At 58.2% G+C, this 57,671-nt stretch carries 47 protein-coding genes, 2 tRNA genes and 2 pseudogenes (1 of these 51 only partly in view); 23 read left to right on the forward strand and 28 right to left on the reverse strand.

Translation table 11 applies throughout. The features are described 5' to 3' along the window. On the forward strand, positions 1-96 hold the 3' portion of the coding sequence (locus tag I8746_RS20265; protein ID WP_156867047.1) for a GntR family transcriptional regulator. Its footprint begins 570 nt before the window's first position; only the last 96 of its 666 coding nucleotides appear in the window; its start codon lies off the left edge, out of view; the stop codon is at positions 94-96. Here the strand turns inward: I8746_RS20265 and I8746_RS20270 are convergent. From I8746_RS20270 to I8746_RS20295, 6 genes and pseudogenes are all read right to left on the reverse strand, one after another. Then, complete coding sequence (locus I8746_RS20270) at positions 91-1,008, reverse strand: transporter (RefSeq protein ID WP_259674181.1); 918 nt, start codon at positions 1,006-1,008, stop codon at positions 91-93. The genes I8746_RS20265 and I8746_RS20270 overlap by 6 nt on opposite strands. A gap of 21 nt (positions 1,009-1,029) precedes the next feature. After that, positions 1,030-1,569, reverse strand: a complete 540-nt coding sequence (locus I8746_RS20275; protein WP_221101012.1) for a cupin domain-containing protein — start codon at positions 1,567-1,569, stop codon at positions 1,030-1,032. A gap of 45 nt (positions 1,570-1,614) precedes the next feature. After that, complete coding sequence (locus I8746_RS20280; protein WP_221101013.1) at positions 1,615-2,730, reverse strand: alcohol dehydrogenase catalytic domain-containing protein; 1,116 nt, start codon at positions 2,728-2,730, stop codon at positions 1,615-1,617. 496 nt (positions 2,731-3,226) lie between these two features. After that, a pseudogene (locus tag I8746_RS20285) lies at positions 3,227-3,382 on the reverse strand (dihydrodipicolinate synthase family protein); the annotation flags it as partial. Positions 3,383-3,630: 248 nt separating this feature from the next. Continuing rightward, positions 3,631-4,398, reverse strand: coding sequence for an HNH endonuclease (locus tag I8746_RS20290; protein WP_221101014.1), 768 nt, complete (start codon positions 4,396-4,398; stop codon positions 3,631-3,633). Further along, complete coding sequence (locus tag I8746_RS20295) at positions 4,395-6,854, reverse strand: AAA family ATPase (protein ID WP_217977029.1); 2,460 nt, start codon at positions 6,852-6,854, stop codon at positions 4,395-4,397. Before I8746_RS20295 ends, I8746_RS20290 begins: the two co-directional genes overlap by 4 nt. A 620-nt stretch (positions 6,855-7,474) precedes the next feature. Between I8746_RS20295 and I8746_RS20300 the strand changes: the two genes are divergently transcribed. From I8746_RS20300 to I8746_RS20315, 4 genes are read left to right on the forward strand one after another with little or no spacing between them, the layout of a single operon-like run. Then, positions 7,475-9,013 carry an SAVED domain-containing protein gene (locus I8746_RS20300; protein WP_209967610.1) on the forward strand — a complete coding sequence of 513 codons (1,539 nt, stop codon included), beginning with the start codon at positions 7,475-7,477 and terminating at the stop codon, positions 9,011-9,013. Positions 9,014-9,026: 13 nt separating this feature from the next. Next, a complete protein-coding gene (locus tag I8746_RS20305) occupies positions 9,027-10,301 on the forward strand; it encodes a nucleotidyltransferase (RefSeq protein WP_217974838.1) in 1,275 nt (424 codons plus the stop codon). Between the two features lie 17 nt (positions 10,302-10,318). Next, complete coding sequence (locus I8746_RS20310; protein ID WP_217974840.1) at positions 10,319-12,001, forward strand: ThiF family adenylyltransferase; 1,683 nt, start codon at positions 10,319-10,321, stop codon at positions 11,999-12,001. Continuing rightward, entirely contained in the window at positions 11,998-12,591 is a 594-nt protein-coding gene (locus I8746_RS20315) for a Mov34/MPN/PAD-1 family protein (protein ID WP_217974842.1), read from the forward strand. Before I8746_RS20310 ends, I8746_RS20315 begins: the two co-directional genes overlap by 4 nt. 9 nt (positions 12,592-12,600) lie before the next feature. On the opposite strand, the pseudogene I8746_RS20320 reads toward I8746_RS20315, so the two are convergent. Then, a pseudogene (locus tag I8746_RS20320) lies at positions 12,601-12,785 on the reverse strand (IS5/IS1182 family transposase); the annotation flags it as partial. Between the two features lie 213 nt (positions 12,786-12,998). On the opposite strand from I8746_RS20320, the gene I8746_RS20325 reads away from it, so the two are divergent. Then, on the forward strand, positions 12,999-13,223 hold the full coding sequence (locus I8746_RS20325; RefSeq protein WP_409078019.1) for a hypothetical protein: 225 nt from the start codon (positions 12,999-13,001) through the stop codon (positions 13,221-13,223). 263 nt (positions 13,224-13,486) lie between these two features. Next, positions 13,487-14,125 carry a hypothetical protein gene (locus I8746_RS20330; protein ID WP_182408372.1) on the forward strand — a complete coding sequence of 213 codons (639 nt, stop codon included), beginning with the start codon at positions 13,487-13,489 and terminating at the stop codon, positions 14,123-14,125. A 277-nt stretch (positions 14,126-14,402) separates the two neighbouring features. Here I8746_RS20330 and I8746_RS20335 read toward each other — a convergent pair whose 3' ends face one another. Then, complete coding sequence (locus I8746_RS20335; protein ID WP_217977401.1) at positions 14,403-15,521, reverse strand: SAVED domain-containing protein; 1,119 nt, start codon at positions 15,519-15,521, stop codon at positions 14,403-14,405. A gap of 278 nt (positions 15,522-15,799) precedes the next feature. Here I8746_RS20335 and I8746_RS20340 point away from each other — a divergent pair, with 278 nt between their 5' ends. From I8746_RS20340 to I8746_RS20350, 3 genes are all read left to right on the forward strand, one after another. Then, a complete protein-coding gene (locus I8746_RS20340; protein WP_221101015.1) occupies positions 15,800-16,159 on the forward strand; it encodes a histone-like nucleoid-structuring protein, MvaT/MvaU family in 360 nt (119 codons plus the stop codon). A 153-nt stretch (positions 16,160-16,312) separates the two neighbouring features. Continuing rightward, positions 16,313-16,516, forward strand: a complete 204-nt coding sequence (locus I8746_RS20345) for an AbrB/MazE/SpoVT family DNA-binding domain-containing protein (RefSeq protein WP_182408369.1) — start codon at positions 16,313-16,315, stop codon at positions 16,514-16,516. 105 nt (positions 16,517-16,621) lie between these two features. After that, positions 16,622-17,173, forward strand: a complete 552-nt coding sequence (locus tag I8746_RS20350) for a 3'-5' exonuclease (RefSeq protein ID WP_100782174.1) — start codon at positions 16,622-16,624, stop codon at positions 17,171-17,173. Here the strand turns inward: I8746_RS20350 and I8746_RS20355 are convergent, their stop codons facing one another. From I8746_RS20355 to I8746_RS20365, 3 genes are read right to left on the reverse strand one after another with little or no spacing between them, the layout of a single operon-like run. Then, the gene (locus I8746_RS20355; protein WP_217977399.1) at positions 17,174-17,656 is read right to left on the reverse strand and encodes a Mov34/MPN/PAD-1 family protein; all 483 of its coding nucleotides are present in this window, start codon (positions 17,654-17,656) and stop codon (positions 17,174-17,176) included. It abuts the gene before it with no gap. Further along, complete coding sequence (locus tag I8746_RS20360; RefSeq protein WP_221101016.1) at positions 17,653-19,440, reverse strand: ThiF family adenylyltransferase; 1,788 nt, start codon at positions 19,438-19,440, stop codon at positions 17,653-17,655. Before I8746_RS20360 ends, I8746_RS20355 begins: the two co-directional genes overlap by 4 nt. Then, positions 19,424-20,677 (reverse strand): nucleotidyltransferase, encoded by a 1,254-nt coding sequence (locus tag I8746_RS20365; protein WP_221101017.1) that lies wholly within the window; start codon positions 20,675-20,677, stop codon positions 19,424-19,426. Before I8746_RS20365 ends, I8746_RS20360 begins: the two co-directional genes overlap by 17 nt. Before the next feature lie 1,316 nt (positions 20,678-21,993). On the opposite strand from I8746_RS20365, the gene I8746_RS20370 reads away from it, so the two are divergent. Continuing rightward, positions 21,994-22,272, forward strand: a complete 279-nt coding sequence (locus I8746_RS20370) for a helix-turn-helix domain-containing protein (protein WP_082421369.1) — start codon at positions 21,994-21,996, stop codon at positions 22,270-22,272. A gap of 144 nt (positions 22,273-22,416) precedes the next feature. Here I8746_RS20370 and I8746_RS20375 read toward each other — a convergent pair whose 3' ends face one another. The 3 genes from I8746_RS20375 to I8746_RS20380 all read right to left on the reverse strand — a co-directional run bounded on the left by I8746_RS20375 (position 22,417) and on the right by I8746_RS20380 (position 27,745). Next, positions 22,417-23,664 (reverse strand): ribonucleotide-diphosphate reductase subunit beta, encoded by a 1,248-nt coding sequence (locus I8746_RS20375; RefSeq protein WP_012051454.1) that lies wholly within the window; start codon positions 23,662-23,664, stop codon positions 22,417-22,419. 832 nt (positions 23,665-24,496) lie between these two features. Continuing rightward, on the reverse strand, positions 24,497-24,628 hold the full coding sequence (locus tag I8746_RS27265; protein ID WP_017148143.1) for a hypothetical protein: 132 nt from the start codon (positions 24,626-24,628) through the stop codon (positions 24,497-24,499). A gap of 237 nt (positions 24,629-24,865) precedes the next feature. Next, positions 24,866-27,745 carry a ribonucleoside-diphosphate reductase subunit alpha gene (locus tag I8746_RS20380; protein WP_012051455.1) on the reverse strand — a complete coding sequence of 960 codons (2,880 nt, stop codon included), beginning with the start codon at positions 27,743-27,745 and terminating at the stop codon, positions 24,866-24,868. Positions 27,746-28,491: 746 nt separating this feature from the next. On the opposite strand from I8746_RS20380, the gene I8746_RS20385 reads away from it, so the two are divergent. Further along, entirely contained in the window at positions 28,492-29,190 is a 699-nt protein-coding gene (locus tag I8746_RS20385) for a response regulator transcription factor (RefSeq protein ID WP_004576832.1), read from the forward strand. After that, positions 29,187-30,794: an ATP-binding protein gene (locus I8746_RS20390; protein WP_161775189.1), complete on the forward strand. Its 1,608-nt coding sequence runs from the start codon at positions 29,187-29,189 to the stop codon at positions 30,792-30,794. Before I8746_RS20385 ends, I8746_RS20390 begins: the two co-directional genes overlap by 4 nt. Positions 30,795-30,797: 3 nt before the next feature. Here the strand turns inward: I8746_RS20390 and I8746_RS20395 are convergent, their stop codons facing one another. Next, on the reverse strand, positions 30,798-31,499 hold the full coding sequence (locus tag I8746_RS20395) for a 4'-phosphopantetheinyl transferase (protein ID WP_221101018.1): 702 nt from the start codon (positions 31,497-31,499) through the stop codon (positions 30,798-30,800). Between the two features lie 243 nt (positions 31,500-31,742). Continuing rightward, positions 31,743-32,534 (reverse strand): dienelactone hydrolase family protein, encoded by a 792-nt coding sequence (locus tag I8746_RS20400; RefSeq protein WP_012051458.1) that lies wholly within the window; start codon positions 32,532-32,534, stop codon positions 31,743-31,745. A gap of 129 nt (positions 32,535-32,663) precedes the next feature. On the opposite strand from I8746_RS20400, the gene I8746_RS20405 reads away from it, so the two are divergent. From I8746_RS20405 to I8746_RS20420, 4 genes are all read left to right on the forward strand, one after another. Further along, on the forward strand, positions 32,664-33,269 hold the full coding sequence (locus I8746_RS20405; protein WP_003254814.1) for an outer membrane beta-barrel protein: 606 nt from the start codon (positions 32,664-32,666) through the stop codon (positions 33,267-33,269). A gap of 194 nt (positions 33,270-33,463) precedes the next feature. Continuing rightward, positions 33,464-34,141, forward strand: a complete 678-nt coding sequence (locus I8746_RS20410; protein ID WP_004576835.1) for a response regulator — start codon at positions 33,464-33,466, stop codon at positions 34,139-34,141. Continuing rightward, on the forward strand, positions 34,138-35,484 hold the full coding sequence (locus I8746_RS20415; RefSeq protein WP_088513450.1) for an ATP-binding protein: 1,347 nt from the start codon (positions 34,138-34,140) through the stop codon (positions 35,482-35,484). Before I8746_RS20410 ends, I8746_RS20415 begins: the two co-directional genes overlap by 4 nt. 349 nt (positions 35,485-35,833) lie before the next feature. Further along, entirely contained in the window at positions 35,834-37,156 is a 1,323-nt protein-coding gene (locus I8746_RS20420; RefSeq protein WP_003254811.1) for a dicarboxylate/amino acid:cation symporter, read from the forward strand. 81 nt (positions 37,157-37,237) lie between these two features. Here the strand turns inward: I8746_RS20420 and tsaA are convergent, their stop codons facing one another. From tsaA to I8746_RS20440, 4 genes are all read right to left on the reverse strand, one after another. Next, entirely contained in the window at positions 37,238-37,930 is a 693-nt protein-coding gene (gene tsaA, locus I8746_RS20425; protein WP_004576837.1) for a tRNA (N6-threonylcarbamoyladenosine(37)-N6)-methyltransferase TrmO, read from the reverse strand. Between the two features lie 6 nt (positions 37,931-37,936). Continuing rightward, positions 37,937-38,398 carry a DUF1456 family protein gene (locus tag I8746_RS20430; RefSeq protein ID WP_003254807.1) on the reverse strand — a complete coding sequence of 154 codons (462 nt, stop codon included), beginning with the start codon at positions 38,396-38,398 and terminating at the stop codon, positions 37,937-37,939. Between the two features lie 49 nt (positions 38,399-38,447). Next, a complete protein-coding gene (locus I8746_RS20435; protein WP_021783315.1) occupies positions 38,448-39,158 on the reverse strand; it encodes an rRNA pseudouridine synthase in 711 nt (236 codons plus the stop codon). Between the two features lie 119 nt (positions 39,159-39,277). Next, a complete protein-coding gene (locus I8746_RS20440; protein ID WP_003254803.1) occupies positions 39,278-39,733 on the reverse strand; it encodes a GNAT family N-acetyltransferase in 456 nt (151 codons plus the stop codon). 294 nt (positions 39,734-40,027) lie between these two features. Between I8746_RS20440 and I8746_RS27370 the strand changes: the two genes are divergently transcribed. The 4 genes from I8746_RS27370 to I8746_RS20460 all read left to right on the forward strand — a co-directional run bounded on the left by I8746_RS27370 (position 40,028) and on the right by I8746_RS20460 (position 43,934). Then, positions 40,028-40,477 (forward strand): hypothetical protein, encoded by a 450-nt coding sequence (locus I8746_RS27370; protein WP_409078020.1) that lies wholly within the window; start codon positions 40,028-40,030, stop codon positions 40,475-40,477. A gap of 191 nt (positions 40,478-40,668) precedes the next feature. Further along, complete coding sequence (locus I8746_RS20450; protein WP_221101019.1) at positions 40,669-41,514, forward strand: DUF6502 family protein; 846 nt, start codon at positions 40,669-40,671, stop codon at positions 41,512-41,514. Further along, complete coding sequence (locus I8746_RS20455) at positions 41,511-43,130, forward strand: DUF5666 domain-containing protein (protein ID WP_221101020.1); 1,620 nt, start codon at positions 41,511-41,513, stop codon at positions 43,128-43,130. The genes I8746_RS20450 and I8746_RS20455 overlap by 4 nt, the downstream gene beginning before the upstream one ends. 54 nt (positions 43,131-43,184) lie before the next feature. Beyond that, on the forward strand, positions 43,185-43,934 hold the full coding sequence (locus I8746_RS20460; RefSeq protein WP_012051465.1) for a hypothetical protein: 750 nt from the start codon (positions 43,185-43,187) through the stop codon (positions 43,932-43,934). A 71-nt stretch (positions 43,935-44,005) separates the two neighbouring features. On the opposite strand, the gene rimO is transcribed toward I8746_RS20460, so the two are convergent. Continuing rightward, on the reverse strand, positions 44,006-45,337 hold the full coding sequence (gene rimO, locus I8746_RS20465; protein ID WP_004576169.1) for a 30S ribosomal protein S12 methylthiotransferase RimO: 1,332 nt from the start codon (positions 45,335-45,337) through the stop codon (positions 44,006-44,008). Between the two features lie 235 nt (positions 45,338-45,572). On the opposite strand from rimO, the gene I8746_RS20470 reads away from it, so the two are divergent. Beyond that, a complete protein-coding gene (locus I8746_RS20470; RefSeq protein WP_012051466.1) occupies positions 45,573-47,483 on the forward strand; it encodes a potassium transporter Kup in 1,911 nt (636 codons plus the stop codon). A gap of 49 nt (positions 47,484-47,532) precedes the next feature. Here the strand turns inward: I8746_RS20470 and I8746_RS20475 are convergent, their stop codons facing one another. From I8746_RS20475 to I8746_RS20490, 4 genes are all read right to left on the reverse strand, one after another. Beyond that, positions 47,533-48,825: a virulence factor family protein gene (locus I8746_RS20475; protein WP_014861198.1), complete on the reverse strand. Its 1,293-nt coding sequence runs from the start codon at positions 48,823-48,825 to the stop codon at positions 47,533-47,535. Next, the gene (gene mprF / locus I8746_RS20480) at positions 48,825-51,467 is read right to left on the reverse strand and encodes a bifunctional lysylphosphatidylglycerol flippase/synthetase MprF (protein WP_017148149.1); all 2,643 of its coding nucleotides are present in this window, start codon (positions 51,465-51,467) and stop codon (positions 48,825-48,827) included. The genes I8746_RS20475 and mprF overlap by 1 nt, the downstream gene beginning before the upstream one ends. Positions 51,468-51,728: 261 nt before the next feature. Further along, positions 51,729-51,805, reverse strand: a tRNA-Met gene (locus I8746_RS20485). Between the two features lie 134 nt (positions 51,806-51,939). Then, positions 51,940-52,016, reverse strand: a tRNA-Met gene (locus I8746_RS20490). A gap of 221 nt (positions 52,017-52,237) precedes the next feature. On the opposite strand from I8746_RS20490, the gene dinB reads away from it, so the two are divergent. Beyond that, entirely contained in the window at positions 52,238-53,296 is a 1,059-nt protein-coding gene (dinB, locus tag I8746_RS20495; RefSeq protein WP_162182120.1) for a DNA polymerase IV, read from the forward strand. Between the two features lie 26 nt (positions 53,297-53,322). Here the strand turns inward: dinB and I8746_RS20500 are convergent, their stop codons facing one another. The 3 genes from I8746_RS20500 to I8746_RS20510 all read right to left on the reverse strand — a co-directional run bounded on the left by I8746_RS20500 (position 53,323) and on the right by I8746_RS20510 (position 57,438). Beyond that, a complete protein-coding gene (locus I8746_RS20500) occupies positions 53,323-54,276 on the reverse strand; it encodes a hypothetical protein (protein WP_012051470.1) in 954 nt (317 codons plus the stop codon). A 20-nt stretch (positions 54,277-54,296) separates the two neighbouring features. Continuing rightward, the gene (locus tag I8746_RS20505) at positions 54,297-56,012 is read right to left on the reverse strand and encodes a proline--tRNA ligase (RefSeq protein ID WP_004575745.1); all 1,716 of its coding nucleotides are present in this window, start codon (positions 56,010-56,012) and stop codon (positions 54,297-54,299) included. A gap of 160 nt (positions 56,013-56,172) precedes the next feature. Beyond that, complete coding sequence (locus I8746_RS20510; RefSeq protein WP_012051471.1) at positions 56,173-57,438, reverse strand: OprD family porin; 1,266 nt, start codon at positions 57,436-57,438, stop codon at positions 56,173-56,175. Positions 57,439-57,671: the final 233 nt, after the last annotated feature.

Below are 57,671 nucleotides of genomic sequence, written 5' to 3' on the forward strand. Positions count from 1 at the left end.
AAAAAGGCCGCAGCCAATGCGGCTGCGAGCCATATTCACAGTGTGGCGAAGGATGTCGTTTCTAAAATGCCTGAGGATGCGAAGCTCGCCTCATAGTGGGAAGGCGAACTCAAGCCACACCGAGTCGCCTTTAGGGCCGTTTTTGACCGCGGTCTCACGCATCCACTTGAGGACGACTCCTGACTTTTGATCGAACGCATAGAAGATCTGGGGGCCAACGGCGAATTTACTCAGCCGATTTCCATCATCGAGGTCACCATGGTCGTAGCGATCGTCGGTGACCTGTTTGGTGTAATAACCCACTAAGCCCAACTGGACCTTGGGATTCGACTGCAGCCTGTAGCCGAGCAGGTAGTCAACGTTGAATACGTTGCCCGAGCGATAGTCGGTGTCATCGTTCTTCGCATTGATGGTGAAGGTGGGAGCAATCGAGACCTCCCAGTTAGGGTGGGGGAACCAGGTTAAGTCGAATTCCTGGGTATAGCTCGCATTGCCTGTCGGACTATTCGCTAACTTATTGCCGTCATAGTTACCCAATGGGACGAAGGCGCTGAACCCCGTTAGCAAATGCAAATTTTCCGAAGGCGAGTAGCCGACATACAGAGGGGTCAGGTACAGTTGCCTGAATCCGGAGTCTGTGTCGCTGTTTCCAAACGCCTCAACCTTGATCTTGTTTGCTGATCCGATGATTCCGCTGCTGAGTGTAACGCCGCTATCAAATTTCACATCCCATGTGTGCACCACCCGAATAGCCTGCACAAAGTTCTCCAAGCTAAATCCGGGTACGGAAGATTTTCCGCTGTTGTCTTTAAAGCTATCCGCTTTGTAGTAGGCGGTGTAACTGTACAAAGAAGTTTCACCTGGGGGAGGCAATATTGCTGGAAGAACAGTTTGTACGCCTAGCGGCCAAACGGTATCCCCATTTTCAGCACCGTAACATAGCGAAGAAACGAGCAAAGAGCAGCCGAGCGCGCTGGCAACGCCAGCGCGAGTTACATAATTTTTCATTGTTATTATCCTATGTAATTTTTACCGCTGAGAGTGGGCACCAATCAGAACGAATGTAACCAGTGCAGGTTCGGTCCCTGGATTTCGCCAAGCATGAATGTTGCCCTGCTGCACTACGATGTCTCCGCTCGCGAGCTCCCTGATCTGTCCGTCGTCCAGTTCGAGGACGAGAGGACCTTTGACGACAATGCCGTAGTCGACTGTCGGAGAAGCGTGCATACCTGGTCGCTCAGGGTCGAAGCATTCATAAAGCCCGAGCAGGTGGCGTTGCTGCTCTGCATGAGCTTCATCGGGATTGAAATCCGAGGACTGGAAGATTGTGTCAGGCGGGAAGCTCACCGCCAGGCATTTAGTTTCACCGGGCTGAGGCAGCAGTGAAGAGGTGGCTTGAACTGGGTCGTCAAATGCTTCAGGAAGGGTGGGAGACGCCTCCGTTTGCCAGATTAAAGAGGTAGCGAATCCTGGAATCGCTTTGTATTCATAGGTCTGAGGCGCCAAATCGTCGGAAAGGAACACAGCTTTACCATTCTGCGTACCCGCAACCACTCGTCTCACTTTCATGTTCGGTCTCCGATTGAGCGCCGCTCGATCGAGCGGCGCTGCTGTTCAGGCCAGGCTGGGATTAATTACAACGTTGGTGAAACCGCCTTTGCGGTCTGCTATTGCATCCATTGCCTCGTTGACCTGTTCGATGGCGAAGACCTCTTGGTCGAATACCGAAAGATCCAAGGTGCCGGCAGCAGCCATTTCGGCCATGTCCTGACCTTCTGCCACAGTGAACCAGAGGGAGCCGATCACGCTGATCTGGAAGCACATGAGTTTGAACATCGGTACCGGCAGATCCTCAGACATACCGCCGATGTCCACCATGCGGCCGCCGCGGCGAAGCGCACCAATCGCCTCAACGGTAAGTTCATGAGGAGCGCCCGGGCCAACCGCATCAATGAAGACGTCAGCACCGAGCTCATCGGTGTGCTTCCGAACCCAATCACCCAGTGGCTCGTCGCCGACGGAAATAGTGAAAATGCGATCTGGGGCGAGCGCGCGTACGCGCTCTAGCAATTGACGGTTTCGGGCCATCGCGAAGATTTTTGTAGCACCCATGGCCAGGGCAAGCAGGACGGCCCCAAGTCCTAGTGTTCCGGTGGCGCCACTGATCAGCACAGACTGACCAGAACACACGCCTGCTTTTCGAAGGGCCGAATAGGCGGTGCCGAGATAGCCAAACCGACATCCTTGCTCGAAGGATATCGCTTCAGGGAGCTTGACCAAGCCCGACGCTGGCGCGGTCATGTATTGGCACAATCCGCCGTAGGGGTAGTCTTCGAAGATTTCTTGAGAGCCTGGGCCAAACCCGAAGTAGCCCTGGAAGGTGAATGCGGTGCAGTTTATGTGCTGACCGCGCAAGCAGGCATGACAGGAGCCGCAGCTACGGCCGGGGTTCACGTACACGCGGTCTCCGACTTTGATGCCGTGCACGCCCTCACCCACTTCCTTGACGATGCCTGCGGCGTCCAAGCCATAGACTGCCGGCAGCTTTGGGAGGGGAAGGTAAGGGAACCAGGTGGAGTAGCTCTCGATGACATTGCGAAGGTTGGGCACCAAGTTGCAAGCCTTCACTTCAACAACAACGTCGTGTGCACGTGGTTTCGGGATCTCGATCGAGTCGAGCTGGAACGTCGGACCGACCTTATGCAGACGGGCAGCTTTCATCATGCTCATTTCTATTTTCCTTATTTTCATTGGGCCAATGGCCCTGGGCACTCACAGAGGGAGCCCTAGCTCCAAAGAGCTAAAGCATTCATCTGCTTGGTAAATCGAGTAGGAGAAGGCTCGGCCAGACGGCAGCCTTTAGAGGATGAGGTCACCCGGTAGCGGGATGACAGGAGTGAGAAGTCTTTGCACGCAATGCTGACCATGATGGGCACCGCTGGTTTGTAGTTATGAATTTATAATGCCTCACTAAAATGCTAGCATGCAAGATATGTTTCGATAGACGGAGCTGAGCGCCTACCGCAATCCATTTTTACCCTGATCCCGATCAGGCGCTGTCATCAGCCTCGCTGATTTGAGGTGTCAGAGTGATTCCGCCGTCTTACATCCGGAGATGTGGCCAAGGACTCTCATGACTAGCCGTCATCCGAATGGGTCTGCTCCTCGCATGCTAGCCGTTCCGGATGCCATCTCATGAAAGTCAGTGGTCCTTTGATTCCGCTCGTGCACTACATGCCGCACCTTGTGCTACAGCTTGAGTGTCTACACCAGCCATCAGGATGACTTCTTCATCTTGGGAGGTGATGTGCTCAGCGGCATAGCGCATGTCTGCAGCACCGCCGAACTCTTCGAAGCCGATCAGGTTCGGAAGGCTGCAGCGCGAGGGCTCGAGCGATCGCCATACGCTCCACCCCAAAGATGGTTTTTATGTGCTTTCGCATATCCCAAGGCGAAATCAGCTCCCGTGCTGACTCCTAACCAAGTGGTTTGTGAAGAGATCGTAGGTGACGTGATGCGAATACGGTGGCCAATCGGTGTAAATCGTCCCGAATCAATCAGACGCTGATCCTTTGGATAGGGCTGACCGCTGGCGATTAGGTCAGCTATGGAACCTTGCACGCATGTCGATCAACCAGTGGCAGCTTTTACCATCGCCTCGATCAGGGCGATCTGAGCTGCCTGCAACTTGTCAATCGCAGCCTCATCATGGCTGATGATGAACTTCTGAATGGTGCTCAAGTCCTCATGCAGCGCTGACTTAGGTGATAAAAGGGTTATCTCGACAGCTGCGGCGTGCAGAAACTGCGAGCAGAGGTTTCGACCATGGGCGGTTCGACCAGCATACAACGGTATGGTCACGCCATTTTGCATGATCACTGCGTACTTAAAGTGCGCATCGTACTCATGCAACCGGGGATGATACTGAGAGACGAAATCTGTGTGGCCGGGATAATCAACGAGCTCACGTCCAAAGTTTTCAGATTGTGTCCTGCCCTTGAGCCGATTACAGCGTTCGCAGCTGACGGCAAGATTCCAAAAGTGCAGGGTGAATCTTGGGTGCTCAGCCCGGGGTAGCACATGTTCTATAGGGCGCGAGTTGCCGCCTTTAAGTAAGGCCTGTCGGCAATAACAACACTGCTCCCCCTGCAGTTCAGCCAGGTGGTCTCGTAGAGCGGACATCAGATCCGATCCGGTTATTGCACCTGCTGGTGTTTGCCACTCAGTCGCGTAGAATTCGGCCCATACATCACGGTTTTCCCTACGCGCAGCATCAAAGAAGCTCTCGTCCTGCATGATCTGCGCTGCATGGGGACGACGCCTCACTCGCCGATGGCATTTGGCCAAATATTGCGCTTCTTCTACTTGTTGGTCACGCCCGACGGGTAACAAAGTCACTGTCCGCTCTCCCCCGTCTCTTGCGCCAGGGCCTGCAACTGGTCCAATGCCTCGCGAGTTTTTTCGATCAGGTCCAGCTCGCTATCAAGGGATGAGCTGCGCAACTGTCCAGTCGCAGCGTCTACGGTGCGCTGCATGACAGCCAGTTCCTCTTCCAAGCGGGTGACGGTCTGTAGATTTTTATCCTCCGCGTTCACAGCTTTGATGGCCTCCGAAACAATCGCGGCACATCGTTCGTAGACTTGTCGGTTGTTCTCAGTGTGGGTGCCAAAGCCAGTGAATAGCACGCGCTCAACTGAACCGCGATCGTGAATTCGCAGAGGAATCAGTTGCTGATCTTGCGCCACAAAGCAGTGATTGCTGGCGCTCAACGCACTCGTAACCAGAAGAGGGGAGTGAGTCGCAATCACCATGTCGCAATCGAAGTGCTCACACATTTTACTCAGCATGATGGGCAACAAGCGCTGCCAACTCACATGCAGACTTATCTCTGGTTCATCGATCAAAATGCGTGCGTTAGGGGTTGCCGAAACGATGATTTTCACGAGTAACGTCAGCATCTGTTGTTCTCCCGAACTTAGCTCGGAGAATGGCGTGACCTCGCTTCGTGCGCTCATGCGTCCCAGCGCAGGCTGCATAGTCGCTAGAGTATTTGGCTGAACTAAATCGATATTTTCACTGGCGAGATCACTCAGCAACACGGTCGAGCTGATCATTAGGTGGTTGTCTCGAACGCTCGATTCAGCTGCGTAGGGCATCAAGTAGCGGCGTGCCCTGAAGTCCAAGAGCTCCAATCCCATGCTAAAGGCGGCGAGTCGATGAGGGTCGCAATGAATGTCATAGATCTTTTTACCCATGTCCAAGGCTAGCTTCTTCAATGACGCGGTTGAGCCGGTGCCGCGGCTACCCTCGTAGCGAAAAAAAACATCCTCTTTATTCTTTTGGGAGCGATGGGGAAAGCGATCATTGAAACCAAATGCTACACCGATGGTAGCGCACCCTTGCTCAACCGACAGCTCTGCAATCTCACGCAGCAACAAGCTCTTTCCCGCACCATTATTTCCAATCACATAGATCGGCTCGCGGGTCTGTCGCTTAGCCGCTAGCAGCTCTGTGACCACAGTATGATCAAGACCAGAGGCCCAGAGGCGGGGGGATTGAGTGCTCAAATAGTCATGCGCTTGTAGCCGTGCATGGTTCTCCAATACCTCAGTCCTCGATATAAGTGCACAGAGGCCCGGTACGTCACGATAACCCTCGCTAAACTCCCGTGTATAGATATTGTGCAGACGCTTGTCACTGGTGTTAGTGACCTCCTGCGAGGACCAGTCGGCAGGTCGGTGATCATTCTCCCAGGTCAGGACCAAGCGAGCCGCGAATTCCGCCAGTGCGATCCAACCCCCACGATGATTGGGGGAGAGCAGCGATCGCATGTCTACCATTAGCACGGATTCCCGCGAAGCGTTCGAATGGGCACGCAGCACCCAGGCGCTATGAGACACGGTCACATTACGGCTTCCCGAGGGGAAATCGATCACCGCAACCAGCATCTTCGATTCAACGAGCCACTCTCGAATACGTCTAAGCTCGGTTTTGGAAGCGGTCCGATCTAAACCGGGAACTACCACCACACCTTCGAGAAAATGATTGCGGCCCAGCAATGCTTCCAGCATCTGGATTGAGGTATCGGCGGCGGAGGCTATCTGCGGCTGTCGATCGCCAGCAGAGGCACGGTTTGCCAGCTTCCGAGGGGCATTGATTAGAACGAAGTCTCCCCGCGACAGCTGTATGGTATTGAAACTCTTCTCTGCGAGTTGCTTCGTGTTGGCATGCAGGAACTCCATGCGAAGCTCAAATTCAAACTCCCAACCCTTGAAGGATCGAATAAAGGCGGTGGGCCATTCTGGACGGATAGTTGACGTGCCGGAGGGGGAGAGTGATAAGAATTCGCCCGTCAAGGCAAACGCCTCGACCCGCCTGCTAGTTTGACCAGCTAATATACTCGAGAATCTGGCGACCATACTCAGGTAGCGTGAGCTGGCTCCGAGGTTAGCGGCCGCGCTGGCGAAAAATAGATAATCGAATAGTCTCAGTGCTTCAACAGGCGAGCGAGGTAATTCACTGTCAATGGCCTGGAATGCTTCCAAAAAGAAGAGTCTGTCGATGACCGGTGCAAAAAAATCTGTCCGACGCGGCAAGTCCATGGTGCTAATTATCTCTTCTCGGATATTGCGCCATTGTGCATCGAATTCATAATCATCTTTTGAGTGAATGAGATCTTTGAAAGGGAATCGCTTGGACGAAATCGATATCAGCTCACGGTCGAGAGCTACAATAAACAGCATCTGCAGCAGGGCTTTGTCCACTTGCAGCTCATCGTTCCGCTCGCGCGAGGCGACGCGCTTCTTCAGTAAACTCCAAAATTTGCCAGCGGAAAAATCCTTTTCATCAAACATCTTGAGCTACCGTTGTTTATTATAATAAATGGAGAATAGTCCGCGCTGTTGGCGGTCGTGCTGTGCTGGTTTTGCTGCGGAGGAAGCTGTTAGCGCGGGCTGGGTTTCAGCTCTTGGTAACCGTATCAATTGCCCTCCTTGCTCAAAAAGCACTAGTTGAATTTGGTTGGCTGGATCACCCGAACCATTCCACAGCCCTGAGTCTGTGGACCACAGGCGCAGCGCAAATCCAGGGCGGGCAGCAAGCGTGCGGCGATCCGAAAGCCCCCTTCGTTATGATCCTGCAATGATAAACCGGCACGGCGTGGGAAGCGAAGTCAGGCTGCGTTGGTATGCGAAACCCCAACTCGGCGATCCGCGGCGAGCAGGGGCATGCAGAACCTAACGATGCTCTTGGATACTTACACCAAGGACTTAGCTGATTCCGTCGCAGCGATGGCTCGGACGGCAGTCCTACTCCGTAAGTGGTGTTAGCCTGAAAAAAAATGGCACATTGCCATTGAATTCTTGTTTTTTACCCTCATCTGCAAGAGGCGCGATTTAACTCGGTCACGGATTAGGGCGATTAAATGTCTTCTGGCTCATCAACCTCGTCACGCAGCAGCACGACTACAACCAATTTGAGCGATCAGGAATTGGCTGTCTGGCTGGATAGATGTCTGACACAAAAGCACCGGGTGGCGTACGTCACTGCGGACTACCTCTGTAAGCTAGTTGATCTCGATGAGGCGAGTCTCGTTTTACATCCCGCTGACCCAGGACCGATAGCAAAATCGAGTCTTAAAAAACTGGTCCCCAAAGGCTTGCTCTACGTTCTGGACATGGGGCTTGAAGCCTTGCTTTCCGCCCACACCGCAGATAGCACGTGGGCATATGTGCTCGTACAGAGTAAGCCCCAGGTGGATGTTTTCATCGCGACCCGGGATGGATTGCTCGGTAGGACCAGTGGTCGGGGACCAGAGATCTCGGAGAAAACGGCACAAAAGGTTTGGGCTGATGCGGGTGCAAGATGCATGTTTGAAGGCTGCGGGCATGATCTGTCAGAAATTGCCTTGTGGACCAAAGCTGCCCGAGTCGGATATTTGGCACACATCGTTGCATCGGATCCAGAAGGGCCGCGGGGTAGTCAGACTGATTCGCACCGTCTCGCCAATGTCCCCGATAACATCATGTTGATGTGTGATGAGCACCATCGTCTGATTGATTCGTTTGCACCTCAGTTTTATACCGCCGAAATCCTGAACGAAATGCGCCAGTCTCACCGGGATATCGTACGGAATTATCTAAATTCACTGGCGTTTCCGCGTACTAAAGCGGTGACTTTGCATGCTAATTTGGCAAACGTGCCGACTTACTTTCATGACTCGGAGCTGATTGAGGCCATTGTGGCGACCAGACGAGCCATGGAGCCAGGTGTCGTCCATTACGTGCGCCGCAAATCACAGCGAGATGACCGTCATCTGCCAGAGTTTTGGTACCAATATTTGCGGGAGCATGAGCATCATATTCGAGAGCTCGTCACCGGATTCAATTCCAGCAGCGGCTTGAGCACCGAAAGTCTGGCCATCTTCCCTCTGCACCATATTCCTACCTTGGTTCTGGCCGGTCGAGTGATGGGTGAAGCGCAGGCCATTCAAGTCTTCCAGTACGACAAGGTTCGCAAGACCTGGGCGTGGGACCCAAAGGCCACTGCTCCTTCACCAGGTACTTTCAGCGTTAGCCCTTTGCCAGCGGTTCGCGCAGACGAAGTTTTTATAACACTCGAGCTGTCGGCCAGTCTTGATGAGGATTCACTGTCTCCTGAATTCAGGCGCGCGGTCGATTCCGGCGAGATCCCTTGGATTCGTGTGACCACGTCAAAGACAGGAGCCGACTGTATCGGGTGTCCGGAGGATCTTGAGCAGTTTTCGCAAGCTGCGCGCAAAGCAATTGTTCACGCTCAAGACGTGATGCGAGTTGCAAAGGTCCACCTCATCGCGATCAGCCCTGCCAGCACGGTGTTCCGTTTCGGCCAGATGTTACAAGCAGGTCACCACCCCGAGTACGTGGTTTATGACCGCGCAGGTCGCGACTTCAAATTTGTTCCTGCCCTATCGATCACAGGTCATCACGTATCCGCCACTCACGGGCAGCAGTCCATCACTATTCCTCTTCGATAACGAGCCTAATGCCATGAGCCAAACCAAAAGTGCTGAGCTGGTGATCCACGCCGAACGGTCACGCCCTGTTCGATTGAAGGAATCCTTTGAGTCGTATGCGGGTCTACTCGATGGCCTGGCATCCGACTCTCGAAGCATGCAGCTCGAATACTCGCATTGGGAAAAAGCGCTCAATGCGGTGAATGAGCACATCGCGGTGCGTGATGAGGAAATCGAGGCTGCCAAGGGGGCTTATCAGGAAGTGGCTGAGCTACTCGCTTCCAATCTTTCGTGGCCACCCGAAGCCATATCAATTCTGCCTCAGGGCTCGGTCAGTACCAAAACTTTGATACGGTCGCCTAATGGAAGAGAGAAATTTGACATCGACGCAGTATGCCAGGTGGACATCTCTCGTATCGAAGCCTCCGAACCAATGGCATTTTTTGAATCCATTGGGAATGCTTTGGTTGATCTGAACGCTGAAGCAAAAAGGCGTTGCTGGAATATCCCTTTCCCACAGCGGTCGTTCTACCTGGAGTTCACGCCATCGGTACCATTGAATACTGTTCCTCGGAATACGTATGAGTCCATGGCTCCGCGCTATCGCGCTGTGCGATACGAGGGAACGGCATTGGCAGTGGTGGATACCCCTACTACAAGCTGGAAGACCTCCAATCCGGCCGGTATGAGCAAGTGGGTGGACGATACCGCCAAGCGTGCGCTGATTCTTGTCCCAGCGATGGAGGCATTGGCGAAGAACCGGGTAATGGATAGCATTGCACCAGTGCCAGATCAAACCGTGGAAATTACCGATACCCTCCGAGTAGCCATTCGCCTGTTCAAGCGTCATCGGGACATGTGCGTTAGGCGTGGCCTCATTGAAGGGGGGACCAAGCCGATCTCGGTGATCATTGTTACCTTACTGACCACTTGCTATGAAGGCTTGGCGGATCTGGGGCGTGTGTTCCAGCATCCGGTGGAGGTGCTGAATGAGCTCGCGCTCTACATGCCGCACCTGGTGCTTAAGCTTGACGGCAAGTATCGAGTAGATAACCCCACCGTCGAGGGAGAGAATTTTGCCGAGAAGTGGAATGATGATGGGGAAGAGCGTTTCCGATCCTTTATGACCTGGTGCGATGCGCTGTCAGCGGATCTCAAAACCATTCTGGCATTAACTGAACCACAAGCTATTTCCAAGCGTGTGCGGGAGGTGTTCGGTATTCCGGCGCCGACTGGCGGGGGCGGCGTGTTGCCTACAATAGAGACCCCAAAACCTAAAGCCACTCCGGTTACGACTGGACTCGCTTGAGTAGTGGGGAGAATCAGTTGACTTTGAACTTGGCCCTCATACGCGAGCAATTTCCGGATTTGCTGCCTTCAGCCTTTCGCCGGGAAGGGGGCATCACTGCTTACCAGTTGCAGTTACCTACTTTTCAGGAGGGAAGGGGATTTAAGTGGGCCGAGTTACGTCTGCCTGCCGAATTCCCAGGGTGCGCCAAGGCATTCATTCAGCTCTCCTCCGATGCGGTGCTGAGGCTTCCGCACGTTGACGATAACGGGGCTCTTTGCATGGACGGTGACCCCGGACCAGGCTCGGGCCACTCCGCGGAGGAGAGGGTTCTTTTCCTTCTGAATGCTTACTTGGAGCAGTTTCTCAAGCCTTGGTTGAATGGTAGCTTGGACGAAGCCTTTGAGACGGAAGCAATCAACTACTGGGTTATCGAGGTTGCTCGGGCCCGGTCGCAATACGACCCAGTGACCGCAGTCTGGACCGTAGACCCACCTCCCAAGAAGGCAATGATCAGGAGCGGAATGCTCCTGACGCCGAACAGGATCATCGTGGCCGCCGATGAAGCTCTACGCATCACCAATCGCGTAGTTCAGTCGTTGGGGGCTGAGCAACGTACTGCGGTGTTGATTGCTGACGTCCCGATTTCATATGTGCTTACGCCCAGCACCTGGCCTAAATCTATGGGTGATCTGGAGCGCATACTGAAAGGTCGTCTTCTTCCCGCGGACTATTCACAGTTCCAGATACACCGTAGTCGCCGCGGCCGAGAGATACACCGTGTAGTCTTATTAAGGAATGCTCAATTTGCTTTCGCGTACCTGCTTCCAGGCGGCCCACCGACGGTTCGGGATATTGGGAAGGGTAAAGGTAAACGAAAAAAATCGTTTCCTTCTCCATCCAAAGTACTGCCACTTATTACGTCTCGCCTAGACCCAAACTGGACAGCCGGTCGAGATCAGCATCCAGAGGTTGACCGGCGCCAGGCAAAACATGTTCTGGTGTTAGGAGCGGGGGCTCTAGGGAGTCCGATAGTCGACCACCTCGCCAAGGCTGGAGTCGGCAGGATTTCTCTGGTTGATGCTGACACCATGTCTCCAGCGAATGTCGGGCGACATCTACTTGGCGCAGAGTCTATCGGTGAGAGCAAAGCACGTGCAGTGGCCAAGCGAGTTAATTTGGCCTTCCCTTCGACCGAGGTAGTTCCATACTTCAAGAATACGGCCGCATGGCTGAAAGAAAATTCATTGGCTGATGTGCACGCAGTGCTCGATCTCACCGGTGAGCCAGATGTGAGAGCGCAGATTGAGAACGCTCGACAAAAGCATCCATGCCCGCTGTTGGTAGGTTGGATGGAGCCCTATGTGGCTGCTGCTCATGCTTGTTCTTTACCATCGGGGCAATTGTGGCTACAAGGCCCGATAGATCCGTTGTATAGCTTACAGGCGGTGGTGTGGCCCGATGAAGTGATCCAACAAGAGCCTGGGTGCAGCAGCCGGTTCCAGAGTTACACCGCAGCTGCAGCCGAACACGCCGTCGCCTTGGTTGCTGAGTCCGCGTTGGAGATGATCGATGCAGTCGAACCATTTCCTCCTCGAGTGCGGAGCTGGGTGCGCGGGCAGCTTTATTTGGATAAGCATTGGCCGGGATTGAAGCATAATGAGTGGGCGAGTATTGCATCTGGATTCGAAGGCCTGACCCTGATAAGGCCATTTCCATGAGCAGGGTCTTTTTCTATCCCGACAACAGTAAATACGTGCTGTTTACTGATCACGTCCTGGCACACATGTACAGCTATGCTCAACGTCGGTTCTGGCAGAAGGAAGCTGGAGGGGAGATTTTTAGCCCAGAGCCGGACTCTCACGGGCTGATCATCAGTAACGCCATGGGGCCGAATCCTGCTGACCGGCGAAGCAGGCACGCTTGGAATCCAGATGTAAAAGCCTCTGATAGGAACAGGCAAAGTGAATTCGAACAATACAGGCATGCTGTAGGGTTGTGGCATACACATCCAGAGAGTACGCCATCACCCTCTTGGCGTGACCAGAAAACTACCTGGGACTATCTTGATTCCTTTGAGGGTGACAGGAATCGTTATTTCATGGTGATTATCGGCAACTGCGGCAGCATTCCAGCCATGACTGTCTGGGTGGCTAGCGGCGAATCATCCCGCGACTGGATGCAGTTAAGCGAAGATAAAAGCTGCTCGCAATTGGACAGTCCTAAGAAGGGCGATTGCAATGTGTTGCAGCCCAAGCAGGTAGCTTTTCGTGAGGTAATGCGGAACAGAGGTATTCTACCCTTACGCTGAACGGGTGCCTTAGGCTCTGTCTGAAAAAAGCCGTCGCATACACCGCTTGACGCAAGCCAGCGAGAGCATCGCGGCATAACTTTTTGCGAGCTTGTGAAAGCGCGTGAGGATTCGGCGTTTCTCTTTTAGTAGCCGAACATACGTTCGATAATGTTGCGCTGTCGGTATTTGGGCCGGTCGAACAGCCTGGGTAAGCGTAATGGCGCTGAGTTTCTACGCCAGGTCGTGCGTACGATGCACACCGTCTTGGCTGGCAACAGTGGGGCATTCACGAGCAGCCCCGGTATCGCAACGGCACGACCAAGCGGTTTGGTGGGCACATTTTTGATTGTGTCTGTCACGAACACGCCATCAAACATCGGCTGACCAAGGTCTACCACCCGTGGATCAATGGCCAGGTCGAGCGCATGAACCGAACGATCAAAGACGCCACCATCAAGGCGCATCACTATCCCGACTTCGCTGCGCTGAAGACGCAGATACTGGCCTTCGTGATGGCTTACAACTTCGCCAGACACCTCGAGTCCTTGAGATGGCGCACTCCCTTCAACTTGGTATTTGAGGCCTGGACGAAAAATCCAGAGCGATTCTCTATTAATCCGCACCAACTCATTCCAGGACCTCACACCTAGTCGCTCAGCCGGTGATCATCTAGGCGAGCTGGCTATGAAGGTTAAACGGATCGATAGTGGGCGGATTTATCACTTATGCTTTGCTATGCAAAGTTGATGAGTCGGGCAGCAGATCACACACGAAAGGCTGGTTGGCTGTGAGGGACGTCACGCAGGTGTGGAATCCCTTTTTGTAAGATAGCGCCTAAATTTACTGGACGACGAAGTGTTGCGACTTGAGATGAGGTACTATGCAAACCCTTTTTCAGTGCTAGGACGCTTTCATGGCTATTCGCAATATTGATGGGCTTGGTCTTTATTTTAAAAGGGAGGGCTTTCATCCTGAGAAAGCTGGAAGTTCATACTACCCAATGCTGGCCCTGCTGAGTTCTGAAGGCGATATATTGGCCGCTATTGTCTTCAAGAGATTTGATACAGTTTGGCATATAGAAAACGTTGTTGCTACCGCCGGCTTTGGACCTACAATTTATCAAATCCTCATGCAGCTTTCAGGTAGCGTAGGGGTCGCACCCTGCCGCAAAAAAAGTAAGTCGGCAAAGGAACTTATCGTTGAGAAATCCAAGAATATATGGCGGAATTTTCATGGGTCGTCTTTAGTGGTACCTGTAAAAATTGGATCGGACTATAGTGAAGATTACCTGAACTGCAAATTCATCTTGAAGAAAGATGCGTTCAATCTGGAGAGCGCTCAGCGCAATTTGGGATTGATAATTGCTAGGGCCTATTTCGGTAGTTTGAATTTTTTGGCTCGCGCCAAATTGCTCAAGTCTCCAGATAATTATGATGATGAGTTGGAGGCTTTTGCGCGTAATTACATCACCCAGCTTGAGGGGGCAATAATGAGCTTTTTGGAGGGGAGTGTGTCCGTTCATGCAAAAAAAGAGGGTGTCTACTCATCTTAAGCTATCTCGTAAAGCAACGTGCTCCTCAGAAATAAATACGTGATGAGCCATTAATCGTTCAACATGCCGTGGCCGTGATGCTCGTGCTGCTCAGCGCACGCTCAACCGCCTTGACATTAAGCCAGCCGACAAAAAAGATTTGGTTTGAGGATGCTCACTGGTGCTGTAGCCACCTCCCTGTGGCCACGGGTGATGTCGTGATGTAGAGGGCTGGCTGCGTATGCGTGGATCCGTGTGCCAGCCGGGAAACAATATTTCGGTGTATCATCCGGGCAGTTTAAGAAAGTGGCACTGCCGCTTGTTTCGCCTCGTGTCTAGAAATTGAGGGCTCATCCTGCGCGTGAGAGGGAAGAGCAACGCCCCAGGGGAAGGCCGGACTGGATGACCGTTCGTATTGATAGACAATGGCCGAAGGTAGCAGTCTTCGATCATAGATACGCCCCAGATTGAATACCACACTGTTTGGTGCGGCGATGATCAGGTGAATTGTCTTAACCCCTCTGGCTGACAGCCCTTTGAGAGCTTGCAGAAATTGTTCTGCCACCGCGCTTTGCTTTTCAATAGACCAGTGGGCATTGGAGGACAGATCGTCCATTTTCATGTGTACAACGGGCAATTCTGGGAAGGTGGTTGCGATGCCAGCCTCGTCTACCGGATAAGAAATCGAAAGGGCTAAGACCACTTCTTTTACGCTGCCGGTGATGGCAGACACAGTTTGCAGTCTTTGATTGTCGTCAACGCCGCTCTGAATCAAGCGCCATTGGCCGCCTCCTAGGCGGTCCCAGTCAAAGACCTTAATTCTGCCTCCTTCGTCATCGAGCAGGCATCCAGTCAAAAAAGTGAAAGGCACGGCCATGAGTCCGCCGTAGACGATCTCAATATCATTTTTATTCTGCCCATCAAGGCGTCGGATCAGATCACCTCTGCCGTCTACCACCTTTTTCAGGGCGATCTCTGGATTGGTGATTCGGCCCTCGGTTACCCCTTCGCGAATGTCGACGAGGATGGTATCGACGTTACCCCCAATGGTGTTCTTAACCGTGGTGTCCAAAGGGCTATCAATTTTGAAGAGTCCTTTTTGTTCAAGGGTCAGGACGCGTTGGCGGGCCAACTGCTGACGGTCCTGCAGGTTGAGGTAAATCCCAACCACAATCATGAGTACGCCAACGCCGAAGGCAGTCAGGCTGATCCAGGTGGCAGGCCCTCCTGAGGTGTCTACGCTGGCCTGTAGCTGTGTCGAATCGCTTTTATACACAATTTGCCCGACGATCCCGCCGGCAAGCGAGAGGCCTATCACTACAGCACCACTGCGGATCAGCGTTACACCGAGATTTTTGGGGCGAACAAACCAGTCGACTAGCTTTCTTCCCCAATTTAGCAATTCTTCCTTAAGCATAAGTACATCCTTACGTCTGGCTGGCTGCCGCAGTCTACCGACTGAGTGCAGATGGTTAATTGATCGAGGTTGATTGCAGTGAAGTTAATAGGAAATTAGCATTCCTTCGGAAAAGCTATAAGTGCTGGTACGAATGATATCAAACTGTCTTCATCGGTACGATTTCTTGTGAAATTTTGATTGGTTTTTTCGCCGGTCCTGAATGGGATGGCATCTGGTTGACATGCTAAGCAAGCTAATGATTGAATGATAGGACTTACCCGATAAAGGCTCTTATCATGTCTAAACTCGCTGAATTTCGTGCCCTTGAGCAAAAGCTTGCGGCGCAGCTGGCCGAGCTGGAAAGCTTGAAAAATGACAACGCGCTTAAGCAAGAAATCGAATTTGAAGGAAAGCTGCGTTCTTTGTTGGGAGAATATGGTTACAGCTTGCGCGACGTAATTCAGATTTTGGACCCCAGCGCTCGCGCAGAAGTAGCAGTTCTGCCGGCCAAAAATGCTCGAAAACCTCGTCAAATAAAGGTTTTCAAAAACCCCCACACGGGAGAGGTGGTTGAAACCAAGGGTGGGAATCATCGTACACTGAAAGAATGGAAAGCTCAGTACGGTGCCGGTACCGTAGAGTCCTGGCTTTCTTGAGTTGCTCACTGATCCTGTTTCCCAGCAAGGTGGCCCAGATTGGCGGCCACCGACCCTTCAAGGCAGGCAAATGAGTGCTGCCTTGACCGAGTCAGGTGCTGAGCTGGAAGGGGCTTGTGGGATTTTCTATGCATGGCGGATTTTGGAGCGTCGATGAGTACTCGATTCAGAATAACCATTGAAGACTGGGATGGAGACGGAGCCGTCCGCATACCCGATCAAGCCTTGCAAGAGCTTGGCGTTGACGTTGGGGATTCGCTCTATCTGATTGAAGAGTTCGTCGGTACCAGTCGCTGTTTGGTGCTCTCAAAGACGCCAAAAATTCCGGATCGCGTGGACGAGCTATTTGGCGTTTAAATACTTATTGTCATATTCCAATATGCTCGGCTGCTAGCCTGTGTTCTAGTAGCATAGTGAATTCGACACTGCAGATCGCCAGTTGTCTATCCAGGAGGTAAGGGAATGAGCACTGAAGAACTTTATATTTCTATAGATATCGAGGCTTCGGGCCCGATCCCTGGCGAGTACAGCATGCTCTCCCTTGGGGCGTGTGTTGTAGGGCGCCCAGATCAGGCTATCTACCTGGAGCTAAAGCCAGACAGCCCCAAGCACGATCCTGAAGCGGTGGCTGTAACGGGATTCGATCTGCAGGAATTGACAGTTACAGGAATTGTTCCCGTACAAGCGATGCAGAGGCTTGCGGAATGGCTGGCCAATGTCAGTCTGCCCGGTCAAAGAGCTATATTTGTCGGTCTTAACGCTCCTTTTGATTGGTCGTTTGTCAATTATTACTTTCATAAGTATGTGGGGGAGAACCCCTTCGGGTTTGCGGCACTTGATATCAAGGCGTATTACATGGGGGCTTTCAATCTCGATTGGAAGCAGACCAAATCATCGCACATGAGTGCAAATCTGCTACCGCAGTCATCTCCCACGCATAATGCGCTGGATGACGCGCGCTATCAGGCAGAGCTTTTCCAGTTGATGCTGCAGCGTAGGGCAGCGCTGCCCTGATCAGTTGGCCAAGGCGGCTTCCACGCACTTCCCGTCACGGAACAACCACGCCTTGATGCCGTCGGGTTCTGGGGATAGGCCTACAATCACTGCGATCGGGTGAGGTAGTTCCTGCGCGTAGCGTGCTGCGAATCGAGAAAAACTTGCTATATCTGTGGGAGAAATCGCCGGAACGGTTTGTGGATGTGTATGCCAATACCCCACAAGCCGAAGCCCTTGTGCATTGGCCGATTCAATTTCCCTGCGGCAGCGGTCAGCGTCGAGTTCCAGCCAGGACCATCCAGCGCGGTCTCTTGCATGTGGCGGTGTGGCGAGGCTCATGATCAAACCAGCGGGGTTGGCCAAGTCGACAAACAGTTGACCACCTCTTTCAGTTCTCCACGTTCGTTGCCTGAACTGATCAAGCACTTCGGCAACAGCTTGGGAAACCGACAAGCGAACATCGATGCCAGGCCATTTCCATGCCCACGCTATAGCACTCACTGTTTACCACTCTCCGCATCTGGCCAATCACGTTCAAACACGATGTGTTGGACTCCATCTGCTAAGGGTGGCCCGCTGTAAGTGCCGTCATGAGTAGGAATGTCCTGAGGTCGATAGATACTTGTGGTCCACACAGGTTTGGTGATCTGCCCGGTAAGACCCCGCAATGCTACTTGGGTAACCATCGACGCCACGTTGGCCATGCCTGAGGCGCCTCCAGGGATGAAGGTTTGGCCACACGCCGGCAGTGGAACCACCCCGCCACCGTTCGGCCACTCGGTGTACTTGAAGTTGAAATTACCAGTGTCATCGAACAAGGGGCGTCCATCATGCTGCCCCTGTGGCGCTAAGAGCGCATGCCCAACAAACGAGTGAGGCTCACTCCACGCTTGCAGGAGATTCCAGCCTGCGGCTTGCGCTTTGCGGAACCACAGGGCTACCTCCGATGACCAGTCTGCAGTGGTGACAAGCACCATGTCTGCATTGTCGAAAATTTCCGGCATCTTGAGCAGCATGAGCTCAGCGAAGTCCATGAAGGCCGTGACCTTAACGGTAGGCAGATCATGCGTAATCTTTTCGGCAAGAGCAGTCGCTTTTGACTGAGCGAGATCGTCGGCCCCTAGTACATGACGTCCCAGATTCGCAGACTCTAGGATGTCAGGGTCGATGAGGACGAGCTCTCCCACGCCCGAGCGGGCCAGTTGTAAGGCAACAGTGCTCCCCAGCGAGCCAACGCCGACCATTACTACTTTGGACTTTTCCAGGCTCTTGGCGGTACCGCTGAGGTCGCGGGAAAGAATGTCATCCCGATCTAACACATTGAGGATGGCGCCCCTCACCAGAACAGGCGAGTGGGATGGCTGATTCTTGCCTGACCATCGCCGAGCTGAGCGAAAGCCATACCAGCGGCCATGGTCTGGTTGTTTACTGTAAGAACGGACATCTAGGCAATACAGAGGCGCTCCTGTGGGGCCGGGTAACTCAAGTACAAGCCACCGATTGGCCAGTGAGTCCTTTCCGGAGAACCAGGCCAGGAATTGCTTGCTATCGTCTGGGCTGAGGTGCGGTGTCAGCCATTCCAGCAAGCGATCAGGAGTTGGACATTGGATATCGGGGTAGGTCAGCAACTTCAGATAGAAGCCTGCGACAGCTGGTGCTTTGATTTTCGCGCTTAACCCAAGCGTACGGTTGATATGCGTTCTGAGTAATTGCACATCCGGTGCAAGCCAGGCGGTACGGGTGCGTCGGCCAGGGCGAGGGTCGCTGGTTGCAAACAGTTCTGATGCCGCCTTAGGCCTCTCCAGCAGCAAGACATCTTGAGGAGAAATATCAAGCTGCATGTTCCAATACGAGGTAAATTCTTTTTCGAATTCAGTGTCACGCAATGCAGGATCTGCATCTGCTCGAACAAACTCAAGAATTGCCCCAAGCCGTACGAGGCAGTCCTGTACCACTGTTTCCGGATCTCCCGTAATTGGCCTTTCGCGGAAACCGTGCAGACAGAGCCCGGATCTAGTGGCATGCGGCCATGCGAGCCAGGGGGACGGCTCGACTTGGATCCTCAGCGAGACCAATGGAAACTGGTTTGGAAACGCTATGCGCAACTGCCTTTCAATGCCGGTGTAGTCGGGTGGGAGAGGCAACAGAAAGCTGGCGGCTTCGCCTTGTTTCCGATCTGTGGTTCTAAGGATCGTAGTCGCAACTTCCTCGCCTATAAATGTGCGAAGCGCGGCGATGCCACGCTCCACGGCCGGGGATAGGTTGGGCTTAACCGAGGCGTTCAACTGGTTTCACATTCGTTTGTGGAGTGGCGTGGCTCGAGCTGCCAAAGATTGCAGTGGCGGCTAAGATGTTTTTGGTAGTCCCAACTTTTCGACCAGCCATCGTCCAGTGCCCCGGAATTTCGTTGTTGACCTCTGTAATCACACTCTGGCCGATCCCGAAGCTTTGCCTCATGACGTTGGCGAATGAGTCAGCGCTGTCGTGGGGCTGCAGGCCAAGCATAAAGGCAACCAATGCACTCGCATGCCAATTGTCAAAGGCTTGGCAGTATTTGTGTCCTTCGTCAGGCCTATTCCATTTCTCCGCGAAGTTTTCACCGGGATCTCGAGGGTTCACCACATAGTACTTCCCAGCAAAGACTTTGATCTCCTCAGGTATTTTTTCCACAATCTTGAGGATCGCATCGATCGGGGTCAGTGGAGTGTGATGTGACTCTTTTACCACCTTGAGGTAGGCATGAGTTGCCAAGGTGGTGATCACGGCAGAAATAGGGCGGTAATCCTCATTTCGCGTTTCAATTGCCCATTCATCGCGGTGCCGTTTAAGCAGTTTGATGGTGGCTCGCAAAGGATCGAGCTTGTCGTACTCCTGATACGAGGGAAGGGGCTCTTGTGTGGCAGAGTCCATGGCTCGACTCTCATTGGCCACAAAGCTCTTGAGGAGCTCCAGCGAGATTTTTTGCTCCGAAGCGCTATGTAGCCAGTCGGCATACGGGATTGGGCTACTGGCCTTCCAGCCTGTGACACGGTCAGGTACTTCAAGTTTTCCTTGACCGTTACTCTCATTATTCCCCTGCACCGCACGCGCAGGTGTGATGTCAATGTGGAATCCAGGGTTTTCGTCTGCGTACTCGATACGGATTCCTCGGCGCAGCTGGACAATATCCGATTGCACTCGGCTGCCTTCACGGAAGCGCTGTTCTATAGCTGCTAGAACCGTGTCGGCATCTGCATCACCGGCATTGGGTAGCCAGACGATGGCATCAGCATCGATCGTGCCGAGATCTTTGGGGGCATCTTTGACTGGATTGATCGTAGTCTTAAGGCGCATTGAACCCTGAGGGAAGATATGCGCACCCTCAAGCAAAGGGTCTTTGGAGGCCGAGAGGATACTCTGCAGCTGTGAGTAGCGATCCTCAATCACCTTGTATTGGCTGGCAGTCAAAGAGATGCTGCTAGCAGCGCGCAGAAGTAGGCGTTCCCAGCTACTGCGCCTGGTTGATTCATCTTTTGTAATCATGGTCGAGTCTCGTCAGAAGTGTGGCCCAAGGTCATAAGGCGCTGGAATGGTCTAATAGCTCCATTCTTTCGCGTGTATAACGCATATGCTTCCTGCTGCTCCGGCGCTGCCAGAACCAATCTCTTTAGATGTACCGGCAATGAAGATGGTAGGGTTGCAGGTTGTAAATTTTTAGCTGATAAATAATGCGCGCGGCCGTAGGATGAAATCCCTAAGGGTGCTCACAGAAGTGCGCGGTGAAAGTTGTCCAAGACTAGAGCTTGCACCGTTTTTTTTGCTGCCGAATTGACGGCGATTTTTTGACATCGATTTGCTGAATGTTTGATCCTCACCGCACAGGCCGAAGAGCGGGTGTGGATATTTTATCTAGACCAGATTTGATCATGGATCCAATTGGAAGTCAAAGAAGATAAACTTTGATGAATCGTTTCATCTAATTTTGCTTTTGAAGCAAAATATAGTGTTTTCAATTCGTAACTTGTAACTGAATTTTAGGGGTGTGGTGCGACTTAATATGTCGCACCCGGATTGCCTGCTTGATCTGCTTAATGCTGTATAAGTGATTCTCATGTTGAAAAAACTCAACGGCCTAGTGGGGAGAGCGTGGCCCGTGCGCGAGCAAAATTAGCGCGAGGTCTGAAAATGATTTCAAGCGTTGTACGTTTTAGCATTGGACAACGCTTTTGCTAGCGAGTGGCTGCAGCTTGTTAATTTTTTCTTGCGTTGGCGAGCGTCTTGCGCGCGCTTTGTATACTGTTTTTAATGCTGGTTGACCTTGGTTTCTACGCTTTCCGTACACACGATCCTCATAATAGGTTTCGTCAATCGTGTGGTAGATGATCGAGTTTGGTACTTCGTTGTCATCGAAGCCTACCTCAAGTTTGGCGAGTGCCTCGGTGCGCCATTTCCTAGACCGGTTAGCATGAGGAGGGGTTGATATAATAATTTGTACAATTCGTATTTGCTCATCCCGTTGACAGCATTCCAGAAAATCCAGGAGCGCCCGCGGGGTCGCCAGCAATATTACGCCGAAGGTGAGCTTGGGGTCCCCTTGTTGCTTAGTATGAACCTGGAAGAATGTTTCGCTAGTATCAACTCTAGGCCAACTCTTGTGGCTGGGGTCAACCTTGCCTATAAGAGTGATGACCTCTTCCTGGGGATCTGAAACAAACACGGCTTGAAACCTCAATCGAAACGGAGACGGAGTGGGTCGTACTGATTATTTAGGAGTACAACGAATTTTCTCATATATGCTGTATGCAGCATAGCGTTTGAGTCCACATCAGGGCTTTATCGTTCCTTTTGTGGGTAACAAGATGGAACGCAAGTTGGCTTTTGGCTCCGCGCTTAAGGAGGTGCGGGTACGAAAGGAGATCGCACAAGAGCAGCTGGGGGCGAGCCAATCCTTCGTTTCCACAATTGAGCGTGGCATTCGCAGTCCAACGATCGAAAAAATGGAAGAATTTGCGGAGCGACTAGGAGTGAATCCTGCGACCCTGATTGTCTTGATGCAGGTCGGTCAGGAGGGCGATGTGGACGAGCTTCTGGCAAAAATCCGGGATGAAATCAGAGCGCTGAAGCGGGTAGGGGTTTAGCCGTTCTTCGGCTTATACGAAAAAGCCACCTTGGCCTTTGCGGTTCAGGTGGCTTTTTTCATTTCATGCGCTTATTTGGTGCGAGAATTCGGAAAACTTGAAATTTGTTCGGTTCTCGCTGAAAAATAAGGTCAGCCCGGACGATCAGTCCCAGCTCAACGCCCCACCCGTCTGATACTCAATCACACGCGTCTCAAAGAAGTTTTTCTCCTTCTTCAAGTCCATGATCTCGCTCATCCATGGGAACGGGTTGGTAGTCCCTGGGTACTCTTCCTTCAGGCCAATCTGGGTCAGACGACGGTTGGCGATGAACTTGAGGTAGTCCTCCATCATCGCTGCGTTCATGCCCAGCACGCCGCGTGGCATGGTGTCACGGGCGTATTCGATCTCCAGCTGGGTCCCTTGCAGGATCATCTGGGTCGCTTCTTCCTTCATCGCCGCATCCCACAGGTGCGGGTTCTCGATCTTGATCTGGTTGATCACGTCGATACCGAAGTTCAGGTGCATCGACTCGTCACGCAGGATGTACTGGAACTGCTCGGCAACGCCGGTCATCTTGTTGCGGCGGCCCATGGACAGGATCTGGGTGAAGCCGCAGTAGAAGAAGATGCCTTCCAGAACGCAGTAGTAGGCGATCAGGTTGCGCAGCAGCTCTTTGTCGGTTTCGACGGTGCCGGTGTTGAATTCCGGGTCGGAGATGGCGCGGGTGTACTTCAGGCCCCAGGCGGCTTTTTTAGCGACCGACGGGATCTCGTGGTACATGTTGAAGATCTCGCCTTCATCCATGCCCAGCGACTCGATGCAGTACTGGTAGGCGTGGGTGTGGATCGCCTCTTCGAAGGCCTGGCGCAGGATGTACTGGCGGCACTCCGGGTTGGTGATCAGGCGGTACACGGCCAGGGCCAGGTTGTTGGCAACCAGCGAGTCGGCAGTGGAGAAGAAACCGAGGTTGCGCATGACGATGCGGCGCTCGTCTTCGGTCAGGCCGTCTTGGCTCTTCCACAGGGCGATGTCGGCGGTCATGTTGACCTCTTGCGGCATCCAGTGGTTGGCGCAGCCGTCCAGGTACTTCTGCCAGGCCCAGTCGTACTTGAACGGTACCAGCTGGTTGAGGTCGGCGCGGCAGTTGATCATGCGCTTTTCATCGACTGCAACGCGGGCCGAGGAGCCTTCCAGCTCGGCCAGGCCTTCGGCAACGTCGAGGGCGTCGAGGGCAGCCTTGGCACGTTTGACGGCTTCGGAGTCGGTAGCAACAACAGCACGCGCTTCCAAGGCGGCCGCACCGCCGGCGCTGTCGAGTTTATCGATACCCGGCTGGCTGGCTTGAGTACTGCTTTGGCCTTTAGTGGTGACTTCGTTTTCGTCCTTGTCGAATTCGTCCCAGCTCAGCATGGTGTGTTGACTCCGCTTGTGGGTCGCGTAGGGGCGACCGTTGTATTTTAAGATGATTTGATACTGCTTGAGACCTTCGGTTATTCCTCTTCTCGCGAGGTTTCCCGAGCTGTCTCGAATTCTGGGCTGTTGGCCATTGAGCTTAGCGCTCGGATGTCACTGGCTTTCGTTGGCTGTCGCCAATCGAAAGCGTGAGGGGTCGAGCCCGGCTATCCTAAGCGGTCATTGTCAGCCGCTTTTTGAGGGGGCGGTATTGTACCGGAAAACAGCTTTTTGGGGGCTTTCATGTCGTGTCTCCGATCTCTTTTTTATAGAGAGGCCCGGTTACCTTCGATGATTATGTCAACACCTCAAACCGGCTAAAAATCGCCTATATGGTGTTGGGTCTTGTTTCGACACACACCATATAGTCTCGAATGCGTGGAGGCAAGGTCCCTGATGCCCAGCCATTGCTTCAAATCAACCTTGTCAGCTGCAGCTTCCCTGAAATCATGGGTAGAACCGATTCGGGTCGAACGACGGATGGTCGTGAGAAGGGCCCGAGAGCAGAAAATTCGTAAGGACGTAGGTGATCCCGCTGTCTTGTCAGCTATGGCTACCGTGACTTACAGGAGGCAGCACCGATAAGGCAAAATCATGTGAGTCTACATGGGGAGTTGGATTGATCTTAGGGAGGGGGAATAGCGGAGAGGAAATGCTTGCGAGGATTGAGGCCGACCATTAACCAAGTCTATTGGTATGGTGGAAGGAGAGGGTTTTCGGGTGGTATGGGTGAGGAAAAACCGGGAGTGCTAATGCTCTCCCGGCTTTCCTTGGCCTACTTCTCTTGGATCTACTTCGGTTTTTTCACGGTCTCAACCACATGGGTCTTGGGGTTCTGACGAGCCTTTTCGACCGTGGTGAAGCGACCGTTGCCCGCATCACGACCGATTTTCTGGCCGCCAGAAGAAGTCTTCTTGGACATAGTGATTCTCCAAATCTGATGAGCATCACTTGACACTAGTCCTGACAGGCACGAAGATTCGCGCTCACTTTAGATCTGTAGGATCTAGCCTCCCTTTGAACGATGCTGTTGTTCGTGGGAGATTCAAACCCGATGCAGTTGGCGCTGCGTCGGGTTTTTTATTGCCTGATGAAAACCTTTTACATGTGAACCAAGGCAGGAGAAAGCAAGCTAATGCTTCCCCCTGCATTTGCTGCCTTACTGGCAGGCTTCGCAGTCAGGCTCGTCGATCGCGCAGGCCTTCGGCACTGGCGCTGGGCCGGCTGCCTGGACCGGGGCGCTGTCGCCACCGCTGGAAACGGCGTTGAGCTTGCCGGTGTTGATGGTCGACTTCTCGGTGCTGGTTGCGGCCAGGGCACGGAGGTAGTAGGTGGTTTTCAAGCCACGGTACCAAGCCATGCGGTAGGTCACGTCCAGCTTCTTGCCCGAGGCGCCGGCAATGTACAGGTTCAGCGACTGCGCCTGGTCGATCCACTTCTGGCGACGGGAAGCCGCGTCGACAATCCACTTGGTCTCGACTTCGAACGCAGTGGCGTACAGGTCTTTCAGCTCTTGCGGGATACGCTCGATCTGCTGTACCGAACCGTCGTAGTACTTCAGGTCGTTGATCATGACCGAGTCCCACAGGTCGCGGGCCTTGAGGTCGCGAACCAGATACGGGTTGATCACGGTGAATTCGCCCGACAGGTTCGATTTCACGTACAGGTTCTGGTAGGTAGGCTCGATCGACTGCGACACGCCAGTGATGTTGGCGATGGTCGCGGTTGGCGCGATGGCCATGATGTTCGAGTTACGAATACCTTTCTGCACGCGGGCACGTACCGGCGCCCAGTCCAGGGTTTCTTCCAGGTTGACGTCGATGTACTTCTGGCCACGGGCCTCGATCAGGATCTGTTGCGAATCCAGCGGCAGGATGCCCTTGGACCACAGCGAACCCTGGAAGGTCTCGTAGGCGCCGCGTTCATCGGCCAGGTCGCAAGAAGCCTGGATGGCGTAGTAGCTGACCGCTTCCATCGACTTGTCGGCAAACTCGACGGCAGCATCGGAGCCGTAAGGAATGTGCTGCAGGTACAGCGCATCCTGGAAGCCCATGATGCCCAGGCCGACCGGACGGTGCTTGAAGTTCGAGTTACGCGCTTGCGGCACCGAGTAGTAGTTGATGTCGATCACGTTGTCGAGCATGCGCACGGCGGTGTTCACGGTACGCTGCAGCTTGGCAGTGTCCAGCTTGCCGTCGACGATGTGGTTCGGCAGGTTGATCGAGCCCAGGTTGCAGACTGCGATCTCGTCCTTGTTGGTGTTCAGGGTGATTTCGGTGCACAGGTTCGAGCTGTGGACCACGCCCACGTGCTGCTGCGGCGAACGCAGGTTGCACGGGTCCTTGAAGGTCAGCCATGGGTGGCCGGTCTCGAACAGCATCGACAGCATCTTGCGCCACAGGTCTTTGGCCTGGATGGTCTTGAACACCTTGATCTTGTTGTACTCGGTCAGGGCTTCGTAGTACTCGTAGCGCTCTTCGAAGGCCTTGCCGGTCAGGTCGTGCAGGTCTGGCACTTCCGAAGGCGAGAACAGGGTCCACTTGCCGTCATCGAAGACACGCTTCATGAACAGGTCAGGGATCCAGTTGGCGGTGTTCATGTCGTGGGTACGACGGCGGTCATCACCGGTGTTCTTGCGCAGCTCGATGAATTCTTCGATGTCCAGGTGCCAGGTTTCCAGGTAGGCACATACAGCGCCTTTGCGCTTGCCACCCTGGTTCACGGCAACGGCGGTGTCGTTGACCACTTTCAGGAACGGGACGACGCCCTGGGATTTACCGTTGGTGCCCTTGATGTACGAGCCCAGTGCACGGACCGGGGTCCAGTCGTTGCCCAGGCCACCAGCGAATTTCGACAGCATGGCGTTGTCGTGGATCGCGTGGTAGATGCCCGACAGGTCGTCCGGCACGGTGGTCAGGTAGCAGCTGGACAGCTGCGGGCGCAGGGTACCGGCGTTGAACAGGGTCGGGGTCGAGGCCATGTAGTCGAACGACGACAACAGGTTGTAGAACTCGATCGCACGGGCTTCCTTGTCTTTCTCTTCCAGCGCCAGGCCCATGGCCACACGCATGAAGAACACCTGCGGCAGCTCGAAGCGCACGCCATCCTTGTGGATGAAGTAGCGGTCGTAAAGGGTCTGCAGGCCCAGGTAGGTGAACTGCTGGTCACGCTCGTGGTTGATTGCCTTGCCCAGTTTTTCCAGGTCGAAGTCGGCCAGGGCCGGGTTCAGCAGCTCGAACTCGATACCTTTGGCGACGTAGGCCGGCAGGGCCTTGGCATACAGGTCGGCCATCTCGTGGTGGGTGGCGCTGTCGGCGACGTTCAGGAAGCCCAGGCCTTCGGCGCGCAGGGTGTCCATGAGCAGGCGGGCGGTAACGAACGAGTAGTTCGGCTCGCGCTCTACCAGGGTACGGGCGGTCATCACCAGGGCGGTGTTGACGTCCTTGATGGCAACGCCGTCGTACAGGTTTTTCAGGGTTTCGCGCTGGATCAGGTCGCCATCGACTTCGGCCAGGCCTTCGCAGGCTTCGCTGATGATGGTGTTCAGGCGGGCCATGTCGAGCGGCGCCAGGCTGCCGTCGGCCAGGGTGATGCGGATGCTTGGGTGCGGCTCGACCACGGCGTCGGTGTTGGCGCGGGTGGCGCGTTCCTTGGCGCGCTGGTCGCGGTAGATCACGTAGTCACGGGCAACTTTCTGCTCGCCGGCACGCATCAGGGCCAGTTCGACCTGGTCCTGGATTTCTTCGATGTGGATGGTGCCACCCGATGGCATGCGACGCTTGAACGTGGCGGTAACCTGCTCGGTCAGGCGCGCGACGGTGTCGTGGATGCGCGACGAAGCGGCGGCGGTGCCGCCTTCAACTGCGAGGAACGCCTTGGTGATGGCAACGGTGATCTTGTCGTCGGTGTAAGGGACGACAGTGCCGTTACGCTTGATCACGCGCAGTTGGCCGGGGGCGGTGGCAGCCAGATCCTGGTTGGAATCGGCGGCCTGCGGCACCTGGGCCTGCGGGTTCTCGCGAGTTGTGTCGGTTTGCATGGGTGGGTGTCTCCACAGTTTCTATATTGTTCAGGCGCCTTATGGGCGCCCACCGTTCCGTCCACTTGCTCGATAACCTCGCGGGGATGCGCAATGCATGCGCATCCGCCCGCGCGGGCGTACCGACTTCGGGACAGACTCAGGAATAAGGGGCAATGGCTTGCCGCTCCCTGGCCGAAGTCAAAGGTTCTGGGCCGAGCCCAAAAACTGTTGCTGATGGGTGCCAGGCCTGGCCTGCAACACCCATGCCCGAACAACGCCCTGAAAGAGCTTGCCTCGGTCGCCTCCGCAGGAGCGGTTTGGCTGCTGAAATCACCTGAAGTTCCACCCGAAAAATCGCTTGATCTTGCGGGTTGACTTTTGTGTGTGATTTTGCACGAACCCCTATATCTAGTGGTTCGCTGCGATCGGGATACAAGATAATGCGGTATTGGGGGCTTTGCAAGGCGAGCGCCTGTGGATAAGTTGTGTGTACTTTGTGAGTGAATGGTGGGTATTCGCTGTAGGCCTTGTGCCAAGTGGTTTGCAGTATTTTTCTGCACCTTGACGCCCTTGGGCAGTTTTTTTGGGCGCGAAGCCTGTCACAAAAAACGGTTCAGTCGAGGGGCGGTAGGGCGTGTCTGAAGATCTGGGGTGCCTGGGAGATCGAGCACCGCCCGCGGGGCGCTCGGTCTCGCAGGGCCCCCCATCTACATTCATACTCTCAGCTGCCCTGACACGATCCCAAGAACAACAAGGCCAAAGCCATGGACCACCCCATACCCCGCATCCTCATCGTCGAAGACGATCAGCGCCTCGCCGAACTCACCGCCGAATACCTGCAGGCCAATGGTTTCGAGGTCGCGGTGGAGGCCGATGGCGCCCGTGCCGCGAGGCGCATCATCGACAGCCAGCCCGACCTGGTGATCCTCGACCTGATGCTCCCCGGCGAGGACGGCCTGAGCATCTGCCGCCGGGTGCGCAGCCAGTACCAGGGGCCGATCCTCATGCTCACCGCGCGCAGCGATGAACTCGACCAGGTTCAGGGCCTGGACCTGGGCGCCGACGACTACGTCTGCAAACCCGTGCGCCCACGCTTGCTGCTGGCGCGTATCCAGGCCCTGCTGCGCCGCAGCGAAACCGTGGACAGCAAGCGCCAGGACCTGGCCTTCGGTGCGCTGCGTATCGACAACCGCCTGCGTGAGGCGCACCTGGGCGAGCAGTTGATCGAACTGACCGGCGCCGAATTCGATCTGCTCTGGCTGTTGGCCAGCAACGCTGGCCGGGTGCTGACCCGTGAACAGATCTTCACTGCACTGCGTGGCGTGGGCTACGACGGCCAGGACCGCTCCATCGATATCCGCATCTCGAAAATCCGCCCCAAGATCGGCGACGACCCGCTTCAGCCGCGGTTGATCAAGACCCTGCGCAGCAAAGGCTACCTGTTCGTTGGCGAGGCACCATGAACAATTCGATCTTCCTGCGCATCTACGGCGGCATGCTGGCCGTGCTGGTGCTGGTGGCCCTGCTTGGCGTGCTCAGCCTGCACCTGGTCAACGAAGTGCGCGCTGCCCAGCATCGCGAGGGCCTGGCCCAGGGCACCTTCAGCCTGATGGCCGACAACCTGGCAATGCAGAATGAAACCCAACGCAAGCGTTCGCTGCTGATCTGGGAACGCCTGCTTGGCGTGCCGTTGGCGCTGCAACCGATGAGCGCACGCAGCCTTGACGGTGGCCAGCGGGCGCGCCTGTACCGTGGCCTGGTGGTGGTCGAGAAAATTGGCCCGCATGCGGCGCAAGTGCTACGCAAGGTGGGCCAGGAAGACCTGATGCTGGTCGCGCAGATCAAACAGATCAGCGAGCAGTTGGCGCGGGCCACCCTCTATCTATTGGCCGACGAACTGGTGCGCTACCCGGTAACCGAACAGCAGCAGCGCCTGGCACAGATCAAGCACGAAAAGGGCTTCGGCTTTGGCGTTGCTTTGCAACGTATCGAGCGGGTCAGCCTGGACGATGACCAGCGGCGCCGCGTGGAGGAGGGCGACACGGTGATGGCGCTGGGCAAGGATGGTGACTCGATCCGGGTGTTCGCCGGGCTGACGGGCTCGCCATGGGTACTGGAAATTGGCCCGCTGTACCAGCTCAACCCTTACCCGCCGCAGTTGCTGATCCTGATTGCCTTCCTGGGTCTGTGCCTGATTGGCCTGGTGGTCTACCTGCTGGTGCGTCAGCTGGAACGTCGTGTGTCCGGCCTGGAGATTGCTGCCACGCGCATCGCCCAGGGCAGCCTGGATACCCGCGTGCCGGCCGGCGACGCCGACTCGGTAGGGCGCCTGGCGGCTGCCTTCAATGGCATGGCCGAGCACCTGCAGCGCTCGCTGACCATGCAGCGTGAGCTGGTGCGAGCGGTGTCCCACGAGCTTCGCACGCCGGTGGCGCGCCTGCGCTTTGGCCTGGAGATGATCGAAAGCGCCACGACTGAACAGGTGCGGGCAAAGCACCTGGCGGGCATGGACGGGGATATCCAGGACCTCGACAAGCTGGTCGACGAGATGCTGACCTACGCCCGCCTGGAGCAGGGCGCACCGGCCTTGAAGTTCCAGCGGGTCGATCTGGATGCCTTGCTCGATCGGGTGATCGAAGAGCTGGCACCTTTGCGTGCCGAGGTGCGGGTGGTGCGCGGCGACTGTCAGGGCGCGGATGCCGAAGGCGCCTGGGTCGAGGCCGAGCCGCGCTACTTGCACCGGGCCCTGCAGAACCTTGTCGGCAATGCCATGCGCCATGCCGAGAGCGAAGTGCGCCTAAGCTATCAGCTGGGCCAGCAACGTTGCCGCATCGATGTGGAGGATGACGGCCCAGGGATCCCCGAGGGCTTCTGGGACCGCATTTTCACGCCCTTCACCCGCCTCGATGACAGCCGCACCCGTGCCTCGGGCGGGCATGGCCTGGGCCTGTCGATCGTACGGCGGATCATCTACTGGCACGCGGGCCGGGCCACGGTGGGCCGCAGCGAGGCGTTGGGCGGTGCCTGCTTCAGCCTGAACTGGCCAAGGCAGCAGGCACCGCTGTGAAGGTCAGACGCTGACCAGGCTCAGCAGGTGGCCGTCCTGCAGGCAGAACTGACCTTGCAGCTCTGCGCCTTGCTGCCACCGCGGTGACAGGTCGGTGAGCAGGCGCAAGCGCGCCAGCCCTTCTGCGGACCAGTCGAGCACTTCTGCGTGTTCGAAGTAGAAGCGTTGGCGAGTCAGTGGGTACAGGGTCTTGAACAAGCTTTCCTTCAGCGAGAACGTCAGGGTGACCGTAAGCCCAAGCTGGCGGCGGTCCAGGCGCTCCAACTCTGCCGGGGTAAGGATTTCGCCCATCAGCCGCTCGGCGCGCGCGTCATCCAGCAAGGCTTCCTGATCCAGGCCCAGACCTTGGCAGCTGTTTTCGCCGGCGACCACCGCGGCGGCCCAGCCCTTGCCGTGTGTGATCGAGCCATGAATACCGGCGGGCCAGATGGGCGAGCGGTCTTCGTGGGTGCCGGGCACGTAGTCGCGGCCGTCCAGGTGCTGGAGCGCGGCGCGGGCACATACGCGGCCGGCCAGGTACTCGGCCTGGCGCTTGGGCACCGAGCGCAGCAGGCTGGCGCTGGGCAGTACGCCAGCGCGCTGGAAGTCGTCGGCGGCCAAGTGGGCAGGGTCGAAGGCGCAACTGACCAGCACCGCGCCGGGCAATGGGCGGGGCAGGGGCCAGTGGTGCTGGAGCGGGGCGCAACAGGCAGGAAGTGTGTTCATGGCGGTTATTGTGCCAGCTGTGCAGGCGCTGAGGGAGGTGGCGTGGCAGGATGACTTACCGCAGCCATGAAAACATGGCGCAGATCACAGCGTGATCCGTGTGCGGGTTTACCCGCGAAGCATACACCGCGGTGGATGGCACGGGCTTCGCCCGTGTTCGCGGGCAAGCCCGCTCCCACAGGGAAGGCGCCAGCTTTTAGAAATTGAGCAAGACAGTTGCTCCCACAACGATTGCACAATCTTTTATTTGAACACCTTCTTGAAGAACGCCTGCATATCCGCCCAGGAACGCTCGTCCGCGGCCTTGTTATAGCCAATGTCCGGCCCCCCATGTTCACCGTGGCTCAGCCGATCGGCATCGGGGTTGGTGAACCCGTGCTTGGCCCCTTCAATACTGACGAACTGGTAGTTGACCTTGGCCGCATCCATCTCGGCCTTGAACGCCTCCACCTGCTGTGGGGTGATCATGCTGTCCGCTGCACCATGCTCGACCAGGATATCGGCCCGCACCACGCCAGGTTTTGCCGGGGTCTGGGTGGCCAGTGCGCCATGGAAGCTCACCACGCCATCGAGCTTTTCTCCCCGGCGTGCGGCATCGAGCACCACCTTGCCGCCAAAACAGTAGCCGACAGCGCCCAGTTGATGCTTGTTCACATTCGGCTGCTTTTTCAACAACTCCAGGCCCGCGTCGAAGCGTGCTGCTGCTGCGGCCGGGTCCTTCATCGCTGCGGCCATGAATGCCTGGGCATCCTGCGGATGCTCGGTGTGCTTGCCATCGCCGTACATGTCGATGGCCAGTGCCTTGTAGCCCAGGGCGGCAAGATCTCTCGCACGACGCTTGGCATAGTCGTTCAGGCCCCACCATTCATGCACCACAACGATGCCTGGGCGTTTGCCGTCCAGCGCGTCATCGTAGGCGTAGTAGCCGACGAGGCGGTTGCCATCGTCGTCCTGATAAGGAATTTCACGGGTCACTACCGCCGCTTGGGCGAGGGCGGCGCTGCACATCAGGGTCAGGGCCAGCAGGGCTCGCATGTTCACAACTCCTTGTTTTGCTATCGATTCGTTCAGCCGGGGTTCAGCCAGGGTTCAGTCGCGGTTCAGGGTGCCCTGATTACTCTAGCTTCCAGACCGAAACAGCGCACCCAACTGGAGTACCCAGCCATGAAAACCTTCAATACCCTGCTTGCCGCCATGGCCGTCTGTGCCGCTGGCATTACCACCGCCCAGGCCGCGGACGACAACTTCGCCAGCCTCACCTACGGCCAGACCAGCGACAAAGTTCGCAAGTCCGGCCTGCTGCAACGCAACACCGATCAGCTCAATGCCGACGGTATCATCGGCAAGGACGATACCTGGGGTGTGCGTCTGGGCAAGATCAACGACCAGGGCCGCTACTACATGACCTATGACAATGTCTCTGGCGACCACAGTGGCCTGAAGTTGCGCCAGGAAAACCTGCTTGGCAGCTACGACTTGTTCCTGCCGGTGGGCGATACCACCAAGCTGTTCGGTGGTGGCAGCCTGGGTGTGACCAAGCTGACCCAGGACTCGCCTGGCGCCAGCCGGGACACTGACTACGGTTATGCCTACGGCTTGCAGGCCGGTGTGATCCAGGACATCACCGACAAGGCCTCGGTCGAACTGGGCTACCGTTACCTGCGCACCAATGCCGCGACCGAGGTGGGCGCGCATGGCGGGCCGAAGGATGGCACCCTGCGCCTGACCAGCAGCGCGCAGACCTACCTGGCAGCAAGTTACAAGTTCTGACGAACGAGCCGCGTTATCCTGTACCGGCCTTCGCGGGCACGCCCGCTCCCACAGGTACTGCACAAACCGCTGAAACTGTGCAGTACCTTTGGCTTGTGCAGGTGCTGCACACGTTTCAGAGACTGTGCGATTGCTGTGGGAGCAGGCATGCCCGCGAATAGGCCGGTACAGGCAATACACATAAGGAGCTGCACATGAAACTGCTGGTGGTCGAGGACGAAGCCCTGCTTCGCCATCACCTCTACACCCGCCTGGGCGAAAGCGGCCATGTGGTCGAGGCGGTCGCTGATGCCGAAGAGGCGCTGTACCAGGCCGAGCAGTACCATTTCGACCTTGCCATCATCGATCTGGGCCTGCCCGGTATCAGCGGCCTGGAGCTGATCACGCGGCTGCGCAGCCAGGACAAGACCTTCCCCATTCTCATCCTCACAGCCCGTGGCAACTGGCAAGACAAGGTCGAGGGCCTGGCCGCCGGTGCCGACGACTATCTGGTCAAGCCGTTCCAGTTCGAGGAGCTTGAAGCACGGCTCAATGCCCTGTTACGCCGCTCCAGTGGTTTCATCCAGTCGACCATCACCGCTGGCCCCTTGGTACTTGACCTCAACCGCAAGCAGGCCACCCTCGACGAACACGCCTTGGCCCTGACTGCCTACGAATACCGCATCCTCGAATACCTCATGCGCCATCACCAGCAGGTGGTGGCCAAGGATCGCCTGATGGAACAGTTGTACCCAGGTGACGAAGAGCGCGACCCCAATGTCATCGAAGTGCTGGTTGGCCGCCTGCGCCGCAAGCTTGAAGGCGAGCGCGGCTTCAAACCCATCGACACGGTGCGCGGCCTGGGCTACCTGTTCACCGAGCGCTGCCGATGATCCGCTCGCTGCGGGTGCGCCTGATGCTGGCCGCCGCAGTGTTGGCGCTGCTGTTCATGCTGGCGCTGCTGCCGGCCTTGCAGAAGGCCTTCAGCCTGGCTCTGCAGGAGTCGATCGAGCAGCGTCTGGCCTCGGATGTGACCACGCTGATTTCCGCTGCGCGTATCGAGCATGGCCAGCTGCAGATGCCGACACTGCTGCCGGACGAGCGTTACAACCTGCCCTACACAGGCCTGCTCGGCTATATCTTTGACCGCGACGGCAAACTGGTCTGGCAGTCGCGTGCCACCGCCGACCGGCACATCAACTACCAGCCGCGCTATGACGGGCGCGGCAACGAGTTCGACCGCATTCACCAGTCCGATGGCGAAGAGTTCTTCGTGTACGACGTCGAGATCAAGCTGTTGGGTGGGCAGAGTGCCGCCTACAGCATTGTCGCTCTGCAGCCTGTGAGCGAGTACAAGGCCACCCTCAATGGCCTGCGCGAAAAGCTCTACCTGGGGTTCGGCGCTGCATTGCTGGCGCTCATGGTGTTGTTGTGGGCAGGCCTGACCTGGGGGCTGCGCTCGTTGCGACGCCTCAGCCACGAACTGGATGAAGTGGAATCAGGTGCACGTGACGGTCTGAGCGGTGAGCACCCACGCGAGTTGCTGCGCCTGACCCGCTCGCTCAACCGTCTGTTGCGCAGTGAGCGTGAGCAGCGCACGCGCTACCGTGATTCGCTGGACGACCTGGCGCACAGCCTGAAGACGCCGCTGGCGGTGTTGCAGGGGGTGGGTGAAAGCTTGCAGCAGCGCAGCGGCGAGCGCGAGCAGGCGCGGGTGCTGCAAAGCCAGATCGAGCGCATGAGCCAGCAGATCGACTACCAGCTGCAACGCGCCAGCCTGCGCAAGAGTGGCCTGGTCCGCCACAGCGTATTGCTGCGGCCGTTGCTCGACAGCCTGTGCAGCACCTTGGCCAAGGTTTACCGGGAAAAACGTGTGAACGTGGTGCTGGAGTTGCCGGACGCGGCGCAGGTGCCGATGGAGCAGGGCGCGTTGCTGGAAATGCTCGGCAACCTGCTGGAGAACGCCTACCGGCTGAGCCTGGGCCAAGTGCGGGTGAGCCTGGTGAAGGCGCCGGGGTATCTGACCTTGTGCATCGAGGACGACGGGCCGGGCGTGCCCGCCGACCAGCGTGAACGCATTCTGGAGCGTGGGGAGCGGCTGGACAGCCAGCACCCGGGGCAGGGCATAGGCTTGGCCGTGGTCAAGGATATCGTCGACAGCTATGACGCCGAGCTGAGCCTTGGCGATTCGCCGCTGGGGGGCGCTGCGTTCAGGATCACCTTCAACCTGGATTGATCCCTAGCCTGTGCCGGCCCATTCGCAGGTCAATCCGCGAATGGGGGCACAGGCAATCCACAAAGGGCGGATTTCCGCCATTCCTCCTTGTACAAATTCCGCCATCGGGCGGAAATCCGCCAATCCGTCTCGGGAATATCGCCCTGTCGTTGGGCATTTATTCCTAGCAAATACGGGCTTTGCACCCTTCATGGGCATTTTGGCACCACCCTTGCTATTGATCCTCGCAGAGGCCTGCCCAGGCAGCTCGAACACAACGACAAATCCCTCCAAGTGCAGGAGGGTTAGCGATTCAGGTGCCCCCATCACCCTGGGAAGGGTGAACCGGCACACTTGAGGAAAATTAGCCATGACGACACGTCAGCCGCTGTACAAATCCCTGTATGTCCAGGTGTTGGTCGCCATCACCATCGGCATCCTGCTCGGCCACTACTACCCGGAAACGGGCGTTGCCCTCAAACCCCTGGGTGACGGCTTCGTCAAACTGATCAAGATGGTCATCGCCCCGATCATCTTCTGTACCGTGGTCAGCGGCATTGCCGGCATGCAGAGCATGAAGTCGGTCGGCAAAACCGGCGGCTACGCGTTGCTGTACTTCGAAATCGTCTCCACCATCGCCCTGATCATCGGCCTCGTCGTCGTCAACGTGGTCAAGCCAGGCGCTGGCATGCACATCGACGTCAGCACCCTGAACGCCAGCAGCGTGGCTGCCTACGCCGCCGCCGGCGCGCAGCAGACTACCGTCGGCTTCCTGCTTAACGTCATCCCCAATACGGTCGTCGGCGCCTTCGCCAACGGCGATATCCTGCAAGTGCTGATGTTCTCGGTGCTGTTCGGCTTCGCCCTGCACCGCCTGGGCAGCTACGGCAAGCCGGTACTGGACATGATCGACCGCTTCGCCCACGTCATGTTCAACATCATCAACATGATCATGAAGCTGGCCCCGATCGGCGCTTTCGGCGCCATGGCCTTCACCATCGGCCAGTACGGTGTTGGCTCGCTGGTGCAGCTGGGCTACCTGATGGCCTGCTTCTACATCACCTGCCTGCTGTTCGTGCTGGTGGTGCTGGGCGGTATCTGCCGTGCCCACGGCTTCAGCGTGATCAAGCTGATCCGCTACATCCGTGAAGAACTGCTGATCGTGCTGGGTACTTCGTCCTCGGAGTCGGCCCTGCCACGCATGCTGGCCAAGATGGAGCGCCTGGGTGCCAAGAAATCGGTAGTGGGCCTGGTTATCCCGACTGGTTACTCGTTCAACCTGGACGGTACCTCGATCTACCTGACCATGGCTGCGGTGTTCATCGCTCAGGCCACTGACACCACCATGGACATCACTCACCAGATCACCCTGCTGCTGGTGCTGCTGGTGGCTTCCAAGGGTGCTGCCGGCGTTACCGGCTCGGGCTTCATCGTGCTGGCGGCGACCCTGTCGGCTGTTGGCCACCTGCCGGTTGCCGGCCTGGCGCTGATCCTTGGCATCGACCGCTTCATGTCCGAAGCCCGCGCCCTGACCAACCTGGTGGGCAACGCCGTTGCCACCGTGGTAGTGGCCAAGTGGGTCAAGGAAATGGACAACGACAAGCTGGCTTCGGAACTGGCCTCCGGTGGTGCGCCGCTGGTCGATACCCGCCCGACGGACGACCTGGGCGTGGCTGAAGGCCCGGCTCGTTGATAGCGGGTTGAAATGAGAAAGGCGACCCAAGGTCGCCTTTTTCGTGTCTGCGCGCTCCCACACAGGGCGATGCGGTGGCCCTCAGCCCAGTACCACCTCCATCACCCGGATGACGTCCGGCTGTGGGTAATGCCACCTTACTTGCACATCCCAGAACTTCACCCCGTACACCCGCTCGGACGGTGGTATCTGGTAGGCCGGCCGTGGGTCCTGCGCCAGGCATTGCTCGATCAGTTGCACCAGCGGCTCATTCAAACGCAGCGCATGCTCGCGGGCCTGGATCAGGGCGTTGTCCGCCCACTGCACGGCAATTGCCACAGGCGCTGCATTGGCCATCTGGTTGCTGGCGCCAGCGACGCTGTCGGCATAGGGCACATACGGCTTGATGTCCAGCACCGGCGTGCCGTCGAGCAGGTCGATCCCGGACAGCAGCAGGCGCCCGGGCTCCACGCCCTCCAGGCGTACCACCGACTGGCCGATGCCGTTGGGCCGGTGGGTGGCGCGGGTGGCGAACACCCCCATGCTCTTGTTGCCGCCAAGACGCGGAGGCCGCACTTTCAGGCGCGGCTTTTCTTCCAGGGCCTGGTGGAACAGGAACAGCAGCCAGACATGGCTGACCTGCTCCAGGCCTTCGACCGCGTCACCTTGATCGAACGGCGGCAACAGTTCGAGTACGCCACGGGCGGCAGGCGCCAGCTGCGGCTGGCGCGGAATGGCGAACTTTTCCTTGAAACAGGAGTGGACGATGCCGACCGGGACAACCGTATGCTGCATGGCCACTCAGCCGCGCACGCGCAGGGTCAGGCCCTTGAGGAAGTTGCGCATCAACTGGTCGCCACACGGGCGGTAGTTGTCGTGGCCAGCCTTACGGAACAGCGCGCTGAGCTCAGGTTTGCTGACCGGGAAGTTGACCGACTTGAGAATCGCGTGCAGGTCGTCTTCCTTGAGCTCAAAGGCCACACGCAGCTTCTTGAGGATCAGGTTGTTGGTTACCGGCAGCTCGATCGGCTGCTGCGGGCGGCTATCGTCTTTGCCTCGGCGGTAGATCACCAGGCCGTCAAGGAAGTGCGCCATCACCCGTTCCGGGCAGCGCACGAAGCCTTCCTCTTCTTCTTTTTTCAGGTAGGTGGCCAGCACCAGAGGATGCACTTCGAGGCCAGAGAGCCCGATGATCTCGGCCATCTTGGCGTCGTTCACCTTGAGCATGTAGCGCAGGCTGCGCAGGACGTCGTTGTGGTTCATTGCAGCAGAATCCTGTTCAGGTGCCGCGCGTTCCGGCGCGGCGTATTGCTTAGAAACGTTCGGAGGTAGCCAGGTAACGCCATTGGCCCAAGGGCAGCTTGCCCATCGACACACCACCCAGGCGAATGCGTCGCATGCTTAAAAGCTCCAGGCGCAGGTAGGCGCATAGCTCGGAAATCTGCCCTGGTTGTGGGTTTTTCAACACCATGCGCAGGTGTGTCTCGTTCTGCCAGCTGGCCTTGGCCTTGGGCAACTCGCGGTCATTGCGCATGGCCCCACGCGCCAGGCGTTCCAGCGCCTGGGGGGTGGTTTCGCCGCGCACTTCAATGATGAACTCTTGCTCCAGGCGACGCAGGTCGGCCTCGATCTTGCGGGATACCCGCCAGTCCTGGGTAAACACCTGCAGGCCGCTGGCGCCCCGCTCCAGCGGTGCCACGCAGGCCTGCCGGGCAAAATGCCCGTGCAGGGCGCGCACGCCTTCGCGGTGGGCCTCGCTAAGGCTGCCCATGTTCATGCTGGCGCGGGCGTCTTCACTGTCCATGCCGGCTGGCTGGTTCAGCAGCAGGGTCACCGGCTCCAGGGTTTCGGCACGGGCGCCCGGCAGCAGTTCGACGCGCTGCTGCTCAACCTTGAACTGCGGCTGCTCGACCACCACGCCATCGACCGTTACCCAGCCTCCTTCAATGTACTGCTCGGCCTCGCGGCGGGAGCAGCCGAGCTGCTCGATGAGGCGTTTGGACAGGCGGACGGGTTCGGACATGGGGCAATTCGCAAGGCAGGGAAAGGCCTCCATTGTACCTGCCTGCAAGCGGTAGATGATGGGAATCTGTGTCAGATGCGCCATTTTGGACACATAGCGCGGCACATTCAGGCGCCGCCTCAAGGCACTGTGCGCATTAGCCTCATGTGCAGCAGAGGATAGGGCTGGCCCAGGCCGTCGGTTTCCGAACGGCCGATGACCTCGAAACCCTCATGCAGGTAGAAGCCCAGCGCTTTCGGGTTCTGTTCGTTGACGTCAAGGTACTCGGCATTCAGCTCATTGATGGCATAGCGCAGCAGGCGCTTGCCTACCCCTTGGCCGCGGTAGCCAGGTGCGACGAACAGCATGTCCACCCGCCCGTTGGCGACACCGGCGAAACCACAGATGCGCTGGCGGTCCTTGCAGCAGATCAGCATCACTGCGTCGAGGTAGCGGCGCAGCACATGTTCGCGCAGTAGCAGGATATAACCCTCTGGCAGAAAGTCGTGGGTGGCGCGTACTGAATCCTCCCACACCTGTACCAGCTCGCTGTAGTCGCACAAGCGCGGGGTTTGCAGCGTCAGTAGCGCAGCCATGCCGGTGTTCCTCTGGGGCGATAGGGAAAACATAGCAGGCCAACCACCGGTCGGCTTGTTCGCTTAGCGCTTGAGACCTGAGGGGTGACGGTCTATTAATTAAGCGTGGGAAAAAATCCCACGTAAATATAAGTTCAATCTGAAGCAAGATTACTGACTGATTTGGCGTTCTCGTGGCGAAGACCTGGAGACGGACTATGCAAATCCACCTGCTGTTCAAGAAGGCTTTACTCGCGGCTGCTGTAGCTGGCGTGTTGTCGATGTCCATTGCCTTGATCCCTGACTCGATTTCTCATGGCTCCAGTGCCTACGCTAAAGATGGCGGTGGCGGTGGCGGTGGCGGTGGCGGTGGAAGTGGCGGTGGCGGTGGCCACGGTGGTGGTGGAAGTGGTGGCGGCGGTGGCCATGGTGGCGGAAGCGGAAGTGGTGGCCACGGCAGCGGCGGTGACGGTGGTGGCCATGCCGGCAACAGCGGCAGTGGCCACGACGGTAATTCAAACGCTGGGCGCAGCAGCAACCATGCTGAAGCGGGTGACGATCATGGCAATCACGCGGGGGGGGAACCCGGGGATGATCATGGTAATCATGTCGGCGGTGAGCCTGGCGATGATCACGGCAATCATGTTGGTGGTGAACCTGGTGACGATCACGGCAACCATGTGGGTGGCGAACCGGGTGATGACCACGGTGTTCATGCCGGCGGCGAGGCCGGGGATGACAACAGCAGAAGCTGATTGGCGCTGACCCGAAGTGGCCCATACAAAACCCAGCGGACGGGTTTTGTATGAGCAGGTTCTGGCCTGTCTTGCCTTTATCACGTCATTTCCAATGAGCGCTGACAGCTTTTTCCTCGTCCATGCCGGGATATGATTGCGGTTTGCGTGGGATTAATTCCCGCGTCTTATACTGGGTGCCTCTGTCAAGGAATGCCCTCGATGCAATCGCCTGTCTTACCCCCGTCGATGCTGAGTGCGCTGCGGCGTGTGATGCGCCCGCTGGTGCGCCTGATGCTGCGCAAAGGGGTTACCTACACGATGTTCACCGACCTGCTCAAGGAGGTGTTCGTCGATGTGGCCCATCGCGAGTTTCGCCTGAACGACACCGCGCCAACCGATAGCCGCATCAGCCTGCTTACCGGCGTACATCGTAAAGATGTCCGGCGGCTGCGTAATGAGGGTGACACTGCAATTGCGGCCCTGCCGGATAACATCACGCTAGGTGCACAGTTGGTCAATGTATGGACCAACACCCCACCATTCTGCTCGGCACCCGGCCAGGCGAGGGCGCTTGCGCGGCTAGCCAGTGTGGGTGGCGATTGCTCATTCGACGCCCTGGTCGCCAAGGTCAGCACCGATATCCGCGGCCGGGTGGTGTTGGACGAATGGTTGCGCCTGGGCGTCGTGCGGCTCGATGAGCAGGATTGCGTGCACTTGGAAGCCCATGCATTCGTGCCACAGAAGGGTTTTGATGAAAAGGCTGCGTACTTCGGCCACAACCTGCATGACCATGCCTGTGCGGCGGTGCACAACCTCAGCGGCGAAGGCCCGCCATTTTTTGAGCGTAGCGTGCACTACGATGCCTTGAGCCCGGCCAGCGTCGAGCATTTGCGAGATGTGGTAGCCAAGGATGGCATGCATACACTACTTGCCTTCAGCCGGCTTGCAGCAGCGTTGGAGAGTGCTGATGAGCCCGGTATCGAACAACGTCAGCGCATCACTGTCGGGCTTTATTTCTACACTGAAGCTACCGATTCCGATCCGTCGAAGATACCCGGCCCATGACACTTCCTGTGCGCTACCTCAGTGCTGTCATGTTTGCCCTGGTTTTCGGGTGGAACCTGATGGCCCCGGCCGAGGTGGCCGCAGCGCCGGTGTGTGTCAGTCGTGACGAGATGGGTATGGCCGGTGCCGCAGGCCTGCAGTTCCCCGGTGGCATAGGCGGCACCGGTGTGCGCAATGAAAATGGCGGCGTCGGTGGCACCGGTGCCCCAGTCCAGCAACGTCCGGGTGGTACAGGCGGCACAGGCGCGGTGGCGGAGGGTGTGGACGGCACCTACTTTGATCAGCGCCACGGTGATGTAGGTGGTACCGGTACGCCGATCCTGCGCCCGGGTGGTACTGGGGGTACAGGCATCGTCGGTACCATCACCGGCTTCGCCTCGATCTGCGTCAATGGCATGGAAGTGCACTATGGCAAGGACGTACCGGTGAGTGAAAACGGTGCGCCTGCCAGCAGTGGTCACCTGGCGATCGGGCAGGTGGTGGCGGTGGAGGCATTCGCCACCCAGCGCGGCCTGCAAGCGGGGCGCATTTCGATCCTCAACGTCTTCGAAGGGCCGTTGACGGCGCTGCCCAATGCCTCGGCCCCGCTGCGGGTCATGGGGCAACCCGTGCGGCTGGCCGCTGGCGCGCGGGTAGCTGAAGGGTTGCGCCCGGGTGAGCCCGTGAGGGTCAGCGGCCTGCGCGATGCCCGGGGAGAAGTCGTGGCGACCCGTATCGAACGGGCACCGGGGTTGAGGGAGGCCAGCGCCATCGGCGCGGTTGATCGCACTGGCAGCCTTCAAGGGTTGAAGTTGGGTACCCGTGTGGCGCCTGCACGTGAGGTGCTGGTGCGCGGCCAGTGGACCGGGCGCCAGCTTGAAGTGGCGCAAACCCGTCCAGACCCGAGCCTGCCTTTTGCTGGTCGTGTCCAGCAGGCGGTGGTTGAAGGGCTGGTACAGCGCACACAAGCTCGGCAGTTGGTGGTTGCAGGTCTCAATGTGACATTGGGGCAGGGCACCGTAATTGTCGGCCGGCAGCCAGCGGCCTTGGCGCTTGATCAACGTGTGCGGGTGAGCGGGGTGCTCAATGGAACTCACGAGCTGCGGGCAACCCGCGTGGAATTCCAGGACGACCGTGTCGACAATCCTGACAGAAGCCAGTCGGGGCACGGAGGTGAGCATGACGGAAGCAGCTCCGGCGGCTCCAGCAGCGGTCATGGCGCAAGCGATGGGGCCAGCGAACGCGATGAAAACAGCAATGATCACAGTGGGCACAGTGCCGTTGACGGCTCCAGTGACCATGGCAGCGGTGACAAGTCGGGAAAGTCGGTACACCTCGACGCATTGGAGCAATCGACGCGCAGCAACAGTGGAAGCTCCGATCGGGTTGAGAAGGTCGAAGTCGAAAACACCGGAAAGGTCGAAAAAGTAGACAAGGTCGAGAAGCCCGAGAAGGTCGAAAAAGTCGAGAAAGTCGAAAAAGTCGAAAAAGTCGAAAAGCCTGAACGGGTCGAAAAGGTCGAAAAGGTCGAGAGAGTCGAAAAGGTGGAGTTACCAGAGAAAGTTGAAAAGGTGGAGAGGCCGGAAAAGGCAGAGACGGTGGAAAAAGTCGAGCATCCAGAGCGATCCGGGCGTTAGCCAACTAGGCTGGGTAAGTCTGGTCATGCTTCCCGAAAGAGTACTGAGTTGCAAATGAGACCCACGCTCCCTCTGTTCGCCTGTTTGCTCTCGTGCACCTGCGTGTCGGCGCTGGCCGATACCTTCAGTGCCGCCATTGGCATGGATTATTCAAGTGGCGACTATGGTACCGGCACCACTTCGGAAATCTGGTATGTGCCGGTGGTCGGCAAGTATGAGAGCGGCCCCATGACCTACAAGGTTACCGTGCCTTGGTTGCGTATCACCAACCCCGAAGTCGGCCCCAATGGTGACCCCTTGCCCGGTGGTTGCCGAGACGTGGAAAGCGGGTTGGGTGACACGGTTGCCAGCGCCGCCTATGCACTGCTCGATGGTCGTGACGGCGGCCTGATGCTGGACCTGATCGGCAAGGTCAAATTCCCTACCGCTGATGAAGACCAGTGCCTGGGCACCGGCCAGTACGACTACACCACCCAGGTCGACATAGCCAAGGGCTTTGGCCCGGTCACCGGTTTCGCGACGCTGGGTTGGAAGAAGTTCGGTGACCCGCCCGATAGCGACTTCGATGACCCGGTATTTGCCAGTCTCGGCTTTGCCCTGCCGGTGGCGGTCGGTACTTCGGCCGGCGCCTCCTACGATTGGCGGCAGAAAGTGGTCTCGACCGGGGCGCAGATCAAGGAGCTTACCCTGTTCCTCACCCACAAGCTCAACCAGCAGTGGAAAGTCCAACTCTATGCAGTCAAAGGCTTCTCGGATGCCAGCCCGGATGCCGAGGGCGGCCTGATGCTGTTTCACACGTTCTGACAAAAAAGCCCCTGCGCCGGTCATTCCCTATGGAGAACGCCGGGGCAGGGGCTTTGCAGGCTTCAGCCGTTTTAGATGGGTTCAGCCCACATGTCGTACTCGTCGGCATCCACCACACGGCAACGCACTTTGTCGCCTGGCTTGAAACCATGGTCGCCATCGATGAACACGCTGCCATCGATTTCCGGTGCATCGAAGAAGCTGCGGCCAACCGAACCTTGTTCCTCGACTTCGTCGATCAGCACGTCGATTTCCTTGCCGATGCGCAATTGCAGGCGGGCAGCACTGATGGCCTGCTGGTGGGCCATGAAGCGGTCCCAGCGCTCTTGCTTGACGTCGTCCGGTACTTCGGCCAGGCCCAGGTCGTTGGCCGGGGCGCCTTCCACCGGCGAGTACTGGAAGCAGCCCACGCGGTCGAGCTGGGCTTCGGTCAGCCAGTCCAGCAGGTACTGGAAGTCTTCCTCGGTCTCGCCCGGGAAGCCGACGATGAAGGTGGAGCGGATCACCAGCTCAGGGCACTGCTCGCGCCAGTTCTTGATGCGCGCCAGGGTGCGGTCTTCGAAGGCCGGGCGCTTCATCGACTTGAGCACTTTCGGGCTGGCGTGCTGGAACGGGATGTCCAGGTACGGCAGGATCTTGCCGGCAGCCATCAGCGGGATCACGTCGTCAACGTTCGGGTAAGGGTACACATAGTGCAGGCGTACCCAGGCGCCCAGGCTGCTCAGTGCTTCGCACAGCTCGAGCATGCGGGTCTTCACCGGGCGGCCGTTCCAGAAGTCGGTCTTGTACTTGACGTCGACGCCGTAGGCGCTGGTGTCCTGGGAAATCACCAGGATTTCCTTCACCCCGGCCTTGACCAGGCGCTCGGCCTCGCTCAGCACTTCACCCACCGGGCGGCTGACCAGCTTGCCGCGCATCGACGGGATGATGCAGAAGCTGCAGCTGTGGTTGCAGCCTTCGGAGATCTTCAGGTAGGCATAGTGGCGCGGGGTCAGCTTGACGCCCTGTGGCGGCACCAGGTCGATCAGCGGGTTGTGGTCCTGACGCGGCGGCACCACTTCGTGAACGGCGTTGACTACCTGCTCGTACTGCTGCGGGCCAGTGACCGACAGCACGCTTGGGTGCACGTCACGGATGCTGCCTTCTTCGACGCCCATGCAGCCGGTGACGATCACCTTGCCGTTTTCCTTGATGGCTTCGCCGATCACTTCCAGCGATTCGGCCTTGGCGCTGTCGATGAAGCCGCAGGTGTTGACCACCACCACGTCGGCGTCCTCGTAGGTGGGTACGACTTCATAGCCTTCCATGCGCAGCTGGGTCAGGATGCGCTCGGAGTCGACCAGGGCTTTTGGGCAACCCAGGCTTACGAAACCTACCTTGGGGGTGGCGGGCGTGGTGGACATGACTAACCTCGGTATTGAATACAGGTCGCCCGGCCGGAATCGGGGGCGAACTTGACGGGCGCTTTTGGCGCCTCTGATCAAAAAGTGCGCAATTCTAGCGAGCGCAAGGGCGCTTGACCAGCAGAAATACGACGAACGCTGCGCTATGCTTCGCGCCGTTGCGCCGGGGTACCTTCCAGGGCCTGGTGGCAGATTGATTACCAAGGGCCGTGAAGGCCGTTTGCGGGAGTGGTCGATGGTTCAGGCAAGCAGTCACGCTGAGGGCGGGCACGAGGGGAAGCAGGGTGCGTCACGGTCGGTGGGCCTGCTCGTGGCGGCGGTCGGGGTAGTTTATGGCGATATCGGCACCAGCCCGTTGTATACCCTCAAGGAAGTCTTTACCGGCGGCTACGGGGTGTCGGTCAACCATGATGGCGTGCTGGGGATCCTGTCGCTGATCCTTTGGTCGTTGTTGTGGGTGGTCTCGTTCAAGTATGTGATGTTCATCTTGCGTGCCGATAACCAGGGGGAGGGCGGCACCATGGCGTTGACCGCTCTGGCGCGGCGGGCCACGGCGGCGTACCCGCGGCTGCGCACGCTGATGGTGATCTGTGGCTTGATCGGCGCTTCGCTGTTTTATGGCGACAGCATGATCACCCCGGCGGTGTCGGTGCTGTCGGCGGTGGAGGGCATGGGCCTGGCCTTCGATGGCATCGACCACTGGGTGGTGCCAATTTCGCTGGTGGTGCTGGTGGCGCTGTTCCTGGTGCAGCAACATGGCACTGAGAAGATCGGCAAGCTGTTTGGTCCGATCATGGTGACCTGGTTCGTGGCGCTGGGCGCGCTGGGTGTGCATGGCATCTCGCAGAGTCCGGAAGTACTCAAGGCGTTCAACCCGGGCTGGGCAGTCAACTTCTTCGTGGTGCACCCCGGTATTGGCGTGGCCATTCTGGGTGCGGTAGTGCTGGCGCTGACCGGTGCCGAGGCGCTGTACGCCGACATGGGGCACTTTGGCCGCAAGCCGATTGCCCGGGCCTGGTTCATCCTGGTGCTCCCGGCGCTGGTGCTCAATTATTTTGGCCAGGGTGCACTGCTGCTGCAAAACCCGGAGGCCGCGCGCAACCCGTTCTACCTGCTGGCGCCGGGCTGGGCGCTGCTGCCCTTGGTCGGGCTGGCCACCATGGCCACGGTTATCGCTTCGCAGGCGGTGATTTCCGGGGCCTTCTCCCTGACCCGTCAGGCCATCCAGCTGGGCTACATCCCACGTATGCAGATTCAGCACACCTCAAGCGACGAGCAGGGGCAGATCTACATTGGTGCAGTGAACTGGACGCTGATGGTGGGTGTGGTGCTGCTGGTCATCGGCTTCGGGTCCTCGGGCGCTCTGGCGGCAGCCTACGGGGTTGCGGTCACCGGTACCATGCTGATGACCACCATCCTGGTGTCCGCGGTGATGCTGCTGCTGTGGAAGTGGCCGCCGCTGCTTGCAGTGCCGATTCTGGTCGGCTTCCTGTTTGTCGACGGGCTGTTCTTCGCCGCCAACGTGCCGAAAATCGTCCAGGGTGGTGCCTTCCCCGTGTTGGCCGGTGGTGTGCTCTACCTGCTGATGAGCACCTGGAAGCGCGGCAAGCAGATTCTGGTCGAGCGCATCGATGAAGGTGCCCTGCCATTGCCATTGTTCATCAGCAGCATCCGCATTCAGCCACCGCACCGGGTCGAGGGGACTGCAGTGTTTCTGACGGCACGCTCCGATGCCGTGCCGCATGCGCTGTTGCACAACATGTTGCACAACCAGGTGTTGCACAGCCAGGTGGTGCTGCTGACTGTGGTCAGCGAAGACCGGCCGCGGGTACCGGAACATGAGCGTTTCGAGGTGGAAGCCTATGGCGACGGATTCTTCCGTGTGTTGCTGCACTTTGGGTTCATGGATGAGCCGGACGTGCCTGCCGCGTTGAAGCTGTGTCATCTGGATGACCTGGACTTCACGCCCATGCGCACTACCTACTTCCTCAGCCGCGAGACGGTGATCGCGTCACGGCTGGAGGGGATGTCGCGCTGGCGGGGCAACCTGTTCGCGTTCCTGCTGAAAAATGCCAACGGCAACTTGCGCTTCTTCAACCTGCCGTTGAACCGGGTGATCGAACTGGGGACGCAGGTCGAGATCTGAATGGGTTTGCACAGCAAGGGTCAGGGCCGCAGAGCGGCCCTGACCCTTGTCAGTTCTGTTCAGCTACGCTGGTCTTGCCCTGGCGCGTCTCGATCTCGCCAATCAAGCGCTTGGCGAGTGCCGGGTAGTTCTCGTCGAAGTGGTGACCACCAGGCAGTTTCAGGCGTTCACCCACTGCCGTCTTTTCCGTGCAACCGCTCTCGTCGGTTTCCTCGACGCCATATACGCACACGACCTTGGACGCTGGCAGCTTGGCCATTTCCGGCCCGGTTGGCGCTTCCTGGCCTTCCTTGCCCAGCCAACCCTCGACCTCGATCTCGAAGCTGCCACTGCGCGCAAAGGCTAGCAGCACCACCGCGTCGATACGCTGCTGGTCCTCGACGGGCAGGCGGTTGTAGATTGCCGGCAGCACGTCGGCGCCGAACGAATAGCCGGTCAATACGAAGCGCTTGGTACCCCACTTCTGCCGGTAGTGATGCATCAGCTCGGAAAGGTCGGCGGCGCTTTGTTCCGGGGTCTTGTGCTGCCAGTAGTAGCGCAGCGTGTCGATGCCCACCACCGGGTAACCCAGCTTGGCCATTTCCCCGGCCACGTCGCGGTCCAGGTCGCGCCAGCCGCCATCACCAGAGAGGAACAAGGTAACCGTGTCTGTGGTTTGCCCGGCCGGCACTTCGACCACCGGGATGGCCAGTGCGTTACCGTCGCGGCCGACCAGGGCTTGGGTCAGTTGCGCCTTGAGCACTTGTGGCAAGTGGATGTCGTAGTCGCTGATGCTGGTTTCGGCGTTGGCCTGGTCGCGCACGAAGGCGGCGCTGGCGTCATCCGGGTTGTCGTTCCAGGCGACGTTCCAGTGGCCATGGGCAGCCGATTTGGGCAGCGGAGCCTGGCAGTCAGGCTGTTCGAGGGTGAAGCCCACGGAAATGGCCCGCGCCTTGTCATCGTTCTGGCTGGCCAGCCAGCGCCAGGCCTGGGTGGCACCGGGGCCGATGCCGGCGACCAAGGTCGGTTTTTCCTGCAGTTGGGTCAGCGCCTGGTCCATGGCCTGTTGCTGCTTGCTGCAGTCGCCAGGCGGCAGAATCACCTGTACCAGCTGGGCTTCACCGGCCTGGCTCAGGTCGAGCAGTTGCTTGCCCGTCAGTGCCTGGTCTTGTGGCACGCCGATGGCCACCCGGGCCTTGGGGTGCACGCCAGGGGTAACACGGGTGATGCTGGTGTCATTGATGCTCATTTGCTCCAGGCGCGCCTCGGGGGCCGGGCGCGTCCACAGCCAGAAGGCCAGCGCACCACCCAGGGCGGCCAGCAGCAGGGGAACCAGCAGGTACAGCCAAAAGCGTCGGGTCATCAGCGTTTCACCAATCCAGTCAGGCCGCCTGCAATCAGAGCGGCGGTGTCGGCCAGTGCCACCAGCGGGTCGAGCCCGGCTGGCACGGCCATGTAGCGGGGTTCCCAGTCCGGCTGGAACTTGTCCTTGAAGCGTCGAAGCCCCTGGAAGTTGTAAAGCTGTTCACCACGGCGGAACACCAGCGAACCCAAGCGTTGGGTCAAGGGGGCGCCACGCCTGGGTTGCAGGCCGGACAGCGGTACCATGCCCAGGCTGAAACGCCCGTAGTCATGGCTTTTGTAGTGCAGGATCAAGCCGATCATCATGAACTCCATGGTCAGCTTTGGCGCTTCGGGGTGCGCACGCATCAGGTCGAGGCTGGCCAGCTCGTTCCCATGGGTCTCCAGCAAGTTGGCGAAGGCTACCGGGCGGCCCTGGAAGCGAATCAGGGCTATGCGGAAGTGCTGCAGGTAGTCTGGGCTGAAGCGCCCCAGCGAAAAGCCTTTCTCGCGCACGTTCTTGCCGCCGAGCCAGGCGTCGGAGATTTCCTTCAGCTCAGCCAGCGGGGCGTGGCCGGGCTCATGGATCTCCAGGCTCAGGCCATCGCGTCCGCCGCGGTTCCAGGTGTAGCGCAGGTCTTTCATCTCCTTGCCTTTGGCTTCAAGGTCAAAGCGGCGCAAGTCGACCCGGGCTTCTTCACCGAGCTTCAATGCGGTCAGGCCGATGTCCATGTAGAACGGCAGGTTCTCCGCACGTACTTGGTAGAACACGGGGCGTGCGTGGTGCAGGTCGCACAGGTCGCGGAACTGCCAGATCATCTCGGCGCGTTCCTGGGCCGGGCCTATCGGGTCGTACAGCGCCACCAGGCTGCGGCCGCGCCGGGCGTACATGAGGAACGCGTTACCACGCGGGTGGAACAGCAACGCCTTGTCGCCAGTCAGCGCCAAGCCGCCGTCGGGTTGGTCGGAGGCCTGCAGGATGCGGTTGGCGCGTTGCAGCTCTTCTTCATCGGGCAGGTGGATCACGGGCGGCGCTGTGCGCAGCAGCCACGTCAGTGCCACGGCAGCCAGCAGCAAGGCACTGCCCATGGCGGCGCGCAGGCCGCGTGGCGCGTCGGCATCGAGGGTGAACTGCCACCACAGCTGATGGCTGTAAGGCACATCCTGGTAGGCGAACAGCAGAAGCCACACTGATGCGCCCACCGTACAGGCGCTGGCCACCAGGAAAACCGGTGAGAAGGGCAGCTCCAGCAGTCGGCTGGGGCGATAGAACGAGCGGCGGAACAGTGCGAGCAGGGCGGCGGTAAAGGTCAGCAGGCAAGCCTCTTCCCAGTCAAAGCCCTTCAACAGCGACAGCAGGGCGCCGACCAGCAACAGCACGGTGGTCAGTAGCCAGGCGGCGGACAGGCGCCGGCGCAGGCCTTGGGCCAGCAGCAGGCATAGCACACCGATCAGGCTGGCGCCGAAATGAGAGGCGTCGATCAGCCGGTGTGGCACCAGGAAGCCCATATGCTCCAGACGTGTATCTATCTCGGGCGTGGCACCGGAAAACAGCAGCACCACGCCGGACAGGAACACCAGAATCGACAGGATCGGTGCGGCCAGACCTGAAGCGGCCTTGATGGCCTGTTGCGCAAACAGCAGGCGTCGGGCTTCATTGGCCAGCAGCAACACGCAGGCCAGCAGCAGTGGCAGTACCACATAGATCAGCCGGTACAGCAGCAAGGCAGCCGCCAGCGGTGCGGCACCGAGCTGGTCGGCAAAGGCCGCCAGCAGGATCGCTTCGAACACTCCGACGCCGCCCGGTACGTGGCTGAGCACGCCCGCAGCCAAGGCCAGCAGGTACACCAGCACGAACGCGCCGAAAGGAGGGGCTTCGGGCAGCAACAGGTAGAGCACGGTAGCCGCCGCCGCCACATCCAGCGCGGTAATCAGCAATTGCAGGGCCGCCAGGCGTGCATCCGGCAGGCGAAGTGTGCGCCGCCCCAGTTGAACGAGCAGGTTATTGGCCGCCGGTTGCTCGGCCAGGCGTCGGCGGTACAAGCCAATTACCAGTAAGGCAGACACCACCAGCACGGCGCCGGCAACAGCTGCCAGCAGGCCGGGCGCCAACCCGAGCGCTGTCGAGGCCGCCGGCAGGTTGCTCAATGTCGCCAAGGCGGCCAGGGGCGGCAGCGCGCAGCCCAGTGACAGGCTGGCAAACACGGTCATGCGTGCGACTTCGCCAGCACCAAGCCCTTGCCGTGCGTACAGGCGATAGCGAACCGAGCCGCCAGAGAGCATCGACAGGCCGATGGCGTTGCCGATGGCAAAGGCGCTGAAGCCGCCCAGTGCCAGGCTGCGTGCTGGCAGTTTCACGCCCGCATAGCGGCTGGCCGACCACTCGTAGCCCAGCAGGATCACAAAGCCGATCACCGTTGCCAGCAAGGCGCCCAGCAATGACTGGGTGGGCACGCTGAGCATGGCATCGTGCAAGGCATAGATGTCCAGCTCGCTCAGCAAGTGGCGGCAGGCAATCAAGGCCATCGTGAACAGTAACAGGGTCACTATCAGGCCTATGGGCTGGCGGTAGCGACTCAGGCGTTCGAGTAGGGGCAGGCGCTGCACAGCACCGGGTAGCGCCGTAGCGAGTGGCACCGGAGGTTCGGGATTGTGCGAAGTCATGAGTTGCCCCGGGCATGCAGCGCGAGGTGAAGGAAAGGTGCGGCCAAGTGAAAGTCCCTTAGGAAAACGTATCCAATGTTACTCCGGCCTCAGGCGTTTGCAGCGGCTTGGCAGGGTTAAAGATAGTTCATCCTGGGCACGACATCTCAAGCCTGCGGGTTGGCATGAGGGGAGGGAAAATCGAGGCGACGAAAATCAGGGAGGTATAAAGCAACAAACCCCGCGCTGCTTTTACACAGGCGGGGTTTGTTCTGACGAATATGGTTGCGGGAGCCGGATTTGAACCGACGACCTTCGGGTTATGAGCCCGACGAGCTACCAGGCTGCTCCATCCCGCGTCAGTGGGGCGGATTCTACAGCGTGTAGTTTATATGTCAAGCGCTAGGCTTTGATTTTTCGAGGCTTTTTCGGAAAAGCTTTTTAACGGGCAAAGAAAAAGGCCACTGCGTTAACAGTGGCCTTTTCTCGAATCTGGTTGCGGGAGCCGGATTTGAACCGACGACCTTCGGGTTATGAGCCCGACGAGCTACCAGGCTGCTCCATCCCGCGCCTGTGAGATCGAATTCTACGGATTTACGCACTGATGTCAAGCAATTGTTTTGGAAAAACCTTTTTTGTTCAAACCCTTAGCGCTTCATATCCGTGTACAGCTCAGTCACGGCGGGGCTTTCAGGCCGATTATCGTGTAGCAAAGCAGGTGAGCTGTTTCCGAGGAGGGCGCATGCGATACTATCTGTATGAATTTACAGTGCTGACGGTCGTCCATGTCCTTGCGCAAGATCATCCACGTCGACTGCGATTGTTTCTACGCTGCGATCGAGATGCGTGATGACCCGCGCCTGGCCGGTCGCCCCATGGCAGTGGGGGGCTCGCCCGACCATCGCGGGGTAATCGCCACCTGCAACTATGAAGCGCGTGCCTATGGCGTGCGCTCGGCCATGTCATCGCGGCATGCGCTGAAGCTCTGCCCCGATCTTTTGATCGTCAAGCCGCGCTTCGAGGCCTACCGTGAGGCCTCGCGGGAAATTCACACGATCTTTCGCGACTACACAGAGCTCATCGAGCCTTTGTCCTTGGACGAAGCCTATCTGGATGTAAGCGACAGCCAGTGGTATTCGGGCAGCGCCACGCGCATTGCCGAGGATATACGCCGGCGTGTTGCCCGCACCCTGCATATCACCGTGTCGGCTGGCGTGGCGCCTAACAAGTTTCTGGCCAAGATCGCCAGTGACTGGCGCAAACCCAACGGGCTGTTCGTGATTACCCCAAATGAAGTGGAAACGTTCGTTGCAGCCTTGCCGGTGGCCAGGTTGCATGGGGTGGGTAAGGTGACGGCCGACAAACTGACGCGGCTGGGCATCGAAACCTGCCTGCATTTGCGTGAGTGGTCACGGCTGGCATTGGTGCGCGAGTTCGGCAGTTTTGGCGAGCGGTTGTGGGGGCTGGCGCGGGGGATCGATGAGCGTGCGGTGCATAACGACAGCCGACGCCAGTCGGTGAGTGTGGAAAACACCTACGACACCGACCTGCCAGACCTGGCCAGTTGCTTGGCGCGGCTGCCAGATCTGCTGGCTAGCCTGAACGAACGCATCGCTCGAATGGACAGCAGTTACCTGCCAGACAAGCCGTTCGTCAAGGTCAAGTTCCATGACTTCAGCCAGACCACCATGGAGCAAGCCGGGGCCGGCCGGGACCTGGAGAGTTATCGGCAATTGCTGGGGCAGGCGTTCGCCCGTGGCGGCAAGCCGGTACGCTTGCTAGGGGTAGGGGTGAGGTTGCGTGACTTGCGGGGCGCACATGAACAGCTGGAGCTGTTCCCGCCTAAATGAAAGGGGCTGCAATGCAGCCCCTTCTATTAATGCACGCCTGGATCCGCCACCAACCGGCCAGTGGCCTTGGTCAGCGACTGCAAGAACTCCTGTTGCAGCTCCGGATCGTTGCGGGTCAGCTCGATCAGGCTCTGTTCCATTTCACTGGCTTCCTCTTCAAGGCCCAGTTCGGACAGGCGCTTGACCCGGTGCACCCACTGGCCGACATCATCATCTTCGAGGTCATCGAAGATCAGTTCATGGGCTTCGAGCAGCTTATTGCGCAGGGTAGCGCTGACCAACAGGCTGGCATCGCCTCGTACCGCATTGTCCTCGTCAAGTACTTGCAGGTGCAGGGTGCCGACGTGGTTGAGGTTTTGCTCGGAGAACGGGCTGTCGAGCAGGTTCAGGCGCAGCACGCCGTTGCGGTCGGTGGTCAGCTCGTGGGTCATCTTGCCGGCCTTGACCTCGACCAGGCGCTCGCTCCAGGGCAGGCTGGTGGATTCCTCTCGCTTGTCTTTCTGCACTTCGCTGATCCCGGCCAGGTTCTGCTGGGCGCGGCCGTTGGATGGCACGTTCATGAACGGATTGAGCCCATCCACGCCATAGCTGAGCCAGTCGTGGGTGATACTTTGCGGCAGGTTGCCCAAAGCGAAGACGTTGACCACATTGGCGCCGACACCCGCCACCACGGCCACTGCACCCAGCGGGATCTCGTAGATCTCCCGCCAGGGTTGGTAAGGCGTGTAGCGGTCATAGCGACGGGTCACTTCGAATTCGGTCACTTCGAAGCGCTTTTGCTCATGCACGCGCACACGTCGCTGCGGAAGCTCCATCACCTTCGGCTCGCCGACATCGATCTGCAGGGTGTGCTCGAGCAGTTTGCGCTCGACGCGCTCCTCATGGTCGCTGCGCTGGGACATCTGGTTGGCGCAGCCGCTGACGAGCAGGGCGCCGCACAGTGCGGCGCCCCCAAGGGTAAAGGTACTTCGCTTGTACATGATCACTCGTGCATTGGTTATCAGCGGCGAACGCGGGCCTGCAGGAAGGTCAGCACTTCATTGAGCGGCAACGCCTGGGCGTCCTGCTCGGTGCGGTGCTTGTACTCCAGGTTGCCTTCGGCCAGGCCGCGATCGCTGACGACGATGCGGTGTGGGATGCCGATCAGCTCCATGTCGGCAAACTTGATGCCTGGGCTGGTCTTCTTGTCGCGGTCGTCCAGCAGCACTTCGAAGCCGGCAGCAGTCAGTTCGGCGTACAGCTTGTCGGTTGCCTCACGGACCACCTCGGTTTCATAGCGCAGCGGTACCAGAGCGATCTGGAACGGGGCCAGGGCGTCGTTCCAGATGATGCCCTTGTCGTCATAGCTCTGCTCGATGGCCGCGGCGACCACGCGGGAAACGCCGATGCCGTAGCAGCCCATCGACAGAACCACCGGCTTACCGTTCTCGCCCAGTACCTGGCATTTCAATGCCTCGCTGTACTTGGTACCCAGCTGGAAGATGTGGCCCACTTCGATGCCGCGCTTGATCACCAGGGTGCCCTGGCCGTCCGGGCTTGGGTCGCCTTCGACCACGTTACGCAGGTCGGCAACCTGTGGCACCGGCAGGTCGCGTTCCCAGTTGACGCCGAAGTAGTGCTTGTCGTCGATGTTGGCGCCAATGCCGAAGTCGCTCATCAGGGCAACCGAGCGGTCGATGATGATTTCCAGTGGCAGGTTGAGCGGGCCGAGCGAGCCGGCGCCGGCGCCAATGGCGTCGCGCAGTTCGGCTTCGGTGGCCATGACCAGCGGGTCGGCAACCTGTTCCAGCTTGGTGGCCTTGATTTCGTTCAGTTCGTGGTCGCCACGGACGATCAGGGCAATCAGCTTGCCCTCTTCGGCACCGCGCACGATCAGGGTCTTGACGGTCTTTTCGATCGGCAGGCCGTGGTTTTCCACCAACTGGGCGATGGTCTTGGCATTCGGGGTGTCGACCAGGCGCAGCTCCTCGGTAGGGGCAGGGCGCACGGTTTCACGCGGGATGGCTTCGGCCTTCTCGATGTTGGCGGCGTAGTCGGAGCTGTCGCTGAAGATCACGTCGTCTTCGCCGGACTCGGCCAGTACGTGGAACTCGTGCGAGTAGCTGCCACCGATCGAGCCGGTATCGGCCTGCACTGGGCGGAAGTCCAGGCCCAGGCGGGTGAACACGTTGCTGTACGCCTGGTGCATGCGGTCGTAGGTTTCCTGCAGGGAAGCCTGGTCGGCATGGAACGAGTAGGCGTCCTTCATGATGAACTCGCGGCCACGCATCAGGCCGAAGCGCGGGCGGATTTCGTCACGGAACTTGGTCTGGATCTGGTACAGGTTGAGCGGCAGCTGTTTATAGCTGGACAGCTCGTTACGGGCCAGGTCGGTGATCACTTCTTCGTGGGTAGGGCCGACGCAGAAGTCACGCTGGTGGCGGTCTTTCAGGCGCAGCAGCTCAGGGCCGTATTGCTCCCAGCGACCGGATTCCTGCCACAGCTCGGCGGGCTGGATGCTCGGCATCAGCACCTCCAGGGCGCCGGCGGCGTTCATTTCCTCACGCACCACGGCTTCGACCTTGCGCATTACCCGCAAGCCCATCGGCAGCCAGGTATACAGGCCGGAGGCCAGTTTGCGGATCATGCCGGCACGCAGCATGAGCTGATGGCTGATGACCACTGCGTCGGCAGGGGTTTCTTTCTGGGTGGCGAGCAAATATTGACTGGTGCGCATGGTTAGCCGTGTCGATTGCCTAAGACGTTGAAATAGCCCCGCATTGTACGGGGGGGAAACGAAGGCGTACAGGATGCCCCAGGGCGTGACACTTGTCAGCCAAGAAAAAGCCCGGCGTGATTGCCGGGCTTTTTCAGGTGCGGGGCACTGCAAGCCAGGCTTACAGGATGCTCAGCGGGTACTCCACGATCAGGCGCAGTTCGTCGATCGATGGGGAATCGTAGTAGACACCATCGGAAGAACGGTAGGTGGCTTGACGCACGCGGAAGCTCAGGTCTTTCGCCGGGCCTTCCTGCAGCACGTACTTGATGTCGACGTCGCGTTCCCATTCTTTGCCGTTGGTGGTGCCGGCGACGTTGGCGTCGGAACCGCGTACATAACGGGTCATGAAGGTCAGGCCTGGAATGCCGTATTCGGCAAAGTTCAGGTCGTAGCGAGCCTGCCAGGATTTCTCGTCTTCGGCGTTGAAGTCGGAGCGGGCCACGGAGTTGGCCAGGAAGATGGTGCCGCCACCGTCGATACCATAACCATAGTCGCCGTCGCCGGTGACTTTCTGGTAGGCCAGGGTGAAGGTGTGAGCGCCGATGTTGTAGGCGCCCGACAGGCTGAACGCGCGGTTGTCCAGCTTCTCGCCATCGAATGCGCGGTACTCGGCAGAGCCTTCGCTCTTGGTGTCATAGATGTTGAAGTCGAACACCAGGCCTTGATTGTCGGAGATTGGCAGCGCCCAGTTGACGTTGGCGTAGTATTTGCGCCAGTAGTCTTCAACCTTCGAGTAGTACAGGCTGGTGCTGAGGTTGTCGGTGAAGGCGTAGGTGCCGCCGACCACGTTGGCTTCCTTCAGGCCGAAGCTGTCGCGGTTGGTTTGTTCCTGGGCAGTCAGGCTGGTGAAGTGACCAGCGTGCAGGGTCAGCCCTTCGATCTCGTTGCTGGTGATCAGGGTGCCCTGGGCGATTTCTGGCAGCAGGCGGCTGTCATCGGTGGCGAAGACCGGCAGCGCGGTGAACTGGTCACCCACTTTCAGCACGGTGTCGGAGATGCGGAATTTGACCGCGCCGCCGCCCTTGGAGTAGTCATCCTGCGAACGGCCGTCGGAACCGGTCGGGAACAGGCCGGTACCGGCACGGCCCTTGCCGCTGTCCAGTTTCAGGCCGAGCATGCCGATGGCGTCGACACCTACACCCACGGTGCCTTGGGTGAAGCCGGACTCGAAGGTGCCGACGAAGCCCAGGCCGGTTTCTTCGCGACGGCTCTGACCGCCTTCGTTGTTGCGGAAGTCACGGCTGAAATACAGCATGCGGGTCTTGACGCTCAGCTTGCTGTCTTCGATGAAACCTTTGGACTCGTCCTGTGCCGAGGCCATTGCCAACTGCGAGGTCCCTGCCGAAACGGCCAGGGCGATCATGCTCCACTTCATCACGCGCATCGTGATTTGCTCCTTTGGTTTTTAGGAAGAGTACCGCTGCGTCCAAGTCTTTTAGTTATATGGGGCAGCTCTTTCTTGTTATGTCGGCGAAAATGTATAGCACGCAGACTGTTGTTGGCGATATGGCTATAAGCACTCTTTGCGGAACTTTTTCACCGTGTCGCTTTTAAGTATTTCCATGTCGCAAATCACGCCCCGGTGCAGGGGCCGTATAACCTCAGCGCTGTTCCTGT

Origin of the sequence: Pseudomonas sp. USTB-Z, assembly GCF_019691255.1 — a bacterium.
GTDB classification, from domain to species: domain Bacteria; phylum Pseudomonadota; class Gammaproteobacteria; order Pseudomonadales; family Pseudomonadaceae; genus Aquipseudomonas; species Aquipseudomonas alloputida.

Bases quoted from the DNA above. Each gene is read 5' to 3' on its own strand.
- I8746_RS20270 (WP_259674181.1), bottom strand. From the start codon at position 1,008: ATGAAAAATTATGTAACTCGCGCTGGCGTTGCCAGCGCGCTCGGCTGC.
- I8746_RS20275 (WP_221101012.1), bottom strand. From the start codon at position 1,569: ATGAAAGTGAGACGAGTGGTTGCGGGTACGCAGAATGGTAAAGCTGTG.
- I8746_RS20280 (WP_221101013.1), bottom strand. From the start codon at position 2,730: ATGAGCATGATGAAAGCTGCCCGTCTGCATAAGGTCGGTCCGACGTTC.
- I8746_RS20295 (WP_217977029.1), bottom strand. From the start codon at position 6,854: ATGTTTGATGAAAAGGATTTTTCCGCTGGCAAATTTTGGAGTTTACTG.
- I8746_RS20305 (WP_217974838.1), top strand. From the start codon at position 9,027: ATGAGCCAAACCAAAAGTGCTGAGCTGGTGATCCACGCCGAACGGTCA.
- I8746_RS20315 (WP_217974842.1), top strand. From the start codon at position 11,998: ATGAGCAGGGTCTTTTTCTATCCCGACAACAGTAAATACGTGCTGTTT.
- I8746_RS20325 (WP_409078019.1), top strand. From the start codon at position 12,999: ATGAACCGAACGATCAAAGACGCCACCATCAAGGCGCATCACTATCCC.
- I8746_RS20330 (WP_182408372.1), top strand. From the start codon at position 13,487: ATGGCTATTCGCAATATTGATGGGCTTGGTCTTTATTTTAAAAGGGAG.
- I8746_RS20335 (WP_217977401.1), bottom strand. From the start codon at position 15,521: ATGCTTAAGGAAGAATTGCTAAATTGGGGAAGAAAGCTAGTCGACTGG.
- I8746_RS20340 (WP_221101015.1), top strand. From the start codon at position 15,800: ATGTCTAAACTCGCTGAATTTCGTGCCCTTGAGCAAAAGCTTGCGGCG.
- I8746_RS20345 (WP_182408369.1), top strand. From the start codon at position 16,313: ATGAGTACTCGATTCAGAATAACCATTGAAGACTGGGATGGAGACGGA.
- I8746_RS20350 (WP_100782174.1), top strand. From the start codon at position 16,622: ATGAGCACTGAAGAACTTTATATTTCTATAGATATCGAGGCTTCGGGC.
- I8746_RS20365 (WP_221101017.1), bottom strand. From the start codon at position 20,677: ATGATTACAAAAGATGAATCAACCAGGCGCAGTAGCTGGGAACGCCTA.
- I8746_RS20370 (WP_082421369.1), top strand. From the start codon at position 21,994: ATGGAACGCAAGTTGGCTTTTGGCTCCGCGCTTAAGGAGGTGCGGGTA.
- I8746_RS20375 (WP_012051454.1), bottom strand. From the start codon at position 23,664: ATGCTGAGCTGGGACGAATTCGACAAGGACGAAAACGAAGTCACCACT.
- I8746_RS27265 (WP_017148143.1), bottom strand. From the start codon at position 24,628: ATGTCCAAGAAGACTTCTTCTGGCGGCCAGAAAATCGGTCGTGATGCG.
- I8746_RS20380 (WP_012051455.1), bottom strand. From the start codon at position 27,745: ATGCAAACCGACACAACTCGCGAGAACCCGCAGGCCCAGGTGCCGCAG.
- I8746_RS20385 (WP_004576832.1), top strand. From the start codon at position 28,492: ATGGACCACCCCATACCCCGCATCCTCATCGTCGAAGACGATCAGCGC.
- I8746_RS20390 (WP_161775189.1), top strand. From the start codon at position 29,187: ATGAACAATTCGATCTTCCTGCGCATCTACGGCGGCATGCTGGCCGTG.
- I8746_RS20395 (WP_221101018.1), bottom strand. From the start codon at position 31,499: ATGAACACACTTCCTGCCTGTTGCGCCCCGCTCCAGCACCACTGGCCC.
- I8746_RS20400 (WP_012051458.1), bottom strand. From the start codon at position 32,534: ATGCGAGCCCTGCTGGCCCTGACCCTGATGTGCAGCGCCGCCCTCGCC.
- I8746_RS20405 (WP_003254814.1), top strand. From the start codon at position 32,664: ATGAAAACCTTCAATACCCTGCTTGCCGCCATGGCCGTCTGTGCCGCT.
- I8746_RS20410 (WP_004576835.1), top strand. From the start codon at position 33,464: ATGAAACTGCTGGTGGTCGAGGACGAAGCCCTGCTTCGCCATCACCTC.
- I8746_RS20415 (WP_088513450.1), top strand. From the start codon at position 34,138: ATGATCCGCTCGCTGCGGGTGCGCCTGATGCTGGCCGCCGCAGTGTTG.
- I8746_RS20420 (WP_003254811.1), top strand. From the start codon at position 35,834: ATGACGACACGTCAGCCGCTGTACAAATCCCTGTATGTCCAGGTGTTG.
- tsaA (WP_004576837.1), bottom strand. From the start codon at position 37,930: ATGCAGCATACGGTTGTCCCGGTCGGCATCGTCCACTCCTGTTTCAAG.
- I8746_RS20430 (WP_003254807.1), bottom strand. From the start codon at position 38,398: ATGAACCACAACGACGTCCTGCGCAGCCTGCGCTACATGCTCAAGGTG.
- I8746_RS20435 (WP_021783315.1), bottom strand. From the start codon at position 39,158: ATGTCCGAACCCGTCCGCCTGTCCAAACGCCTCATCGAGCAGCTCGGC.
- I8746_RS20440 (WP_003254803.1), bottom strand. From the start codon at position 39,733: ATGGCTGCGCTACTGACGCTGCAAACCCCGCGCTTGTGCGACTACAGC.
- I8746_RS27370 (WP_409078020.1), top strand. From the start codon at position 40,028: ATGGCTCCAGTGCCTACGCTAAAGATGGCGGTGGCGGTGGCGGTGGCG.
- I8746_RS20450 (WP_221101019.1), top strand. From the start codon at position 40,669: ATGCAATCGCCTGTCTTACCCCCGTCGATGCTGAGTGCGCTGCGGCGT.
- I8746_RS20455 (WP_221101020.1), top strand. From the start codon at position 41,511: ATGACACTTCCTGTGCGCTACCTCAGTGCTGTCATGTTTGCCCTGGTT.
- I8746_RS20460 (WP_012051465.1), top strand. From the start codon at position 43,185: ATGAGACCCACGCTCCCTCTGTTCGCCTGTTTGCTCTCGTGCACCTGC.
- rimO (WP_004576169.1), bottom strand. From the start codon at position 45,337: ATGTCCACCACGCCCGCCACCCCCAAGGTAGGTTTCGTAAGCCTGGGT.
- I8746_RS20470 (WP_012051466.1), top strand. From the start codon at position 45,573: ATGGTTCAGGCAAGCAGTCACGCTGAGGGCGGGCACGAGGGGAAGCAG.
- I8746_RS20475 (WP_014861198.1), bottom strand. From the start codon at position 48,825: ATGACCCGACGCTTTTGGCTGTACCTGCTGGTTCCCCTGCTGCTGGCC.
- mprF (WP_017148149.1), bottom strand. From the start codon at position 51,467: ATGACTTCGCACAATCCCGAACCTCCGGTGCCACTCGCTACGGCGCTA.
- I8746_RS20500 (WP_012051470.1), bottom strand. From the start codon at position 54,276: ATGTACAAGCGAAGTACCTTTACCCTTGGGGGCGCCGCACTGTGCGGC.
- I8746_RS20505 (WP_004575745.1), bottom strand. From the start codon at position 56,012: ATGCGCACCAGTCAATATTTGCTCGCCACCCAGAAAGAAACCCCTGCC.
- I8746_RS20510 (WP_012051471.1), bottom strand. From the start codon at position 57,438: ATGCGCGTGATGAAGTGGAGCATGATCGCCCTGGCCGTTTCGGCAGGG.